56 protein-coding genes, 2 tRNA genes and 3 rRNA genes (2 of these 61 running past the window's edge) are annotated in these 55,499 nt (G+C 44.9%); 17 read left to right on the top strand and 44 right to left on the bottom strand.

Features of this window, described 5'->3' with window-relative positions:
• From MICH65_RS02385 to MICH65_RS02355, 7 genes are all read right to left on the bottom strand, one after another.
• Positions 1-81: the beginning of a TspO/MBR family protein gene (locus MICH65_RS02385; RefSeq protein WP_161931827.1), read on the bottom strand. The gene continues 387 nt to the left of window position 1, outside the view; 81 of the gene's 468 nt are visible here — the first part of the coding sequence; its start codon is at positions 79-81; its stop codon lies beyond the left edge, outside the window.
• Between the two features lie 18 nt (positions 82-99).
• A complete protein-coding gene (locus MICH65_RS02380) occupies positions 100-777 on the bottom strand; it encodes a hypothetical protein (protein ID WP_161931826.1) in 678 nt (225 codons plus the stop codon).
• Between the two features lie 29 nt (positions 778-806).
• Positions 807-1,511 (bottom strand): pseudouridine synthase, encoded by a 705-nt coding sequence (locus MICH65_RS02375; protein ID WP_161931825.1) that lies wholly within the window; start codon positions 1,509-1,511, stop codon positions 807-809.
• A gap of 6 nt (positions 1,512-1,517) precedes the next feature.
• On the bottom strand, positions 1,518-1,775 hold the full coding sequence (locus tag MICH65_RS02370) for a DUF4342 domain-containing protein (RefSeq protein ID WP_161931824.1): 258 nt from the start codon (positions 1,773-1,775) through the stop codon (positions 1,518-1,520).
• Positions 1,775-3,001 (bottom strand): glycosyltransferase, encoded by a 1,227-nt coding sequence (locus tag MICH65_RS02365; protein WP_161931823.1) that lies wholly within the window; start codon positions 2,999-3,001, stop codon positions 1,775-1,777. The genes MICH65_RS02370 and MICH65_RS02365 overlap by 1 nt, the downstream gene beginning before the upstream one ends.
• Before the next feature lie 75 nt (positions 3,002-3,076).
• Complete coding sequence (locus tag MICH65_RS02360) at positions 3,077-3,478, bottom strand: cytochrome b5 domain-containing protein (protein ID WP_161931822.1); 402 nt, start codon at positions 3,476-3,478, stop codon at positions 3,077-3,079.
• Positions 3,471-4,073, bottom strand: a complete 603-nt coding sequence (locus MICH65_RS02355) for a superoxide dismutase (protein WP_161931821.1) — start codon at positions 4,071-4,073, stop codon at positions 3,471-3,473. The genes MICH65_RS02360 and MICH65_RS02355 overlap by 8 nt, the downstream gene beginning before the upstream one ends.
• Positions 4,074-4,127: 54 nt before the next feature.
• Here MICH65_RS02355 and MICH65_RS02350 point away from each other — a divergent pair, with 54 nt between their 5' ends.
• From MICH65_RS02350 to MICH65_RS02340, 3 genes are read left to right on the top strand one after another with little or no spacing between them, the layout of a single operon-like run.
• Positions 4,128-4,391, top strand: coding sequence for a hypothetical protein (locus MICH65_RS02350; RefSeq protein ID WP_161931820.1), 264 nt, complete (start codon positions 4,128-4,130; stop codon positions 4,389-4,391).
• 30 nt (positions 4,392-4,421) lie between these two features.
• Complete coding sequence (locus tag MICH65_RS02345; RefSeq protein ID WP_161931819.1) at positions 4,422-5,132, top strand: ABC transporter ATP-binding protein; 711 nt, start codon at positions 4,422-4,424, stop codon at positions 5,130-5,132.
• On the top strand, positions 5,129-6,736 hold the full coding sequence (locus tag MICH65_RS02340; protein ID WP_161931818.1) for a putative ABC transporter permease subunit: 1,608 nt from the start codon (positions 5,129-5,131) through the stop codon (positions 6,734-6,736). Before MICH65_RS02345 ends, MICH65_RS02340 begins: the two co-directional genes overlap by 4 nt.
• A 158-nt stretch (positions 6,737-6,894) precedes the next feature.
• On the opposite strand, the gene MICH65_RS02330 is transcribed toward MICH65_RS02340, so the two are convergent.
• Positions 6,895-7,245: a hypothetical protein gene (locus tag MICH65_RS02330; protein ID WP_161931816.1), complete on the bottom strand. Its 351-nt coding sequence runs from the start codon at positions 7,243-7,245 to the stop codon at positions 6,895-6,897.
• A 47-nt stretch (positions 7,246-7,292) separates the two neighbouring features.
• Between MICH65_RS02330 and trmD the strand changes: the two genes are divergently transcribed.
• Positions 7,293-7,934 (top strand): tRNA (guanosine(37)-N1)-methyltransferase TrmD, encoded by a 642-nt coding sequence (trmD, locus tag MICH65_RS02325; protein WP_161931815.1) that lies wholly within the window; start codon positions 7,293-7,295, stop codon positions 7,932-7,934.
• Positions 7,935-8,142: 208 nt separating this feature from the next.
• Here trmD and MICH65_RS02320 read toward each other — a convergent pair whose 3' ends face one another.
• The 7 genes from MICH65_RS02320 to MICH65_RS02290 all read right to left on the bottom strand — a co-directional run bounded on the left by MICH65_RS02320 (position 8,143) and on the right by MICH65_RS02290 (position 12,489).
• Positions 8,143-8,913 (bottom strand): SagB/ThcOx family dehydrogenase, encoded by a 771-nt coding sequence (locus MICH65_RS02320; protein WP_161931814.1) that lies wholly within the window; start codon positions 8,911-8,913, stop codon positions 8,143-8,145.
• A 24-nt stretch (positions 8,914-8,937) separates the two neighbouring features.
• Complete coding sequence (locus tag MICH65_RS02315) at positions 8,938-9,675, bottom strand: SurA N-terminal domain-containing protein (protein WP_161931813.1); 738 nt, start codon at positions 9,673-9,675, stop codon at positions 8,938-8,940.
• Positions 9,676-9,763: 88 nt separating this feature from the next.
• Complete coding sequence (locus MICH65_RS02310; protein WP_161931812.1) at positions 9,764-9,994, bottom strand: hypothetical protein; 231 nt, start codon at positions 9,992-9,994, stop codon at positions 9,764-9,766.
• Positions 9,995-10,054: 60 nt separating this feature from the next.
• Positions 10,055-10,498: a hypothetical protein gene (locus MICH65_RS02305; protein ID WP_161931811.1), complete on the bottom strand. Its 444-nt coding sequence runs from the start codon at positions 10,496-10,498 to the stop codon at positions 10,055-10,057.
• Positions 10,485-11,288 carry a hypothetical protein gene (locus MICH65_RS02300; protein WP_161931810.1) on the bottom strand — a complete coding sequence of 268 codons (804 nt, stop codon included), beginning with the start codon at positions 11,286-11,288 and terminating at the stop codon, positions 10,485-10,487. The genes MICH65_RS02305 and MICH65_RS02300 overlap by 14 nt, the downstream gene beginning before the upstream one ends.
• Complete coding sequence (locus MICH65_RS02295; RefSeq protein ID WP_161931809.1) at positions 11,288-11,554, bottom strand: hypothetical protein; 267 nt, start codon at positions 11,552-11,554, stop codon at positions 11,288-11,290. The genes MICH65_RS02300 and MICH65_RS02295 overlap by 1 nt, the downstream gene beginning before the upstream one ends.
• Positions 11,554-12,489 carry a CAP domain-containing protein gene (locus MICH65_RS02290; RefSeq protein WP_161931808.1) on the bottom strand — a complete coding sequence of 312 codons (936 nt, stop codon included), beginning with the start codon at positions 12,487-12,489 and terminating at the stop codon, positions 11,554-11,556. The genes MICH65_RS02295 and MICH65_RS02290 overlap by 1 nt, the downstream gene beginning before the upstream one ends.
• A gap of 99 nt (positions 12,490-12,588) precedes the next feature.
• Between MICH65_RS02290 and MICH65_RS02285 the strand changes: the two genes are divergently transcribed.
• On the top strand, positions 12,589-13,506 hold the full coding sequence (locus MICH65_RS02285) for a hypothetical protein (protein ID WP_161931807.1): 918 nt from the start codon (positions 12,589-12,591) through the stop codon (positions 13,504-13,506).
• 28 nt (positions 13,507-13,534) lie between these two features.
• Here the strand turns inward: MICH65_RS02285 and MICH65_RS02280 are convergent, their stop codons facing one another.
• Positions 13,535-20,221 carry a DUF11 domain-containing protein gene (locus MICH65_RS02280; protein WP_161931806.1) on the bottom strand — a complete coding sequence of 2,229 codons (6,687 nt, stop codon included), beginning with the start codon at positions 20,219-20,221 and terminating at the stop codon, positions 13,535-13,537.
• Between the two features lie 64 nt (positions 20,222-20,285).
• A complete protein-coding gene (locus tag MICH65_RS02275) occupies positions 20,286-20,924 on the bottom strand; it encodes a sortase (protein ID WP_161931805.1) in 639 nt (212 codons plus the stop codon).
• 289 nt (positions 20,925-21,213) lie between these two features.
• Here MICH65_RS02275 and MICH65_RS02270 point away from each other — a divergent pair, with 289 nt between their 5' ends.
• Entirely contained in the window at positions 21,214-21,741 is a 528-nt protein-coding gene (locus MICH65_RS02270) for a hypothetical protein (RefSeq protein ID WP_161931804.1), read from the top strand.
• Positions 21,742-21,809: 68 nt separating this feature from the next.
• Positions 21,810-24,161, top strand: a complete 2,352-nt coding sequence (locus tag MICH65_RS02265; protein WP_161931803.1) for a CARDB domain-containing protein — start codon at positions 21,810-21,812, stop codon at positions 24,159-24,161.
• 54 nt (positions 24,162-24,215) lie between these two features.
• On the opposite strand, the gene rrf is transcribed toward MICH65_RS02265, so the two are convergent.
• The 4 genes from rrf to MICH65_RS02250 form a co-directional block, all read right to left on the bottom strand.
• Positions 24,216-24,333 (bottom strand): 5S ribosomal RNA (gene rrf / locus MICH65_RS02260).
• Between the two features lie 531 nt (positions 24,334-24,864).
• Entirely contained in the window at positions 24,865-25,335 is a 471-nt protein-coding gene (locus MICH65_RS04445; protein ID WP_425305011.1) for an LAGLIDADG family homing endonuclease, read from the bottom strand.
• A gap of 119 nt (positions 25,336-25,454) precedes the next feature.
• Positions 25,455-28,118, bottom strand: a 23S ribosomal RNA gene (locus MICH65_RS02255).
• Positions 28,119-28,290: 172 nt separating this feature from the next.
• Positions 28,291-28,366 (bottom strand) — tRNA-Ala (locus MICH65_RS02250).
• Between the two features lie 221 nt (positions 28,367-28,587).
• Here MICH65_RS02250 and MICH65_RS02245 point away from each other — a divergent pair.
• Positions 28,588-29,232, top strand: coding sequence for an MBL fold metallo-hydrolase (locus MICH65_RS02245; protein WP_161931802.1), 645 nt, complete (start codon positions 28,588-28,590; stop codon positions 29,230-29,232).
• A gap of 304 nt (positions 29,233-29,536) precedes the next feature.
• Here the strand turns inward: MICH65_RS02245 and MICH65_RS02240 are convergent, their stop codons facing one another.
• The 14 genes from MICH65_RS02240 to MICH65_RS02175 form a co-directional block, all read right to left on the bottom strand.
• Positions 29,537-29,800, bottom strand: a complete 264-nt coding sequence (locus MICH65_RS02240; RefSeq protein ID WP_161931801.1) for an RNA recognition motif domain-containing protein — start codon at positions 29,798-29,800, stop codon at positions 29,537-29,539.
• A 175-nt stretch (positions 29,801-29,975) separates the two neighbouring features.
• Positions 29,976-30,052, bottom strand: a tRNA-Ile gene (locus tag MICH65_RS02235).
• 189 nt (positions 30,053-30,241) lie between these two features.
• Positions 30,242-31,717 (bottom strand): 16S ribosomal RNA (locus MICH65_RS02230).
• Positions 31,718-31,947: 230 nt separating this feature from the next.
• Positions 31,948-32,931 (bottom strand): UDP-glucose 4-epimerase GalE, encoded by a 984-nt coding sequence (gene galE / locus MICH65_RS02225; protein WP_161931800.1) that lies wholly within the window; start codon positions 32,929-32,931, stop codon positions 31,948-31,950.
• Between the two features lie 10 nt (positions 32,932-32,941).
• On the bottom strand, positions 32,942-33,283 hold the full coding sequence (locus MICH65_RS02220; RefSeq protein ID WP_161931799.1) for a hypothetical protein: 342 nt from the start codon (positions 33,281-33,283) through the stop codon (positions 32,942-32,944).
• Positions 33,280-33,732 (bottom strand): tRNA (adenosine(37)-N6)-threonylcarbamoyltransferase complex ATPase subunit type 1 TsaE, encoded by a 453-nt coding sequence (gene tsaE / locus MICH65_RS02215; RefSeq protein ID WP_161931798.1) that lies wholly within the window; start codon positions 33,730-33,732, stop codon positions 33,280-33,282. Before tsaE ends, MICH65_RS02220 begins: the two co-directional genes overlap by 4 nt.
• Positions 33,729-34,106, bottom strand: a complete 378-nt coding sequence (locus MICH65_RS04440) for a VanZ family protein (RefSeq protein ID WP_161931797.1) — start codon at positions 34,104-34,106, stop codon at positions 33,729-33,731. Before MICH65_RS04440 ends, tsaE begins: the two co-directional genes overlap by 4 nt.
• Positions 34,107-34,127: 21 nt before the next feature.
• Positions 34,128-34,988, bottom strand: a complete 861-nt coding sequence (locus tag MICH65_RS02205) for a lamin tail domain-containing protein (protein ID WP_161931796.1) — start codon at positions 34,986-34,988, stop codon at positions 34,128-34,130.
• A 30-nt stretch (positions 34,989-35,018) separates the two neighbouring features.
• Positions 35,019-36,236, bottom strand: a complete 1,218-nt coding sequence (locus MICH65_RS02200; protein WP_161931795.1) for a C39 family peptidase — start codon at positions 36,234-36,236, stop codon at positions 35,019-35,021.
• A complete protein-coding gene (locus MICH65_RS02195; RefSeq protein WP_161931794.1) occupies positions 36,233-37,144 on the bottom strand; it encodes a cell division protein FtsX in 912 nt (303 codons plus the stop codon). The genes MICH65_RS02200 and MICH65_RS02195 overlap by 4 nt, the downstream gene beginning before the upstream one ends.
• Positions 37,141-37,914: a cell division ATP-binding protein FtsE gene (ftsE, locus tag MICH65_RS02190; RefSeq protein WP_161931793.1), complete on the bottom strand. Its 774-nt coding sequence runs from the start codon at positions 37,912-37,914 to the stop codon at positions 37,141-37,143. Before ftsE ends, MICH65_RS02195 begins: the two co-directional genes overlap by 4 nt.
• 47 nt (positions 37,915-37,961) lie before the next feature.
• Positions 37,962-38,486: a hypothetical protein gene (locus tag MICH65_RS02185; protein ID WP_161931792.1), complete on the bottom strand. Its 525-nt coding sequence runs from the start codon at positions 38,484-38,486 to the stop codon at positions 37,962-37,964.
• A 57-nt stretch (positions 38,487-38,543) separates the two neighbouring features.
• On the bottom strand, positions 38,544-39,629 hold the full coding sequence (gene prfB / locus MICH65_RS02180) for a peptide chain release factor 2 (RefSeq protein WP_161931791.1): 1,086 nt from the start codon (positions 39,627-39,629) through the stop codon (positions 38,544-38,546).
• Positions 39,630-39,655: 26 nt separating this feature from the next.
• The gene (locus MICH65_RS02175; RefSeq protein ID WP_161931790.1) at positions 39,656-40,063 is read right to left on the bottom strand and encodes a hypothetical protein; all 408 of its coding nucleotides are present in this window, start codon (positions 40,061-40,063) and stop codon (positions 39,656-39,658) included.
• Positions 40,064-40,150: 87 nt separating this feature from the next.
• Here MICH65_RS02175 and MICH65_RS02170 point away from each other — a divergent pair, with 87 nt between their 5' ends.
• From MICH65_RS02170 to MICH65_RS02160, 3 genes are read left to right on the top strand one after another with little or no spacing between them, the layout of a single operon-like run.
• Positions 40,151-41,173: an efflux RND transporter periplasmic adaptor subunit gene (locus MICH65_RS02170; RefSeq protein WP_161931789.1), complete on the top strand. Its 1,023-nt coding sequence runs from the start codon at positions 40,151-40,153 to the stop codon at positions 41,171-41,173.
• Entirely contained in the window at positions 41,166-41,843 is a 678-nt protein-coding gene (locus tag MICH65_RS02165; protein ID WP_161931788.1) for an ABC transporter ATP-binding protein, read from the top strand. Before MICH65_RS02170 ends, MICH65_RS02165 begins: the two co-directional genes overlap by 8 nt.
• Positions 41,840-43,054: an ABC transporter permease gene (locus MICH65_RS02160; RefSeq protein ID WP_161931787.1), complete on the top strand. Its 1,215-nt coding sequence runs from the start codon at positions 41,840-41,842 to the stop codon at positions 43,052-43,054. Before MICH65_RS02165 ends, MICH65_RS02160 begins: the two co-directional genes overlap by 4 nt.
• Here the strand turns inward: MICH65_RS02160 and MICH65_RS02155 are convergent.
• Together MICH65_RS02155 and MICH65_RS02150 are read right to left on the bottom strand one after the other, a co-directional pair.
• A complete protein-coding gene (locus MICH65_RS02155; protein WP_161931786.1) occupies positions 43,041-43,901 on the bottom strand; it encodes a deoxyribonuclease IV in 861 nt (286 codons plus the stop codon). The two genes, MICH65_RS02160 and MICH65_RS02155, sit on opposite strands and share 14 nt — an antisense overlap.
• Before the next feature lie 4 nt (positions 43,902-43,905).
• Positions 43,906-44,454 carry a peptidylprolyl isomerase gene (locus MICH65_RS02150; RefSeq protein WP_161932185.1) on the bottom strand — a complete coding sequence of 183 codons (549 nt, stop codon included), beginning with the start codon at positions 44,452-44,454 and terminating at the stop codon, positions 43,906-43,908.
• A 210-nt stretch (positions 44,455-44,664) separates the two neighbouring features.
• Here MICH65_RS02150 and MICH65_RS02145 point away from each other — a divergent pair, with 210 nt between their 5' ends.
• The 3 genes from MICH65_RS02145 to MICH65_RS02135 are packed head-to-tail and all read left to right on the top strand — an operon-like array spanning position 44,665 to position 46,564.
• Positions 44,665-45,498, top strand: coding sequence for a hypothetical protein (locus tag MICH65_RS02145; protein ID WP_161931785.1), 834 nt, complete (start codon positions 44,665-44,667; stop codon positions 45,496-45,498).
• 7 nt (positions 45,499-45,505) lie between these two features.
• Positions 45,506-46,204, top strand: a complete 699-nt coding sequence (locus MICH65_RS02140) for a hypothetical protein (RefSeq protein WP_161931784.1) — start codon at positions 45,506-45,508, stop codon at positions 46,202-46,204.
• Between the two features lie 27 nt (positions 46,205-46,231).
• On the top strand, positions 46,232-46,564 hold the full coding sequence (locus tag MICH65_RS02135) for a hypothetical protein (RefSeq protein ID WP_161931783.1): 333 nt from the start codon (positions 46,232-46,234) through the stop codon (positions 46,562-46,564).
• Here MICH65_RS02135 and MICH65_RS02130 read toward each other — a convergent pair.
• Genes MICH65_RS02130 through MICH65_RS02115 form a run of 4 tightly spaced genes read right to left on the bottom strand, consistent with a single transcriptional unit; the run spans position 46,517 to position 48,822 of the window.
• The gene (locus tag MICH65_RS02130; protein WP_161931782.1) at positions 46,517-46,843 is read right to left on the bottom strand and encodes a DUF4258 domain-containing protein; all 327 of its coding nucleotides are present in this window, start codon (positions 46,841-46,843) and stop codon (positions 46,517-46,519) included. The two genes, MICH65_RS02135 and MICH65_RS02130, sit on opposite strands and share 48 nt — an antisense overlap.
• Positions 46,844-46,853: 10 nt before the next feature.
• Entirely contained in the window at positions 46,854-47,258 is a 405-nt protein-coding gene (locus MICH65_RS02125) for a hypothetical protein (protein WP_161931781.1), read from the bottom strand.
• 60 nt (positions 47,259-47,318) lie between these two features.
• The gene (locus tag MICH65_RS02120) at positions 47,319-48,551 is read right to left on the bottom strand and encodes a DNA polymerase Y family protein (protein WP_161931780.1); all 1,233 of its coding nucleotides are present in this window, start codon (positions 48,549-48,551) and stop codon (positions 47,319-47,321) included.
• A 10-nt stretch (positions 48,552-48,561) separates the two neighbouring features.
• On the bottom strand, positions 48,562-48,822 hold the full coding sequence (locus tag MICH65_RS02115; protein ID WP_161931779.1) for a hypothetical protein: 261 nt from the start codon (positions 48,820-48,822) through the stop codon (positions 48,562-48,564).
• A 494-nt stretch (positions 48,823-49,316) separates the two neighbouring features.
• On the opposite strand from MICH65_RS02115, the gene MICH65_RS02110 reads away from it, so the two are divergent.
• The 3 genes from MICH65_RS02110 to MICH65_RS02100 all read left to right on the top strand — a co-directional run bounded on the left by MICH65_RS02110 (position 49,317) and on the right by MICH65_RS02100 (position 51,678).
• On the top strand, positions 49,317-50,336 hold the full coding sequence (locus tag MICH65_RS02110) for a S1C family serine protease (RefSeq protein ID WP_161931778.1): 1,020 nt from the start codon (positions 49,317-49,319) through the stop codon (positions 50,334-50,336).
• A gap of 215 nt (positions 50,337-50,551) precedes the next feature.
• Positions 50,552-51,277: a hypothetical protein gene (locus MICH65_RS02105; RefSeq protein ID WP_161931777.1), complete on the top strand. Its 726-nt coding sequence runs from the start codon at positions 50,552-50,554 to the stop codon at positions 51,275-51,277.
• Positions 51,278-51,285: 8 nt separating this feature from the next.
• A complete protein-coding gene (locus MICH65_RS02100) occupies positions 51,286-51,678 on the top strand; it encodes a hypothetical protein (RefSeq protein ID WP_161931776.1) in 393 nt (130 codons plus the stop codon).
• A gap of 52 nt (positions 51,679-51,730) precedes the next feature.
• Here MICH65_RS02100 and secA read toward each other — a convergent pair whose 3' ends face one another.
• The 3 genes from secA to MICH65_RS02085 all read right to left on the bottom strand — a co-directional run.
• Positions 51,731-54,406: a preprotein translocase subunit SecA gene (gene secA, locus MICH65_RS02095; protein WP_161931775.1), complete on the bottom strand. Its 2,676-nt coding sequence runs from the start codon at positions 54,404-54,406 to the stop codon at positions 51,731-51,733.
• A gap of 285 nt (positions 54,407-54,691) precedes the next feature.
• Entirely contained in the window at positions 54,692-55,342 is a 651-nt protein-coding gene (locus MICH65_RS02090) for a spermidine synthase (RefSeq protein WP_161931774.1), read from the bottom strand.
• A protein-coding gene (locus tag MICH65_RS02085) for a D-alanyl-D-alanine carboxypeptidase family protein (RefSeq protein ID WP_161931773.1) crosses the window boundary here: on the bottom strand, positions 55,339-55,499 show its 3' end. 913 nt of this gene lie beyond the right edge of the window; 161 of the gene's 1,074 nt are visible here — the last part of the coding sequence; the start codon falls outside the window, past its right edge — the gene reads right to left on this strand; the stop codon is at positions 55,339-55,341. The genes MICH65_RS02090 and MICH65_RS02085 overlap by 4 nt, the downstream gene beginning before the upstream one ends.

Below are 55,499 nucleotides of genomic sequence, written 5' to 3'. Positions count from 1 at the left end.
GGGAGTTGTGAAGTAGCTACCAACAAAACCGACTAACAAGGGTGTACCAAGGGAAATAATTAAGCGAAGAGGTTTGTTCACGAGGTGAGGATATAAATGTTAAATGCTGCTGTAAGTAGGAGCAGATTGAGAGAAGAAGCGGAAAACCCAACCAAGGAAACCGTTGTCACCAGAGGAAAGCTGGATCTGCTGGAAAAGAAGGGTATTTTGTTGCTCAAGAGCGGTGATGGCTGAGCTCAAGTCCTCTTTTTCAGCTGGGTAAAGAGCGTTTTCCTGAAGAATGAGGAGCTCTTCGACCAACTGCTCATTTTGTTCAATGGTGGCTTGAAGCCGATTGATAGCCTTGTAGTTGGGACCGAATAGCTTGACCATAAACCGGGGGCGATTTTCGAGTTGTTCTAGGCTTTCGCGAACCCGCTCTTGAATCTGCTCTTGTTCCTGGGCAATGACTCTGACTTGATCACCAATACCGCCACGACGGTCAGGAAAAGATAGAAGGTTGTCGACTTGCTGGGCGACAATACTTAAATGCTCGCTGGCGGTGGCTCCTCGGTTGGCAATACTAACATCTGATTTGCGCCCACCGGTGGTGGCATCGTTAGGCTCCTGCTGTTGTTGTTGGTTGGCCACCTCAAGTTGCTGATCTTCGCCTTGGTTTTGAACCTGAATGGTGTTGGTATTACCTTGCTGTTGAGCGTTATCACTTGCAGCAAAAATAACGGAGGGAGAGGTAAACACAAGAAAGGAGAGTAACAAAGAAACAAAGAGTGTATTCATTAACAGAGCAGCTAATTGGTGTTCTTGATCTAGTGTAGCAAACTAGACAAGTCTTTGGTGTCAAGCTTTTTTGAATCTCCCGGCTTGAGGTCACCAAGCTCAAGTTCACCAATGGCAACTCGTTTTAATTTCTCAACTTCTAGCTTCTGAGTAGAGAACATGCGACGAATCTGCCGATTTCTGCCCTCGAAGATGGTGATGGAGAGCAAGCTTTTGTTGCCTTGAGGCCTGATGACCTCGATCTGGGCAGGAGCAGTGCGGCCATCTTTAAGCATGACGCCACGGCGAAGGCGGTTTAATTTGGTGGGGGTAACGTTGCCGGTAACTAGGGCATGATATGTTTTGGGGATTTGGTGCTTGGGATGAGTAAGTTTAAAGCCAAGATCGCCATCATTGGTGAGTAGAATCAAACCTTCTGAGTCCTGATCGAGACGACCGATGGGATAAAGGCGAGTAGAGCTTTTGACTAAAGAGGTGACGGTGGGTCGGCCTTGGGGATCGCTGGTGGTAGAGACGTAACCTAGAGGCTTGTAGACAAGATAGGTCTCGAGTTCCGGTTTGTTTGAGACAACGACTTTGCCTAAGAATTTAACCGTGTCTTTGTCGGGATCAACGGTGGTACCTAGTTTGGCAGGCTGGTCATTGACCAGAACTTTGCCTTGGGAGATAAGGGTATCGGCTTGGCGACGGGAGGCAAGCCCTTGCTGGGAGAGATATTTATTTAAGCGAATCATGAAAAGCTATTTTTCCCGCTCGACGGTAATGGTGCACTCGGTTATGAGGGCGGCAACGGCACCAATGGCAGCCAGAGGGGGAGCAAGGACTGCGCCGATAACACCGATGCTTAGAGGGATGATGAGGATGGTTTTGCCCTGCTGATCCTTAATGGTGATACGGCGAATATTACCTTGATGGATCAGGTCTTTGACTTTTTTAAGCAGCTGATCGCCAGAAACTTTAAACTCCTCGGTGGTGGTGGTTTTTGCTTTAGTAGCCATTATTTCCTCCAGATGACTAAATTGTACATGAGCCAGTTGTAAGGAAGGATTAAAAAGCCGATGGAGAGGACTAAAGCAAGCTGGCGAACCAGGGTGGTGTCACCAAAGGCGAGAGTGGCCAGGCCGATGGCTATAAACTGGATGATGACGGCACCAAAGGAGGTCAGATTAAACTGGAGAAACTTGTAGAGAAACTTGAAGGGATTGGTGATGCGGTCTGAGGAGAAAGTCCAGAAGTTGTTTAATATAAAGTTGCTGATGATGGCAAGCTCAGCACCCAAGCCACCTGACCAGGAGTTGGGATTGGCAAGCAAACTTAATCCTGGGGTAGAAGTATAAGCAGTAAAGGAGGCAGAGAGAGAGTCAGCCAGACCGCTTCTTCTAAAAAACTCTAACCCTAAAGAGTTGACGACAAAGCCGGTGAAACCGACAACGGCAAATTTCAAGAATTTTTTGGTAGCAGGATCGTTGATACGGGTAAGAAGAGCAGTTCTTAAGCTATCTACTAAAGTGCTACCTTTGATCTTGCTCTCCCCTTTTTCACGCAGTCCAAACTGAAGAGGTAACTCTTTAAACTTAGGGTTAAGGCTGATTAGCTGGTAGAGAAGTTGGAGTTTGTAGGAAAACTCAAGGCTGTAGAAGTGATCAAAATCAACCTGATCAAGAAAACCTTTGACTCGGGTCAACCTAAGCCCAGTGGTGGGATCGGTAACTTTTAAGAAATTTTTACCCGGGAAGAAGAGAATGAAGCGGGCGACTAAACCACCAAGCTCTGAAAACATGACGCGTTTGAAACCCCAACCTTTGGGGTTGCTGCCGCCTTTGATTTTGCGACTACCAATGACAACGTCGAAACCCTGAGTGGCTTGCTCAAGCATCTGGGGGATCATCTTGGGTGGGTGCTGGAAGTCGCCATCAAACTCAAAAACAAAGTCGGCCTTGAGTTTGGTCATGGCGTGCTTGAAACCAACGATGTAGGCATAACCGATGCCGGCTTTTTTGGGATTGGTCAGCAGGTGAAGATTTTGGTATTTCTTTTGATGACTCTTAACAATCTTGTAGGTGCCATCAGGAGAGGTGTCATCAACGACAAGCAGGTGCATCTGGTAGTCCTTGATGGTAGGGAAGGTCTTGGTGAAAAGATGGGTGATCATGTCGCCGATGGTGTCGGCTTCATTGTAGGTGGGGATGATGACGACGACGGTGGGTTTGTTTTTGCTGGCCATGGGTTGAGTATACCCCCAGAGGCTTGGTTTTTGGAAGAACCGGTCCGGTTGATGTGAAATTGGGTTTATGACCTGTTATTCAAGCGTGCCGATAAGGTAGGTTTCAAGAGTGATCCGGGCACCATCTGAGTGAGGAGTGCCTGAACCCATAGGGCGAGTATTAAACAATACAGTGGCATCCTGACCACAACCCTCGAGGATGGCTTCCCCGCCGGGGTGATTGGAGACAAAAGAAGTGACGTCATAGACTTGTCCTTGAATAACTAACCAACAACTGTCGGCGGAGTCATGAGTGACAACTTCTTCCATGGTGTAGGCTTGAGTGGAGTTTTCTGGCTCTTTAAAGGGAGTGGCTTCCTGATCTAGCGAGGGAGAGATGGTGCTGGTAGGGGTGGGGGTAAGCTCTGAGATGGGATTTAATGAACAAGCGGATAAAAGTAGTGAGGCAATAACTGGAGATATTGCTTTTTTAAGCATTATTTAAATTCTGCTCAACTTGAGACCAGTCAACAATATTCCAAAAAGCATCGATGTACTCAACCCGACGATTCTGGTATTTAAGATAGTAGGCATGTTCCCAGAGGTCTAGACCTAAGATCGGGGTCAGTCCTTGAATGAGGGGAGAGTCTTGATTGGGAGTGGTAATAACTTTTAGACGATCGTTGTCCTTAACAAGCCAGGCCCAGCCGGAACCAAAGTGAGATGCGGCGGCTTGGGTGAATTGTTGCTTGAAGGTGTCAAGGTCGGTAAAGGTCGAGTTGATAGCTGAGGAAAGCAAGTTGGGTAATTGCTCCTGCTTGTTGGGAGTAAGAATTGACCAAAAAAGAGAATGGTTGAGATGCCCTCCACCATGATTCCTAACGGCTAAGGCAAGTGAGTCGGGCAATGAGTCTAGTTTGGTGAACAATTGCTCTAAGGGTTGGTCAGCGTACTTAGTACCCTCAAGAGCGGCATTTAGTTTGTCGATGTACCCTTGATGATGCTTAGTGTAGTGAAGCTCCATGGTCCTGGCGTCAATGTAAGGCTCAAGATCAGAGTAGGAATATTTTAGGGTGGGAAGAACTTGGATCATATATATCTAAGTTAGCAGATTGTAGAGGGGTGTCAAGTAAGTTAGGATAAAGATATGGAAAGGGAAAAGATTAAAGCAATGATAACAAAAATGGTGATGTGGTCGGTTAAGAACCACTGGTTGATGTTGGTACTGATACTAGGACTGCAGTACATCTCTGGCGAGGCAATAGGGGGAGATAAGAAATGGCTGGAGATAACCGGATATCAGAACTGGCGGATGATACACGAGCTTAACAGCAAGTTAATCCTGATCGTGACTGGCTTACTGGCTCTGGAAAAGGGGTATTTGTTTTTGCTTAGGAGCAGAAAGATATGATGGTTGGAGGTTGTTGATATAGTGGTAGGTATGAAAGAAAAAGAAATAATTTTAGAGATTAAGGGAGTATCAAAAAACTACGGCAGGACCGCGGCTGTAAGGGCAGTAGAGATGAAGATTGGAGCCGGGGATATTTATGCTTTGATTGGACCTAATGGATCAGGTAAGACGACTTTGATGAAGATGATTGTGGGACTGCTTAGGATAGATAAGGGAGAGATATCGATACTGGGTAATCAAATCAAGGGTGAGGCGATAGGGGCAAAAAGGTTAATCGGTTATGTACCAGATAAGCCGGAGGGTTATGGATATTTGAGCGGCAAGGAGCTGCTTTACTTGACCGGAAGACTTAAGGGAATGCGGGAAGCTGAAGTAAGAGTGAGAGTAGAACAACTGATGAAATTGTTTGATATTGAGAAAATTCTAGAAGGAAGAATGGATGGATACTCAAGAGGTAACTTGCAGAAAACTGCCTTTCTAGCAGCTCTGCTTGGCGAGCCTAAACTATTAATAATCGATGAGCCGATTGTGGGACTTGATCCGGTGAGTATAAGGGTGTTTGGAGAGAGATTGGTCAAGTTTGCTAAGGATGGTGGGGCGGTGCTGTTTGCCACTCACACACTCGACTTTGCCAGCAAGTATGCCAACAGGGTGGGAGTGATGAGTGAGGGAAAGATAGTGGCAGAGGAAAAACTGAGTAACAAAATCAAAATTGAAAAGGTTTACGAAAAAGCTCTATGAGTGAGGCTTTAAATCAGATTAAACTAATTGCTTTTAACGAAGCAAAACAGGTTAAGGGTTGGTTTAGAGAACAACTGCTAACTAAGCTAGTGGTACTGGTTGGGTTTGCTGGATTGGCAGTGTTGGTAGCCGGATTTATCTGGCTGTGGTCATGGGGGTACATGAGCAACCTGGCCCAGTATGAAAACTATGGAGAGCTAACCGCCCTTTATTTAATTAAAGCAGGGCTGCTGGTAATCGCTTGGTTGGGTCTTGGTAGTGCGGTGACAAGCAATTTGACCAGGATGGCAAATAAAAATGCCGAGATGGAGTACTTGCTTGTTTTACCTATCAAAAAAGGAGTGCTGGCTTTCTGGGGAATGGTAAAAACAGTGTTGATGAACTGGGTGTTGGTGCTAGTCGGCTTGCTTCCACTGATGTTGGCTTACTTTATGGCTTTTGATTGGGGAGTAAATGCGACCCTAGTTGGTAGAGTGTTACTAGTTGGACTGGTGATGGCAATGATGGTGACAGCTGTCGGAAGCGGGTTGGTTTATGCCACAGGCAGATGGTGGGTAAGGATACGGGGTGGTGTGAGTGTGATTGGCGTATTGGGTTTTTTTGGAGTAAGTACCTGGTTAATATTGAAAGTAATTTTTCCTGGGCAATTAAAAACACTTTACTCAAGTGAAATAGAGCAGTTTATGAATATTTATACTGCCCTACCATTACTGTCTGAGTGGTGGCCAAGTTCATGGATGGCTTCTATGCTCTTTGATTTTGCCCAAAACTGGTGGGTGTTGGCAGTGTCGATGTTAATGATGATAATAGCTTGGTTAATAGAGAAGGAGACGATGAGAAGGTTGTGGCAGTTAAGCCAAGAAAGAGAAGATAGAGAGAAAAGATATGGCTTTAATTTGTTAAAGAGTGGTGGTCTGGTAAAGAAAGATATTATCGGAGTGTTGCGAACTCCGACTGAGTGGGGTTATGGAGTGTTGTTGATGGGAATGGCGGTAGCATTCTTTGTGTTACTGGGCCAGGCAACTAAGGGTAGCTATTGGTCAAGAAAGTTTGAGGTAGAGATTATGGTGGCTGCTCTTGGATGGTTGCTTTTTTTCGTAACGGCTTTTGGCTTAAGGGTGGTATTCCCACTGATGGCCAGAGAAGGAAAGGTGAGTTGGTGGCTGATGAGTATAGGGATGGGAAGAGGGAATATTATTGGAGACAAACTGAAGGCGGCTTTGATACTTGGTTTGCCGCTGGTTTTAATATCAAGTTTGGTGTGGCTGATTATGCCGTTTGAGATGACAAGACTGTTGTGGATGTTTGCTTTTACGGGAGTTTTGGTAATTAGCTTAGTGCTGTTGTTAAACCTGTGGGGAATGATTTCACCATTGTTTAAATTGGCGGATCAACCAGATAAGGTGAGTACGAGCATGTCGGGACTGATGGCTCTTGGTGTCTCTCTTATCATTATCGCCTGGTCTGTCTTTACAGCCAACAAGGCACTAGAAAACGGTAACCTTGATTATCTGACAATAATGGCAGGTGTGGGTATGGGGACACTGATGGTGGGCGTATCGTATTGGTTGGCTAGAGTCAGAATTAGTAAGTATGAGTTTTAAATGGGAAAACAGCTAAACGTGAGGGGAGGTTTTAAACCACTAGGTTTTAGAAGCCCCTGGTGGAATGTGGTTAATCATTTCCAGAGAAGAATCTGGGTGAACAAAAAGGAGATGGAGAAAGAGAGATTGAACAAAACAGAAAGAGGTAATAAGAAGAGTTAGTTGATGTGCCAGAATTTCCATTGATGAGGGGGCTCTTCACCAAAAAAGCACAGGTGGAGAAAGTCGTTTAGGTCACTTACGAAAACACCAATACCAAAACAGATGGAGGTGAGTCCCAAAAATGAGGTAGACCCAAAACCGCCAAGGAATATAAGGAGGGCACCCCAGATCCAGTGGTGAGGATTGGGAATAATCCAGAGCTTATCTAGATTGCCAAGATACTTGTCGCCATATCGACCTAGGGCGAAACCAATAAAAGTGACAACGAGTTCAAACAAGTAAAGCGATAGAAAGGGTAGATAAAGGACGGATATAGGTATGAGGGAGTGGGGAGTTTTGGGTAGCATTAGTGGGTATAGTATATAGGACAGAACAAGAAAGGTATAATTGAACCATGAAAATAGATATTCTGACCATATTTCCTGAAATGTTTGTGGGTCCTTTTGGCGAGAGCATCGTGAAGCGAGCGATTGATCAAAAGCAGGTTGATATTAAGATACATGACTTGCGTGAGTGGACTGAGGACAAACACAGAAGCGTAGATGCGCCTCCGTATGGCGGTGGGGCAGGAATGGTGATGAGAGTGGATGTAATCGACAAGGCAGTAAGTAGTCTGCGAAGTAAAGAAACAAAAGTAATTTTGCTTGAAACTAAAGGAAAAATATATAGCCAGAATGAGGCAGTGAAGATGAGTAAAGAAAAACACCTAATCCTGATTGCGGGACACTATGAAGGAATAGATCATCGGGTTCATGAGGAAATCGCTGATGAAGTGTATTCGATTGGTGAGTATGTATTAACGGGAGGAGAGCTGCCAGTGATGGTGGTGGTGGATAGTATAGTGAGGCTGATTCCTGGAGTATTGGGTAACCCTGAGTCCTTAAGTGAGGAGTCATATAGTGAGCCAGGGAAGAGAGAGTATCCTCAGTACACCAGGCCAAGTGAGTACAAAGGGTGGAAGGTACCCGAGGTATTGCTTGAGGGGAATCACGCTGAGATTGAGAAGTGGAGAAAAGAAAAGAGCGGCAAAAGGTAGTTTTTTTGCCGCCCTTGTGCGGATGGAAAGTGAGGATTAGCTGCCTTCGAAGAAGTGGCAGCCTTTGTCGGCCCGGCCGCAATGGTATCCTTGCTCACACCGAGCACATTCACACTCACAGTAGCCAAGCTGATGCATGATCCAATGAAGGACCCGACGCATATTACACCTCCAATCAATGGGCTATAGGATATATTATATCAAATTCTTACTCTGCGGAAAAGCCGAAAGGCATGAGATAGATTAAGGTCTCGCTGGCCGGAAGTTTTAGAAGAGAAGTAGATTTGGCCAGATCAAAGCCACCGGTAGCAACTGTACCTAAGCCTAGACTTTCTGCCTGGAGGTATAGGTTCTGACTAACGTGGCCGACTTCGAGATAGACATTGTGGGAGACGTCGTTACCGTCAAAAGCATCCTTCATTTTTTGGAAGTTGCCGGTGATGGCGATAACTGCAGGGGCTGATTTGAATTGTGATTGGACACCAGCTAGAGCCATTTGCTCACTGAAATCGCCTGACTGAAGCAGCCGAAGCTGATGAACTGGGTCTAGGTCACCTGGAATATATTCATAGATACCAGATTCAAGACCGGTAACATCAAGAGCAACTAGATAAAGAGTGAGAGGATAGGCTGACTTGGCAGAAGGAGCGGTGCGACCACCCCAGTCGGTGGTGACCCCCTGGGCAGACCAAAGTAGCTGGGAGACTTGATTTAGGGTAAGGGGTTTGTCTTGGAAGGATCGACGAGAACGGCGAGTGTTGAGGGTTTGCTCTAAGCTAACACGGCTTGTCTTGACGGGACTGGGAAGGGCAACTGGCTCATCGATATACTCCTTGGTTGCTGAGGTGTCGGAAGTAACTGGCTGCTGTGTAGATGATTTAGAGGGGGAAAATAGCCAGATGACAACAATTGAAAAGACAACTAAACCGAGGAGGGTTAAAGGAGGAAGGGCGGGTTTGTTTGATTTGCGGGCGGGCATTGATTAAATAGTAGCAAATGCTATCTAGTTAATGTAGGTTTCAATCTGAGACTCTGATTTGAGCTGGTCAAACCAAGCGTAGAACTCTTGTTGTAGCTGTTGTTGAGTCAGACCTTGCTTGATCTCTTCACGAACCTGATCAAGCTCGACTCCTTCGTACATGGCTTGGTTGGCTTCGAAGTACTCGGCGATTTGCTCATCGGTGATGTTAACGTCGAAAAGTTTGTCGGAGAGACGATCTTGAGTTAGTTTAAGACGGAGTTGATCAGATAAGTCGGCTTCAGATAGGCCGTACTGAGTCAAGGCAGAGGCCAGATTCTCTTCACCACCTAGACTGTCAACCAGGGATTGGCGCTCGTTGGCTAAGTCCTCATCGGTGATGGTAATACCCTGTTTGGCGGCTTCTTGTGTGAGGAGTTCATTGTTAACCAACTCTTCTAAAACGGCGTCACCGTAGCGATTGGTAAGAACCTTGTTTAGCTCCCAACGAGTAATGGGGGTCTTGTTGACAGTTCCGGCGATGAGAAGACCACGATAGCGCTGAGCAACTAAGAAAAGGGCGATACCTGAGAGAACAATAATGGCGAAACCTAGAAGAAAATTGGTAGAAAGTTTAGGAACGGAAAATACTGGAGTAGTCGTAGGAGTAGCGGCAGTCTGGGGAGCTACTGAGGTTGTTTTGGCTTGAGAGCGAGAACGAGAGCGGGTAGAGGTAGTCTTTTTTGATGATGCAGTCCGGGTGTTAGTTTTTTTAGTAGCCATGCGGGTATTGTAGCGGATATTTTTTGGAAGGTAAACAAGAAAAAGCCCGACTCACGGTGTGTGTGGGTCGGACCAAGGGCGAAGAGGATTAGAGGACGTAACTACAGAGAATGGCTACGAGATAGCCAACCACGAACAGAGAGACGGCGAGGGCTGAAAGAAAGATGCTCCAGAGACCGCCAATAAGAACGGCGATCAGGATGATAGCACCGCCAATCAGACCAAAGCCGAAGGTAAATCCGGCAAAGACCAGTCTCTGTGTCGGGTTTTTTACCTCATGGACAAACTCTCTCCAGGCTACCTTAAGTCGAAGCAGCATCTGCCTCTCTCCTGGTTAGGGAACGATACCAGGATTATATAACATTATGGGTTTGGCGCATTAATCTTCTATGGGAAGAGACTGAAGGTGGATGTCAGGATCAACAGGAGGAACAGCCGGATCGGGGAGAAGGATGGGGAAGTTTTGGAGCTGATCCCTGATATTTTCTAACTCTGAGTTAGTTTTGATGGTTGGAGTAGGAGTAACGTTGGGCAAGGGTGGAGGCGAGGCGGGAGGAGGACGAAAGATGGAGGCTAAAGTTGAACCAAAACGGATACCTAAAAGAACAATGACAAGGACTATAAAACCGGTGAAGATTAGTTTGATACGAAAGCCAAATTTTACCCAGAAGTTTTTGAGCTGAGCAATCCAGTCCATGAGTTGAGGATTCTTTTTGGCTTGGGATATAAAATCCTGATACTGCTTCTTGATTTGATCAAGGATGGTAGGAGGCGGGATCCTAGACTGGACTTGGGGTGGAAGGTCTTGATTAGTTTCTGACATAGCGTGACTCTAATTCAATCATAAGGTTAAGTAAGGTAATCTGCTTGCTGTGGACTTCGCTTAGGCGCTCATTGACCTTGCGGAAGTACTGAACTGGGTTGAAACTCTCGGCCTCGAGCGTACCACCAAAGGTGCTAATGGAATCCAGCTCATCATTGATCTCTTTACCTAACTGGTCAATACGTGAAAGGCCCTGCTCTACTTCAGGAATATCGGTTTTGTCCTGAAGGGCTTTTAGGACGGGGTCGTAGATAGCCCGGGAGTAGTGTTGGTAATAGGCAAGTTGGGCGACTTTTAACTCGGTCTGAGCGGTACTGTAAAGAGCGTCTCGGTTGATCTTGGCTTGGGGATCTGAGTACTCAACCATGACCTGGTCAAAAGCCGGTGTAGATCCGGCAGCCTGGATATTGGTTTTGTGGGTAAGATACCAACTGTTTAGCTCCTCTAAGCGGGCAGCTAGATTGGCAGCTTTTTCGTAAGTAGAGGTGAACTGAAGTAACTGGAGACGTAGCCAACGAGTGTAAGAGGTCATAACATCGACACGGGCTGAAGCTGCTAGTTTGGCAGCTTGTAAGGCCTCTTGTTCGGTTTTTAGGTTAAGAGAGGATAACCACTGCGACTTGGCTAGAGTGAAGCTGTTGTAGGCATCACGATATTGATCGAATTGGTGGCGATAGTCGGACTCGGCTATGGCAATAGCATTGGTGGGGTCGGTTTCCTGAGCCAGCAGAGGGAGAGAAAAAGAGAGGAGAAAGAGGAAGCTGGCGAGAAAAAGAGTAGTTAGTTTCATTAGTTTTTTAATATGAGTGAGATGAGCAGAATAGCACCAAATAGGGAGATGAAGAAGTACTCGAGGATGATCTCGCGGTGAAGCTCATCCTGCTTGTAGTGATGGATGATACCCCAGAGGAAATAGGAAAGGGAAGTAATGGCAACGGCAGCGGCCTGAAGCTGAGGCTGGTAGCTGAAAACAAGGGTAGCAGTCGCTCCTAGAGTTAACAGGATCAAAAGGATGAAAAAGTGGAGATGGTGGATGGAATGGCGTTTTCGTGACATTAGAGAATGAGACCTTGTTTAATAATCAAGCTTAAGGCAATGACTAGACCTAAGTAAGCCAGGTGAGCCCAGTTGCGACCAGAGATGCGGATTAAGTTCTTGTCCCAGGCAACATACCAGTCGATGAGGAGAACAACAAAGATGAGGATAACGAAGGAGAGGGAGATGACCTTGGAAAGAGTAAAGGTGTTGATTAAGGGATAATTTAGATCGCTGATTTGAGTAGGAACAAATTGCTCTGGAGTGGGAGTGGGAGTGGCATCAGGCAATTGTGGCTTTTGTGTCGGGGTAAGAGTGGGGGCAGTTGGTTCTTGAGCTATGGCCTCACGGACAAGAGTGGTTTGCGATCCTTGGGTGAGGGCAGGGGCGGTTGATTGAGGAGTGCCAAACATCTGGACAACCAGGGTTGTCTCTACACCACCTAATTGACCATCGACCACAGCAATGCCGATGTCTTGATAGCGAGCGTTCATGATATTGTCACGATGAGTGGGTGAGGCCATCCAGGCATCAACAACGGCTTGCGGATTGGTAAAGTCACGAGCGAGATTCTCACCGGCGTGAAGGTAGTTGTAACCAGCGGCTAAGATGAAGGACCAGGGCTTGGTGCCGTCAGGAGCGTTGTGAGCCCAGTAGTCTTTGGCAAACATGTCGGCAGCTTTGCGCCTGGCGGCGTCACTTAGTTGATCGTTGTAAACGACGGGGGGTAGACCAGCCTCAGCCCGTTTCTGGTTGGTGAGCTCAATGATCTGAGCCGGGGGAATCTGGGAGGCGTAACCTAAGATGGTGGGATACAGAACGGTGATGTAGGAAAGTAAGGCCTGAGAGGTGAGAACAAAGGAGACAATGATAGCGAGGGTAGCGGGCTGAACTAGCCTAGGACGGTAGTTGTTACTTTTTTGGGGGATGAAGAGTTGGGCAAGTCGGTCAAACATTGATTCTATTCTAGCTTATGTATTCGGTAAGAGTTTGGCAAGTAAGCTGTAAATCTTTGAGGTGTTGTAAGTGATATAGTGAAGTTGATGTTGGCGTTTATGTTATTCGCGTTTCAGTTGGTGGTGTTGTTTTTCCGGATGATGAAGATTTTCTGGGGCAGAACCTTCTCGATATGGTCGGGGCGGTTTGTGAAACATGGTTCAGGATATGTGGATATTAATCCGGCCCTTGCCTACATTAGCTTGATTCTGTTGGTAGTCTTCGTGATTTATTGTACGTATCAGGTATACCGAAACTATTATGTTTCTGGTAAGAGGTGGTTGAGTTATGTGTATGCAATGGCACCTTTAACCTCCACAACAATGGCTAGGTTTTGGTTTCGTCTTATGTCTTATGCTAATTATTCGGGGTTTCCAGAGATTTATAATGATAGGACGCCGACATTCGTTATCCTCAATTCTTTGGCAGGAGTTGCATTGTTTGATGATTTTTTTGGTTTATTATATGAGAGATCGCCATTGTACGGTTGGGCGCTTATAGTGTCGATATTAACCATCGTGTTGGTACTGAGGTTCTTGTCTAAAAAGATAATTGCGTTTTTCGCTGCAATTGTTTGGTCGGTGGTGGTGTTCACTTCAATGTCTTTTACTTGGTTTATGTTGCTGTTAGTGGTGGCTGATAGTAGCCCCGTATATAGACCGGGTATTAGTTATGGTCTACTGTTGGTCTTGACGACATTGTCGGGAGGAATGTTTATTGTATATGGCTTATCGGCGATTATTGGGATAATGAGGGGTTGGTTTTGGAGGGCGCTTCTGCCGGGAATGTTACCGATGCTATTGATGTGGATTGGGGGAGTTTTGATGTTTATGAATAGTAAGTTATCAGGTGGCTTGGTGATATCGACTCTGGAGATACTTGGGTTGGCAATGTTATTTTTTTACTGGTGGTGGAGGAATTTTAAAAAGATTAGGTTGGGGGATAGAGGTGAGGAATCAAGCCAGGAGTCTGGTTAAATAATGTAATCAGCTGGGAGCGTAGAGGTTATTTTTTCCTGATGTAGAAGATGTAGATGAGGATTATGCCAACGGCAATGATGATTAAGATGCGCCAGAGAATGGAAGGGGATGAGTCTGGGCCACCTTCTGGAGTGGCTTGGTCAAGAGCTTGATCAATAGCATCGGAGTCTGGTGAAACTTCTGACCCCTCTTCATCCTGATCTTCATCTTGAGAGTCCTGCTCACCAAGAATCTGACCGGAGCCGGATTGAGCGGCAACTAATTTGGTACCTGAAAAACTTTCTGAACCAGTGACTGGAGTACCTTCAGGCGCAGATTGAGATGAGGAAGTGGTTGTGGCGGTGGTTTCCGGGTCAGAAACTAGACCTGAGGTATTGCCGGCTGGATCAACGTTTCTGATGGCGTAGTAGTAAGGCTTGGGCTCTGGATGGCTGTTTTGCCACTCAATATCAGTATTGGGGGTGACATCAAGAACAGCGATTAAGCTCGCATCCTGGGCTATGAAAACTGGTTCGTGATAGCGGTAGATGTAGACCTTGTAACTTTGGGTGGAGCTGGGGTTATGCCACTTGAGAATATATGCATATTCGTCTTTCCAGGATTTCTGGAAAGATTCTGGAGCAGGGGGTAATTCCCGATCGACAATGGTGCTGGTTTCATCAGAAGCACAGTTACCGGCGTGGTCACAAGCAGTGGATCGGAAATAGTATTTGTCGTCTTGAGTGATGTGGGAGCTATTAACCATAAATTTACCAGAGGAGGAGGTAAGGGTGGTTAGGTTTTGCCAGGACTGGCCTTCGCGGCGGAATTCTAAAGTGACTTCCCTAAGGCCAGATGTACCTGCATCAAGGGCGGTGTAGGAGATTTCAAAGCTGTTGGTGTTTTTGTATGTAGGCAGATTAACAATATGCACTGAGGGAGCAGTGGTATCAGGCTTGGGTTCTTCAGCTAAAACTGGAGAGGATACAACCAGGGGGATGAGGGTTAAGGCGAGGGTAGCAATGAGTTTTTTAATTTTGTCTTTGGGCAGTCTTAAGACCAAACCTAAGGCAATGAAGAGTAAACCAAGAAGAGCCCAGAGACTGGGAGTACCGGTAGCTGCTCCTAGCACCTGTCCGGTTGAGGTTGAAGCACCTAGAACATCGCCTTGCTGATCGCCACTGACACCAGCACTGTAGTCAAGGTCTGAGGCAATGGCGAGCAGGGCCGTGGCATAGTTGGAGAAAACCGGACTCTGGCCAGGATCGTCACCATTGGCGACTGCTACATTAGTGTGATCTCCGCTAATATCAACAGCACTGACATCTACATCATAGGTTAAGGTGTAGATTTCTGGATATTCGTCCTCAGAATTGTATTGATAGATGACTGGGGCGATGTCCCAAGTATAGGGGTTGGTACCTGATGTTGGCGGATTTATGGTAGTACTATCTGGGCGGGTAAGAGTAACGGAACCTGTATCGAGAACGAAGCCCTCGGGAAGAGTGTCGGTAATGCTGACATCATCGACCTGACCAATACCCTCGTTTCGAACAGTAAGTGTATATGTAGCCGTATCACCTGATCTGGTGACCGACTTGGTTAGAACTAAATCTGAAGGAGAGTAGTTGCCGAAGTTGTACCAACCACCCTCACCCATACCAAAACCTGAAGTAATGGTAAATATGTATCCATTAGGATCAGACGGTTCTGTTTGGATCCAATCGGGTTGGGGAGTCTCGTAAAGCCGGTAGGTGCCTGGGCCTAGATTAATAAATTCATAGTAACCATCAGGCCATTCCCCTGCTCCTGTGAGAACACAGTTGGACCCTTCGGGTATGGATTCATTAGCTGAAAGTAGACTTATTTCGTGTTCCTCGCCTTGCTGATGAGGGACAAGACAGATCTCCCAGTCGTTAAGATAGCCTTCGTAGGGATTGCTTAATTCGTCGTAAAGCTGCTGGGATCCATTGGCATTGATGTCGTGATATTTATACCCTTTAACCATGCCCATGCGGAAGTTAACAAAAGTGTATTGATTATCTTGGCCAGGTGTAAGAGATTCAAAAGTGTGCTCAGTGTCACTTAAGGCGATGTATCCTGAGTTTTCTACGTTTTCAGATATTTTGTATGACTGATATGGATCAAGATCTGTCCAGGTATAGCAGCCGTCATTTTCTGTCTCTTGAGTGTCTACAGGCTGGCCATTTTGATACAAGCTAATTGGCCAACCAGCAACAATATTTTGATCATCGGTAGTAGTAGTGTTTCCATCAGAGTCTTCTACTTTGCAGGCAGTAATGGAGCTGTTGCGAGCATTAGTAAAGTCAACTTGAACTGATTGCTGATTAACTAGATCGACAAACCAACTTAATGATTGTTTAGGACTCCAGCCTTCTCTTGCTTCTTCTTTAACGAGGTAATAGCCTGAGGTGAGGTTTTGGAAGTCATAGCCATTGACAGTAGTGGTGGTAGTTATTATTGGCTCAGAGCTACAGTCTCCATGTGCAGCACAGGAAAAGAGCTGAATGGCCCAATCACTTAGAATTTTGGTACCCGTACCCGTATCCTCATATTTGAAACCAGAGATACTTTTGTTGGCGAGATTAATGAGAGTGAATTCCTCCGTGGATGAGTCAACTGTAACTTGAGTGTCGTGTCCCTCTATGTTCTCCCAACCAGCTTGAAGTGATTCGTAAAGAGTGTAGTCACCATAGGGGACATCTTCGAAGGTAACACAACCGTTCTCGGAAGTGGTGCCAGTAAAACCTTGATAGACCGAAACGGAGAGAGGATTGGTAATAGAGTTAATATTGTCTGAGATGACATTGTCATAGATTTTAAAACTGAGAGATCCGCCGGGGTGTGAGCTGAGGCTGTATAGGTATTCGTGAACATCGCTGAAAAGACCCCAGTCAACATTGTTGCCATTAACCTGGATCTCTAAAGCTCCTGGAGTGTTAAGCTCGTCGCCACTAACCCAGGTATCATAGGGATTGGTGTGAGCACTGTAGGATTGTCCAGGAATACGAAGAGAGTAGCCAGCGTCGGCAATACCAGCATCACCCCAGTTGGCAAAGCGATAGGTACCATGAGCAAGTAAAGCATAGTCACCTGCGGGTAAATCAGCTGTAGAGACAGAGGTATTGTTGACGGGAACGGTGTAGGTACCGATTTTTTTACCTAAAAGCCCTACGTTCCAGCCAGAGAGAGGTGTCTGGTTGTCATTCACCTTACAAACGGTTACATCTGAGATTTTGGGTAAATCTTGCTGATTACCAAAATCTGCCGTGAGTTCATCATGAGAATTGAGGGTGAGGTGGTGATATTTTGGATTGGTTGGGTAAGTTTGAATCCATCCTTCTTGGTTTAACTCGATAACCTGATATTCTCCCGGTTCAAGGTTGGTGGCAGTGTAGTAACCATCTTGATCAGTGGTATAGATTTGATCGGTGACGTCGTAGATGCGGATTGTTAGCGTCCCTAAGTTATCGTTGTACCAAGAAATAGGACCACCAGCTTCCGAGATCTTAAAGTTCTTACTTACCCCTGATCCTTTTAAAACTGTTTTGTAGAGATGGTTTTGGTTGTAGCTACCCCAATCAACGTCTTGATCGTCTATAACGAGATCAACAATCCTGGGGTCGCGACTGGAATCATCATCGTAGTTGAAATAGGTAGACCAGTCATCGGTACTGGCATAATCGGCGTCATTGTATTCAGCACCATTCTTGTTATTCCAGGTGCCCTCAGCTTCGATAAGATAGGTACGGCCAGCAGTCAGAGGCAGACTGTCTTCCCCGTTGGAGTCATTGGTATTAAGCGTAATGATTTGATACGGATCTTGATTGGTTGGATGGACAATAATCTGCCAGCCCTCTAGACCTGGCTCATCGCCACGCTGTCCGTCTCCGTTAATATCATTCCATTTATGACCAGAAATGGTACCAGCAACCATGCTATTGGCAAAGTCATATGTTTCAAGTTGGCCGACTGGATAGAAACCTGATGAAGGAGAGTTTCTGGTCCAAAGAGGACGATTTTCTTCGAAAATATACAGTGTTTCTGCGGAACACATCTCGCCAAATGTATACAAACCACCGTCTCTGGTAACACGGGTGTCTATAACTTCGAATACCTGAACTGTAAGTGAGCCTGAGTTATTGTAAGGATAGAAGTCATTGAGTTTGAAGGTAATGGCGGTGTTGTTACCTGCTACAAGTGCTGTGTATGTGTGGGAGTTGTGATACTCGCCCCAGAATGGTGGGTCGGCAACGCCACCAAGCTCGAGATCTAGGAGGTGATCTCCATGTGATTCGTAACCAGTGACTAAGTCGGTCCAGGTATCACCCGAGAACTTACTGGTGACTGAGTACTCTGCATCAGCAGTAATCGTGTCACCGGCTGAATATGTACCCGAAGCGAGAATAATGTACTGTTTTCCACTATCAAGAACTGGTCCTGAAATAGTGGGGGCATTTAAAGCTGGAACTGCGATTTCTTCAGAGATAGCTTTAGTGAGATAGATGTTCCATCCATCAATACCTTGTTCTGAACGACCGTCTATCTTTTGTCCGGAAATTTCCTGACATGACCCTATACACTCCAGACTGACATCATCTAGGAACATGCCAAATGAGTCAGCCTTCCCAAGTTCTGTGAAAGAGATGGTGGTTAGATCACTGTTGGCAGTAAAGGTGTGAGTTTCTGTGACCCAATTGATACCGCTTGAACCTGAAAGGATGCCACTATTAAATACTTCTCCTCCATTAACTTTGACCTGGAGATGGTTATTGTTGTGTTTGGGGCGAGGTGAATGTTTCCAGGATAGGGTGTACTGATAGCCCGGAATGGTGGGAACTTGTTGAGAAAGAGTAGTTGAGGCTGGTTCATTGTTGAGATTTCCGTCTGGTCCGACCCAGTCGCTATCTAGCTCGACATACGGGTTATCGACCGGTGCCCAGTTGTTGACTCCGGCATGAATCTCAATTTTGGGTGATGGACGATCTTGGCCGGAATATGAAGATGATCCGCCGTACCACTCGGCTGTCCAGCCAGGTACTTCTTCATTTTCAAAGATGTCCCATTTTTTGGAGTGAGCAACTGTCGGGATATCAAATCCGCCATTGGCGAGGTTCTCCGGTCGACACTCTGCAATCCACTGACAGGAAGAAGAACAAGGGGATGATCCATTAAGAGAGCTATAGTCGCACTGCTCACCGTCCTCTACTAACCCATTGCCACAAACTGGTTCGGGTTGGCTTTGTCCAGGTTCAAAGTCCCAGATGGTAGTGTGATTGGCAGTTCCGAATTTAAAGAGATCTATGTTCTCTGTATATCCATCTGAATATGGTTCGCCAACCCGAATTCCCATCCAAGGATCTGAAACGCGAATACGAATATTGGGGAAGGCGGCTACTAGCTCATTAATTGAGCGATATTCTGAGGTGCTGCCGTCTGGCCACTTAGTGGCACTGCCACCATGACCACTTAAGCCAGACCAACTCCAAAGGGCGTTACCATTGTTAATGGCATCCCATTTTTGCCATGTGTCTTGTTGGACTGTTCCGTTGGCGGTGGGGTGGAACAGGAGTCGTTTCTGCCATGTATCTGAGCCATCAAAGTCAACGTTAAAGCCAAGATAACCGACTCGGTTGGCTGATCCGCCGTTACCAGCAGAGGGATTGTAGGTGCTGTACGCGAGGGTTGTGATACTTGCCAAAGGTATGCCGCTAAACTGATACGTAGCCAGGTTCCTTCTTTGGGTTCCGGAAACACTAATCTCGACGCTACCATCTCCTCTAGGCGGTGTGCCTGGTCCGATGACAAATGACCCGAGTGAGTTGTCGATAGTATTGGATTCGTCGTTATAGAAGAACCATGATTTCGGCTTGGCCATAACATCACTAAGGTCTGTAGCTAAATCTGAGTGATAGACAACGATTATTTCTTCAGTAGGTTGGGAGTCGTCACAAGGACCATCAGTGTCATAGACCTTATCATTGTGTGGGGTGCCAAGATGTCCGCTATATGACTGTGCGTTATGAAAAGTCAGGGTAACCTCGTTGCCAGGGTTGTGGTGACAGATGGTTTTGGGATATTCACTTACAGAGTCAGTAAAAGTAGTCGACTTAACTAGACTTGAACCTAAAAAGACCTCTATTAAATAGTTGGGGCGATAGATACCATCTAGCTGATAGGCGTAGTAGATAGAACCATTTTCAGTGCTGGTAATGGAAGTCTCGTACCGGACAGTAGGCTCATCCTGCGATGAAATAACTAGAGTATAGGTGGTATTGGGTTGATAGTCGGAACCGGAGATGATGACTGTTTCTGTTGGTGCATAGTCATCTTTATCAGTGGAAAGTGAGGGAGTAAGCTGAGCACTGCCTTGGGCATCAGGAGAGTCTAGATCCACAGATGGTGTGGGAGAAGGAACTGGGTCACTAGGGGTGGTAGCTAAGTCAGGATCAACAGGATTGGTATCTGGTAATGGTGTGGGGATAACTTCTGGGGTAACTTCTGGGGTAACTTCTAACGTTGGTGTTGGGGTGGTTTCTGGAGTAGGAGTTGCAGTTAGGGTTGGCTCTGGAGTGGGAGTAGTTTCCGTAGTTGGAGTAGGTTCAGGTGATGGAGTGATTTCTTGAGCGAGAATGTAGGGCGTAAGGGAGTTTGTCAGAAGAATAAGAGAGAGGGCAAGGCTAGTGAATCGTTTTATCCAGATCTTTTTCATGCAGTTATGGGTCTGTAGTAAGCTCATTCTAGCTTTTTTGGGCCGGCTGTCAACTATGACAAGCTTAGTTAGGGTTAGCAAAAAGTAGAAGTCGTTTGAGGGTAGTACCCGGAGGATAGCAGGTTTGGAGGATGAGAGTGTTGTCTTTGATTGAGGAAACTAAATCGGGGATGTCTTCGGGCGAGACGACTTGCTGATGAGTGACCTGGTAGTGATATTGCTGGTTGTTATAGAAGAGGTAGATGGAGTCACCCTGGTCTAGCTTGGAGAGAAGAAAGAAAACAGCGTTGTAGCGAGTAAGATTAAAAAAGTTATCGGTTGAGTGGGCGAAGATGAAGACGGGTCCTGACTGATTAGGCAAACTACTATGTAGAGCGTGGGCAACTCCTTTTTTAAGAATGGGAAGATAGATGTCAGGGTTGCCACTATCGATGTTGGGAAAGACTCTGGTATTAAGACCGATCTTGGGGATGACTAGAGAAAACTCAAAGTTGTCTGGAGTAATGACGACTTTTTGTTCTAGAATCTCTGGTTGCTTGTTAAACTCCTCTGCTTCTTGTGATGAAGAAGGCAAGATGATCTGCTCTGGAGATGGAGGGGGGGTGATGTGGAAACAGAGCTCCTGAGTCAGAAGAGGAAGAAAGACAACGATGAGGATGAGGACACCAAGACCAAGAAGAAGGAAACTTAATTTTTTGTTCATTTTGATGGGGTAATTATAGCGGGTAGGTTCGAATTTTTTTGCGGATAACTGGATATTGACAGGGGGTGCAGGAAGCATAGAATCAAGCTAGATGCGTGGCTTATATTATCCAATCTTGTGCTTGATGTATCAGTTGATACTACCTAGATTTAGCCACACTGACTTAGCCTGTTTTGTTTGGAGAAGTGATAATCAAACTCTTACTTTTTGGGTCTAGTTTTCGCTATACCAATGACTCTATTCTTTATATATATCAATTAGTTCTTTTGGAAAGGGGGTGAATACAAGAATGAAGAAAATAATCGCAATCGGAGCAGCAGTAGTGTTGTCTTTGTCTCTATCTGGTTCAGCGATGGCCTTTTGGTTTCTCATGCCTCCCATGCCACCAAAGCCAGAGCCTGTCGAGGTTGAGATCGAGAACGAGGATATGCTAGTGGTTACCAAAACCATGGCCAAGACCGTGACTGGTGAAAATAGCCAGTGGGGTATTGCCAAGGTTGGTGATGTAATCCAGAAACTGTGGACTGGTCAAGGCATGTCAGCCGCTCAGGCTGGAGTAACCGTCGGCATGACCATGCTTCCAGGATGTGATTGTCTAGGAGAGATGCCTGAAATTGAGATCGAGAATGATGATCTTAAGGTAATCACCAAGACAATGGCCAAGACCGTGACTGGTGAGAATAGCCAGTGGGGTATTGCCAAGTACTCTTGGAGCAGCGATCTAACCCAAGAAATGGGAACTGGAGCCGGAGCTTCACAAGCCATGTCTGAGGTAATGGTCGGCTTTACTGGTTGGTCTTCAGTTACTACAGATTAGTTGTAGTGATGTGAATAACCGGCGGTGGGTGATCTCACCGCCGGGGACCAATATATATAGATGAGGAGATGATAAGTAGAAAAAAATTAAGAAGAAAAACCAAAAAAATAGCTATAGCACTGCTTAACGTAGTACTACTGCTTAACCCGATAATCTCAACCACTATGGTGATGGCGGAGGATGGTGGTGGAGAAACCATAGGGGAAATAGTAAACATCGAGACCCAAGCACCACCAACTGAAGAGGAGGTGAAGACGGAACCTAAGGAAGAAGCAGCCCAGGCAACACCAGAAGAAACGCCAAGTGCAGAGTTAGAGATGGAAACAGGATCGGCAGTGGCGGTGGCGGAGTCGGTGGGAGTCGTAAATACAACCTTGGTTGAGAGTGAGATAGAGGTCGCAACTGAGGTGGTCAAAGAAACAGAGGGGGACATAGTACCTTTTGTGATGGAGAAAGAAGCAACAAACTCGGCAGAACCGGAGAGTAATGAGGGAGGGAATGAGGAAGGTGTGAATATTGAAATTGACAACCAGGCCGAGGTGGTGACAATCGCATCGGCTTCGGCAATTACAGGAGAGAACCTACAAGTTCAAGAGGGTGCAACCGGTGAGGCGAAGATGAGTACCGGGACAGCGGTAGCTCTGGCAAACGGAGTAACGGTGGCTAACACAACCTTGATTAACTCTGAGCTAGAAGTGGGAACAATCAGCGTGGTAACACCATGGGAGGGAGATCTGATCCTGGAGCAGATGAATGGAAAAGAGGGGAGTTTCTTTAAACTAATCGGAGGAATAGATATATCAAATACCGGGCAAGTTTATGGCGAAACTACGGCTGAGGCGATAACTGGAGAGAATGTTCAGCAAGCAAGCGGAAGCGCGACTATGGAAACGGGTGATGCTGTGGCTTTGGCTTCAAACAAGACGATGGCAGATACAACCTTAATTGGGGTGGATGTGTTTGAGTTATTAGTCGAGAATCTATTCTTGTGGAGTGGAGGTATAAGGAACTGGGAACATGCAGGGAGTTGGACTGATCCATTAACAATGCTGGCTGGAACAGGTAAAGGAGGATGTGAAGCTGATGGGTGCATTAATGAGGTGGAGATAGAGAATGAAGCAAAGGTAACAACAGTAGCTCAGGCAACGGCAGTGAGTGGTGGAAACACACAAGTAACAAGTGGGAATGCTTCTATGGTGACCGGACCAGCGTATGCCGGGGCAAGTACAACAAACATCGTTAATACGACTCTGATTGATTCCCGATACCGACTGTTGCAGTTGCTGTTGTTTTCGCCTTGGAAAGGAGACCTGGTGTTTGCATATCCTGATTTGGTAGCCGGACTCCAAGTGCCTGGTGAGGTGAAGGCAGGAGAGATATTAAGATTTAAGGCGGGGGTGGTAAATGAGGGGGATAAGAAGATGGTGGACAGTAAGTTGCGAGTATTGGTAAGTGATGGAACGAAGATAGTGTTAGACCAGGAAAGAGGAGTGGGGGACCTTGATGTTAATGAGTTGCGAGAAGAAGAGTTTGAGTTGAAAGTTGATAGCGGCTGGCAGAAACTGATGGTGAGAGTGGAGGCAACAGGTAGCGAGGCAGATGAGAATGAGAGCAACAACTGGGCAGAGGCAGAGGTGTCAATACTTGAGCAAGTGGATGGGGCAGGAGGTAGTGATGAGGAGAGCGAGGCGGAGGCTAGTTTAGCCTTAACGGGGGGAAATAATATTGGTGAGTATGTTTATGGCGGTGATGGGGTGAGATATCAGTTTAAGGTCTGTAATGAAGGACCGTCAGGAACAAATGAACTGATGATGATACAAAGATTCTTTAATCAAGACGGGGTCTGGTTGGGTGAGATGGAACTACCTCTGGGAGAACTGGAAAGCGGTAAGTGTCGAAATGTTAACTTTGTTTTTACAGTACCGCCCGTTGCAGGTGAGTATTACACCGAGACAGTGGTTAAGGGTATGGCTGGAGGAAGAACTGAGATCTTTTCAAATACAATTAATGATCCATTGCCGGTACGAGGCAGGTTGGCTTCGTTGATAGTGTCAGAGGCAGCGGCTCAGGAGGGATCAATTTTGGGCGGAAGTGAGGATATGGTGCTGGGAGACCAGGATAGTGCAAGTGTATGTGCTAACTGTAACCCGTGGCCGTGGTATGGTCTGTCGGTAGTTTTAAGCCTTTCTTATTACTGGTTGAATAGTAAGAAAGAGGATGTGAGAAAGCGGAGATATGGTCTGGGAATGACGGCTCCACTGATTGCTTACGGAGGACTATGGATGAGTAGTCCTGGATGCAGAGATGGATTGCTATTACTTGGCCGATCGGGATTCTGGTGCAAGTGGTTCTTGGTGATTGCCTTGGTGATTTATGGGGTGATTATGGTTGGAGGGGAGAGTATAAGGAGGAGGAAATAGGGATTAAGTAAGGTCGATACAAAAAACCCACCGATGAAGGTGGGTGTTTTGGTTGCCCGGCGATGACCTATTTTCGCAAAACCTTGCGGACAATACTATCGTCGGCGCTGAAACGTTTCACGACTCTGTTCGGAATGGGAAGAGGTGGGGCCATTTCGCACTGATCACCGAGCAGTGAGCAGTCCAAGGTTTTGGGCTGCCTGGAGCTAGGTGATTTTTAGTCCCTTGGCAAGTGAATAGAATGTTTTAGATGGTCGCAGAGCAAAAAACTTAATTTACTCTTTGACTATTAGTACTGGTTGGCTAAATGCATTACTGCACTTACACCTCCAGCCTATCAACCTGGTAGTCTCCCAGGAGTCTCCCGGCTCTAAAAGAGCCACAGATTCCTCATCTTGGGAAGGGCTTCCTGCTTAGATGCTTTCAGCAGTTATCCCAAACCAATGTAGCTACCCAGCGATGCACTTGACAGTGACAACTGGCACACTAGGGATTGGCGCAACTCGGTCCTCTCGTACTAGAGTCGAATTCCCTCAAGAATCTAACGCTAACAGAGGATAGAGACCGACCTGTCTCACGCATGTAATCTCTCCTATTACTAGAAGCATGGACTATACCATCACCCTTATAATTCTGATAAGGGGATCGACGTGTTAGTAATCAATTTGTGATTACTCCATTCCATTGTCATTGGAATGAGTCTCTACGGGGTCAACAATCCTTTTTGTTGCAGATGGTGACGAACCCTCTGTGTATTTATGGTGCGTTTTTTTGAAAAATTTAGTTTCTCAAATTTATCAATCAATTTTGCTAACTCAAGAAAATCTTGAGCAGAATTAACTGATTTGGAATAATCTAAAATGTTTAGCATTAATTGTGCTTGTTTCTTTTTTAGACGAAGATAGGGGAGAGTGATTTCTATAATCTTTCTTATAGATTCTCTGTCACCTATTGTGTATTCAATAATGCCGTCTTTACGATATCGTAAATAACCTAGTTTTACCTGTTTTTGGAGCTTGTTCAGGAACTCTTTTTCAGTGTCTTTTTGAAAAAAGACGACTGACGGTGCGACTTGATAGTCGTATCTATAGGTAGAATTTGGTTTGAGACGGACATAAATACTTCCATCTGCGTCCAAGAAGCCAGCTAAATATGCTTGAAGCGTTTTTTTCATAAATACAGGACTGCGACTTCCCTCGATATTATCCTAACACATGACAGGTTAGTGTTCATGTTAGGAGTTCATCGATATGAGTCGATTTTTTCATCTCAACATTACTGTTGAGCGCCGTCGTAATTGATGTCTTTTAAGGGTTCAGATGGTTCAAAAGCCAATTATTTAGCTTCTGAACGGTCTGAACCCAGCTCGCGTAGGGTTTTAATGGGCGAACAGACCAACCCTTGGGAGCTTCTTCACCCCCAGGATACCCTGAGCCGACATCGAGGTAGCGAACTGCACCGTCGCTAGGGACGCTTAGGTGCAACTACTCTGTTATCCCCGAGGTAGCTTTTATCCGTTAAGCCCGGCGCCTTCCACAAAGCGCACGAGGATCACTTGGACCGACTTTCGTCTCTGATCGACTTGTATGTCTCACAGTTAAGCATCCTTATACCCATGTGCTTACAGTCTGGTTTCCATCCAGACTAAGGATACCTTTGTACGCTTGCGTTACTCTTTAGCAAGCAACCTCCCCAGTTAAACTACCCACCAGACAGTGTCTCTGTTGCCGTTTGCAGACAACTTAGGTGAGGATTGCGTTCTCTAAAGAGAGGTATTTCATTGGCGGGCAACATAAATGAAGCCCTCCCTCCTATGCTAAACAATTAGAAAACACAACCCAGTGTCAAGTTGTAGTAAAGCTCTACGGGGTCTTTTTGTCCTTCTGTTAGTAGGCCGCATCTTCACAGCCATTTCAAATTCGCCGAGTCCTCTTTCAAGACAGTTGGGAAGTGGTTTAACCTTTCGTGCACGTCGGAACTTACCCGACAAGGAATTACGCTACCATAGAACAGTTATAGTTACTGCTGCCGTTCACCGGGGCTTCGATTGGAAGCTAGCTGTCCGAAGACAGATCACTCCCGCAATTAACCTTCCGGCACTGGGCAGGTTTCAGCCCATATACGGACTCTTTCGAGTTTGCATAGACCTGTGTTTTTGTTAAACAGTCCCTCCCCAATCATTTGCTGCGGCCTGTATTGCTACAGGCAGGGCATCTCCCAAAGTTACGCCCAGCTAATTTGCCGAGTTCCTTAAAAGAGGTTCTCTCGCTCACCTTGGTCTTCTCGACCCACCCACCAGTGTCGGTTATCGGTACGGATTGCACAGACTCTGGTTGCGACGCTTTTCTCGGTAACTGACTTCATCCGACTCGGCCTTGGTTGCCCGCAGCCTTGTATTAACAGCTCGTGTAAACGCCTTGACGGATTTGCCTATCAAGACTGACTTACTGCTTGAACGTGTGTAACTTCATCACACCGCTCGGAATAGCCAATTACGTCACGCCCCAACTCATAACGATCCTGTACAAGAACCGGAATATCAACCGGTAATCCATCGGCTACGCCAAATGGCCTCGCCTTAGGGCCGCCTAACCCAACGTCGACGAACGTGGCGTTGGAAACCTTGGGTGTTCGGTGTTGGAGATTCGCACTCCAATTTCGCTACTTATGCCAGCATTCTCACTTCTTGCTGCTCCAACAGACCTTACAGTCTGCCTTCAACGCCACAAGAACGCTCTCCTACCGTTCCAGTAAACTGGAACCCTTGTGTTCGGTAATATGCTTGAGCCTCGTTACATCTTCGGCGCCACGACCCTCGGCTAGTGAGCTGTTACGCTTTCTTTAAAGGATGGCTGCTTCTAAGCCGACCTCCTAGGTGTCTGAGGATAATGACTTCCTTTCCCACTTAGCATATATTTAGAGACCTTACACGAAGATCTGGGATGTTTCCCTTTCGCCCCCGGAGCTTAGCCCCCGGGCACTGATTCCCGTGAAACATTACGTCGGTATTCGGAGTTTGATTGGACATTAGAACTTGCGTCCCAAGGCCCATTCAGTGCTCTACCCCCGACAAACTTTTACACGAGACCACGCCTAGACGTGTTTCGGAGAGAACCAGCTATCTCCAGGTTCGTTTGGCATTTTACCCCTAACCACAAGTCATCCGAGCATTTTGCGACATACAACGGTTCGGGCCTCCACGAGATTTTACCCTCGCTTCACCCTGCTCATGGTTAGCTCACCTGGTTTCGGGTCTACCCCACACAACTAAGTCGCCCTGTTAGGACTCGGTTTCCCTTCGGCTTCGCATCGGAAAATGCTTAACCTTGCTGTATGGAATAACTCGCCGGCTCATTCTTCAATAGGCACGCCATCACCGTGCAAGCACGGCTCTGACTGTTTGTTAGTAGATAGTTTCAGGATCTTTTCACAGGGTGTCTCACCCGTCTTTTCACCTTTCCCTCACGGTACTAGTTCACTATCGGTCAATAAGAGTATTTAGCCTTGGACCGTGGTCGGCCCAGATTCCTACTGGAGTTTGCCGTCTCCAGAAGTACTCAGGAGTCTCTCTACTCAGGCTTGGTTTTTGAATACAGGGCTTTCACCTTCTATGGCCTTCCATTCCATGATTGTTTTTCTAACCTTACCTGTAGCGTATGAGAGCCCTACAACCCCCAATAAATTGGGTTTGGGCTGTTCCCTTTTCGCTCGTCGCTTACTCAGGGAATCTCTGCGATTTCTTTTCTTCCGGGTACTTAGATATTTCAGTTCCCCGACTTACCAACTTGACACATTACACGTCAAGCTCCTCTGGTTTGAATCAGAGGGGGTTACCCCATTCGGACACCGCCGGATCGAAGCTTTTTGCCAGCTCCCCGGCGACTTTCGCGGGCTTAAAACGTCCTTCTTCGGCTCTTATTGCCTAGGCATCCGCTATCTACTTTTCGCGAATAAATTAAATTTGAAATTTTGCTATTTTTGAATCCGTTTTGAGGCGGATTCATGCGACCAAATTGCATCACTTAAGATGCAAGTTTGTTCTATTCACTTGTCAAAGAACCAATTATGTTGAGCAATGTGCCAACAAGCAGTGACTTTTAAAAATGAAAAATCACTGGTTGGTGGTCATTGGTGGACCGCGCCGGGCTCGAACCGGCCACCTCTTCATTGCAAATGAAGTGCTCTACCAGATGAGCTAGCGGCCCTCGTTTTATATGTTAACGAGGTAGGCTGTAGGTAAAGTGCGGTTTAAAAATAAAAAAGCTCCGTTTCCGGAGGCTATTAGTCCAAAGGTGCTTACTGATTAGGAAATAGGGGTCTTGGTTTGGTAAGACTTTGGCATATCAATGGCTCTTCCGGCAAGGCGTATTATATCAGGAGATTTGATCTTTGGAAAGGGTTTGGGCAATATAAGAGGATGGGTGTTATGAAGATAAAAAAGTTGCCGGTTGGTGAGCTTAAAGCTAATTGCTATTTGGTATGGGATGAGGGAAGTAGAGAGGGTATTGTTATTGATCCGGGGGATGAGGGTGAGTTCATTTCTGAGGAGATTATGCGTGAGCAGATTAAGATAAAGGCGATCTTTTTGACACACGGTCATTTTGATCACGTGCAAGCGGTGTTGGAAGTTAAACTTAATTATCAGGCTTTAATATTAATGAACAAAAATGATGAAAGGATATATGTTGAGTCTGGCAGAAGTCGCGAGTATTGGACTGGGCAAAGAGGTTTGCCGATGCCTAAGGTGGATCAATGGGTGAAAAATGGGGATTTGATTAAATTTGGAGAAGAGGTTTTTAAAGTGATTGAAGTGCCGGGTCATACCCCAGGAAGTGTGTGTTTGTATAGTGAGAAACGTGGTGTGTTATTTAGTGGAGATGTGTTGTTTAAAAATGGGATCGGGAGAGTGGATTTTAGTTATTCTGATCCCGAGGCCATGAGAACGAGTCTAATTGGATTAAGCAAGTTGCCTAAAGAAACTAGGGTGATGCCTGGACATGGTGAAGAGACGAGTATTGGGGATGAAATATCCAATGGTGTGAGTGTCTTTAGAGAAAAAGAAAGCCGGTAGGGCTGAGGGTGCGCTACCGGCTTCCCGGTTCAGGATTTCTGAGGTTGATTTTGCCTGGCTCTCATATCTGCCAGGCGCTTGGCTCGTAGTAATCCTCTGCTGCTATACTGGTAAGTGTGATATTGCGTGGGGTTTGGTTTCCTTTTTAGAAACCTAGTAAAAATACACCGGTGAGGAGAAGCCTTACCCTCTAACATACAGCCTCCTAATTGTGATGAGCGATGGGCACATTGTAACAAATGAGTTTTGCAGTGAATACAAAAAGCCCGGGATTAACCCGGGCTTTTGTTACTAAAGAGTTTTTTTAGTTATTGCTTTCCTTGGGAGGACGGGCAACATTTACATTCAAAGCACGACCGTCAACCTCTTGGCCATTGAATTTTTCAATAGCGGCATCAGCATCTTCGTCTTTTTCGAACTCTACAAAACCGAAGCCTTTGCTGCGTCCGGAGAATTTGTCCATGATGATGGTGGCAGAAGTAACAGGTCCCACCTCTTCGAACAACTGTTTGAGCTGTTCGTCAGTAAATTGATAACTAATATTCCCTACATATAGTTTTTTAGCCATGGGAAAAGGTAAATTGATGAATCAATACTAAAGTACGTTGACTCACTCAACTTGATATATAACGTGAATTACTTGGTGGATCAGACTAACTTTGCTTCACTCTCCCGCTGTATGAGGTACATACAGGTAATTACGTGAGTACATTATGACACATTATGGGAAAGAATGTCTGAATTGGTGGGCGATCTTGGAATCGAACCAAGGACCTCGGTCTTATCAGGACCGCGCTCTAACCGACTGAGCTAATCGCCCGGAGTGATGGTTTATTTTAACAGATAGGCACACAAAAACCCACATTAAGTGGGTTTTAGATTGTTTGAATTATCTGAGAAGTGACAGGAAATTGCGCCGTGAATTAGTTTTAAAGACCCAACCACAATGGTCTGGCGTATGCTTCCCTTGCGGGCGGACTCGTGAAAATCCCTTTTTGATACTCCTTAGAAAGGAGGTGATCCAGCCGCTCCTTCCAGAACGGCTACCTTGTTACGACTTAGCCCCCATCGCCAACCTTGCCTTAGGCGGCCTCCGAGGAGGTTCCGACTTCGGGCACTGCTGACTTTGTTGACTTGACGGGCAGTGTGTACAAGAAACGAGAACGTATTCACCGCAGTATAGCTGACCTGCGATTACTACCGACTCCCCTTCATGTGGGCGAATTGCAGCCCACAATCCGAACTGAGGCGAATTTTAAAGGATTAGCTCCGGATTACTCCCTCGCGACCCGTTGTATTCGCCATTACCCCATGTGTGTAGCCCTAGATGTAAGCGCCATGCTGATTTGACGTCGTCCCCTCCTTCCTCCTTGGTTGCACCAAGGCAGTCTCGCATGAACATTTAACATACGACAGGGGTTGCGCTCGTTACCTTACTTAAAAGGACGCCTCACGACACGAGCTGACGACAACCATGCAGCAGCTGTCACCGATCCAGCCGAACTGACCATCTTGTTTCCAAGACGTACGATCGGGATGTCAAACCTAGGTAAGGTTCTTCGTTTCGTTTCGAATTAAACCACATGGGACGCCGGTTGTGCGTTTCCCCGTCAATTCCTTTGAGTTTTAGCCTTGCGGCCGTACTCCCCAGGCGGAACACTTAACGCGTTAGCTTGCGCCGGTCAGAAATTCATCCAACCAGCTAGTGTTCATAGTTTACGGCTAGGACTACCTGGGTCTCTAATCCAGTTTGCTACCCTAGCTTTCGTCCCTGAGCGTCAGCATAGTTCTAGATACTTACCTTCGTCTTTGGCGTTCTTCTCGATATCAACGGATTTCACCCCTCCACCGAGAATTCCAGTATCCCCGAACTAGCTCTAGTTTGGTAGTTTGGCGAGCTTTCCTCTAGTTGAGCCAGAGTCTTTAACCCACCACTTACCATACCGCCTACGGACGCTTTACGCCCAGTAAATCCGGATAACGCTTGCACCCTACGTATTGCCGAGGCTTCTGGCACGTAGTTAGCAGGTGCTTTCTAGAGAGGTACTGTCAAAATTCATCCCTCTCCACAGCGGTTTACAACCCGAAGGCCTTCATCCCGCACGCGGCGTCGCTGCGTCAGAGTTTCCTCCATTGCGCAATATTCCCGGTTGCTGCCACCCGTAGGTGTAGGACCCGTGTCTCAGTGTCCTTGTGGGGGGCCACGCTCTCACGCCCCCTACCCGTCATAGCCTTGGTGAGCCATTACCTCACCAACAAGCTGATAGGACGCAGGCTCCTCCATCGGCGACCAGTTACGGTCTTTCTCCTTACGGACTTATGTGGTATTAGCGGTCCTTTCGAACCGTTATTCCTCACCAAAGGGTAGATTCCTACGTGTTACTCACCCGTCTGCCACTAAAAGTATTGCTACTTTTCGTTCGACTTGCATGCCTAAGGCACGCCGCCAGCGTTCATCCTGAGCCAGGATCAAACTCTCATTAAAAGAGTTTAATCCGAACCTTTAATAAAGGTTCAAATTTAAGTTCTTGACTTAAGAATCGCACTTCCTGTCACATCTCAGATAACTTTGCTTATGCATTAAGATGTGATAGATGTGATGTAGTGAACCTGATTACAGGCTCACGCTGTAAATGAACTACAAAAACAACACAAAAAGCAGTGAAATCGCTGCGTAGGCTGTGGTCAGTATTTTACACTGACACAACTAAGTAATCAAGCTGTGTTGTATTTGTTGTGCCACCTGAAGGCCGTGGTGATGATTGTTTCCAAATCAGAATGTTTGGGGGACCAATTTAGTACTTGCTTTATCTTGTTAGAATTGGCGACTAATTCATCCGGATCTCCTGAGCGTCTAGGCTCTATTTGATATGAATTCTTTGTTTTTGTGATTTGAATAATTTTCTCGGCAATCTCCTTGTTCGAATACCCTTTGCCAGTACCAACGTTATACGCAGTATTGATCTTGTGATTCTGCTTGCTTAGAAGTGCCTTAAGGGCGAGAATATGGGCAGAAGCTAGGTCATTCACATGAATATAGTCTCTAACACAGGTGCCATCAGGAGTGTTGTAGTCATCGCCAAAGATTGCAAAATCTCTCTCTTGAAGGATATGTGTTAAAAAAATTGGAATAATATGCGATTCAGGTTGATGAGCTTCTCCGAGAGACCCGTCAATTGTGGCACCTGATGCATTGAAATAACGCAATGTGACATAGTTAATATTGTGAATCTTATGGAACCATTTGATCATCTTTTCAACGGCTAGCTTAGTTTCTCCATAACAATTCGTGGGTTTTTTTGGCGATTTCTCAGCTATAGGAATCCTTTTTGGATTTCCGTAAACGGCTGCAGTTGAAGAAAAAACTAGGTTGTTTGCATTCGTCTGAACCATTGCGTCAAGCAGGTTAAGAGATCCAATGATGTTGTTGCGATAGTATTTCGCTGGATCGATCATAGATTCTCCCGCTTCGATGTATGCCGCGAAGTGGATAACACCATCTGGCTTTTCAGATTTTAGTGCGTTTTTAATTTCATCAATGTTGAGGAGATTACCCCTGATTAGTTTGGTGTTTTTTATAGCCCATTTATGACCATTTTCAAGCGAATCGAAGACAACAGTTTCAAAGTTGGCTTTTTTAAGCTCTGAATTGGTAATACTACCAATGTACCCGGCACCTCCAACAACAAGGACTTTCATTTTGTCATAATTATTTAATAACGACTCGAGCTGTTTTTGGTTTTGTAATATTGGGAGGGTTTTCGTAATTGACATTGATTGGTGTTTTTTTTCCATTGATGGGTATATTGAGTGACTGAGCGAGAGTATTGGCAATTGTTACTCCAACTCTGGTTCCAGTGAATGATCCAGGGCCAGGGTTTACCTTAATGGATGTAATGTCGTTAAGATTAACATTATTGTCTTTGAGGACTCTGTCAATAAATAGAAGAGTGTTTTGTTCTCGAGGAGAGGAATAATTCTGGACAAATCGCATGTCATTGATTTCAATGATTGTTTTTAAACTATTTGTAGTATCAATGTATAAAATCATATTGTCTGATTGTGGGATACAACTATTTTTCTCATATTTTTATCTGATTGAGTAAACTTTATTATTATTGTTTTTTTAGGTAGGAGATTAAGAATTAGTTCAGGCCATTCAATTAAGGTCCAGGATAGTGGGTCGTGAAGCAAGTCAGGTATACCAAGGTTGTGAATGTCACTTATCGTGGCAGCCCGATAGAGATCGACGTGATTGATCCAGTAGCTTGTGTTTTCTGATATTTGACTGGTGATTTTGTACGACTTAATGAAGGTGTAGGTTGGAGAAGTCATTCGTTTAAATCCAAAATATGAACCAAATCCTTGAACGAATGTAGTTTTACCTGATCCAAGGTCGCCCATGAGAACAATGGGGTGACCTGGAAGAGTAGAGGCTGCCATGTCCTTCCCTATTTGTTGAGTCTGTTTTGATGAGTGAGTGACAAAAGTTTTAGTCATTTGCGTGTCGGCACATAAAGCCAGGCTAGTATTATGCCTAATAGGTCAAAAAAAAGAACGTCGCGAATTGTACCAGTTCGTCCAGGTGTGAAGAGTTGATGTGTCTCGTCAATAAATGCGTATAAAAGAGTGAACAAAAAAGTGGTCATGTGGTGTTGATAGTTCCGAGCACGCGACAAGAGTATAAATAAGAGAGCATATTCAAATGCATGAGCACCCTTTTTTATTAAAAAGTCGAGAAGAAAGCTTTGGTTGGATTTTAGAACTGGTTGGGCTGAAAGAAAGAAGATAACTCCCATCCAGATGAAAACAGGCAGCCACAGATAGATTGTTCTAAGTAAAACTATTTGAGGTTTATTGCCTTTGTGAGCCATTGAGGCTATTTTATCACCACGCTAGCTCTTGAGGTTTCGAGAGTAGAGAACATATGAAAAAAATGATATGAGTATCAACAATCCAGAACTAGTAATTATAATTGGCATTTTTAAGACTGACTGAGATGGTTCACTAGCGTTTGATGCCAATTCAGGGTGAGTCGATTCTCCCAAGACGAGATCGGGGTAGATCGTGTTTTTAGAGCTTTCTGAGGCGGGAAAAGAAGAAGCAGTTGAGAGTGTAGAGCTTGGATTGACTTGGTTGTCTGGCTTTGTTGTTAGCGGAGTAGAGAATATTCGGGTTGGAGTCGCAACAATAACCGGGTTCGTTTTATACATAGTTGGGGTCGGAGAAGTGGCAATGGTTTGGGTAGGAGATGTAGTGATAATCTGAGTTGGAGATAAGGTTGGGCTTGATGAGATTGTAGCAGTTGGTTCAGCGGTAACTTCTGGTTGATTGAAACCTCCCTTAGTTGGATCTGTAATAATGAAGTCACCGAAACCATCAGGAATGCGAGAGTATGTTTTGTCTGCTTCTGTCGATGTGTATGAGTATGAATCTACAGGTGAAGTATTGTCTGTATTATCATAAAGATTGATGATGTCACTAGAGTCGTTAAGCCATCCTTTTGGATGCTCATAAACAGCCATACCTTGAGAAGGTATCTCACCTGAGATAGTTAGATCATCGGTAGATTTAGTGTTACCATCTTGGATTTCCCAGCCGGATAGGTCGATAGATATTTCGGAATCGTTGTACAACTCGACCCACTCTGGATCACAATTAGGGCAAAATTCGTTAATGACAACTAGGGCATTGGCTCGAGAAACAGAAGAAGTAATTAGCGTGAGAATAGCTACGACCAAAAGGGTTTGTCGCATTAAATCGAGTTTAGCAGAGAAGTTTAGTGACTAGTTAACAACAACGCGATCGACGGCAGAAATTGCCTCAAGGGGGTACTTATCGGTAAATTTGACATCCTTCCCATTCTCGATAAAAGGGTCGTTCATAATGTATTCCCCATCCACCTTTGATTTAATGACGATGAAGTGATCAGGACCACCGTAAATGCCGACCACAACGGGTCTATTGGATTCAAGTTCTGAATCAATAAGACTACGAGAAGATCCAAGTCTAGTCCTATTCATGGTAACCCCATTAACAGTCCATTGGCCTTGCCTCATGTAAGCGGTATTAAGCCAAAAAGGATCTGAACTCGCAGCAATCTGTCCTGGTGTCAGTGATTTACCGTAATGAGATGCGATTATTGCCATTGAGGTAACAAGGCATCCATATTCTTTCATTGTGCTGTCTGATGATAAGCCAATTAACTGATTACCCCATTGGCTGTCACGTTGATTGTAGTAACACCCCCAACTGTCACAGCTAGTTTGATTAGATAGAATTGAGGCGCCTCCTTGATCAGTGACAAACCGTCTAAAAGCGGCGAGTTGTCTTTGAGCATCTGAAAGCATTTGCTGGTAACGTTTTTCGTTGTTTTGTGTTTCGGTTAGAAGTTGTTGTTTTTGGGATTCTTGAGCGCCAAGAACTTGTTTTTGACTCTCAAGGGTGGTTTTTAGACTTTCTATTTCGGCTTGCTTTTCTTCTTTGGTAGTTTTTTGTTGATCAAAATTGATTCTGGCTGATTCAAGTTCGTGCATGATAATCTGGTCACGTTTATGAGTGGTCTCCAGATATTTAAGCCTTGACTGAAAGTTTTGTTCTGAGTCAGACAGTAGAGAGAGTGCGATGTTGGTGTGTCGGTTTTTATATGCCTCTCGAACTCGAGAAAGATATACCTTAGTTAGGGCATCGAGCTCGTTGTTTAGATCGTCAATGACGACACTTAACGTCCCGATTTCTTCAGTGAGTTGTGAGATTTGGGCATTGGTATTGCGAATTTGCGCTTGGGTTAAATTTATCTTTGAGTTTAAAAGGCTGATGGCGGCGGTGAGAGATTGCTTCTCGGTGCGAAGTTCACTTACCTTAGTCTCGCAAGCAGCTATATATTCCTTGAGTTGCGCTTCATCATCTGGAAGATTTCCGTCACAATCGATCGCGGTGGTAACAGAATGGTGCGATAAAGCAAGATAAACAACTATAAATAAAGAGAGGAATACTTTTTTCATCGGCGAGATAAAAAGCGGCCGACCGCTAGTGAGCCAGAGAAAAGACCCAGGAGCAGGGCGGTGAGCAGTGCTCCAATCAATACTTCAAACATAAAAAGTGGTGATGGGGGAAGAGTGATAATTCCGGCTAGTCTTGGTGCGAGAAATGGGGTGGCATAAAGAAAAGCGATGTAGGAGAAGAGCCAGCCAAAGAGGGCGCCAGTAAATGAATAAAGAATGGATTCGAGAATATAAGGGGTGGCAACATAGCTATTGTTAGCGCCAAGCAATTTGAGTGTACTGATTTCAAAGCGCCTGTGTCCGATTTTCATACTGATGATGATGGTAATGGTTAGAATCGAGGAAAATAAAAGAGCGATGATAAGAGTAAGGCCTCCTAGCCTTAGACCTTTTGTCCAGGCTGTAAGTTCAGAAACGACATCCTGAGGAAAATCAATGTCTTTTTCTCCCTTTGAGTTAGTGTCTACGAGATCAGAGTTTTTTAAGATCTCGACAATCTCAGGAAAGTACTCTGGGTTGGTGACAGATATTTCTAATGATGCGGGGAGGATATCGGCTGTAACTGCAGATAGATCGGTAATAGTTCCTAGAAGCAGTGGATCATCACCAACACTTTCTTTGTAAATGGCCAGAGCTTCCGATTTGGAAACGAAACGAACTTCCTCGGTTTTATTGGTAGATTCCAGCTGATTTTTGAGGGGGTTTAAAATCTCTGGGGTAACCTCGTCTTTAAGATAGGCAATGACCTGAGGACGCGTTTCGAAGTGTTTCAAGATGACTTGTGAACCAAATGCTACTAGGGCAAAGATTGTACCAACAAAAAATGTTACAGTGAGAACCGCGATTGCACTGATGGCTTGATATGGGGTGCGACGGATCTGTCGGAGAGTGGTTTTTATTACTTTCATTTGTCTTGTTTTAATTTTGATTTCTCTTGGGAATCTTTTTTGTTTTCTGTTGATTTATCTGTGTGCTTTTGTTTGTCGCCTTTCTTTGGTGATACTGAAGGCTGATTGTTGCTTGATCCGTTTTTAATCTTACCGTTTTCTAGGGTAATGCATCTGGCATTGATTTTTTTAATCACTCCCGGATCATGAGTTGCCAGAATTACAGTGGTACCAAAACTATTAATCTGTTTGAGTAGCTCGGCAATTTTGTAAGTAGCTTCTTGATCGAGATTGCCAGTGGGTTCGTCTGCGAGTAGGATATCCGGCTCGTGAGCAATGGCTCTGGCAATCGAGACGCGTTGGAGTTCTCCACCTGATAGTTGGCCTGGAAAAAGGTGTGCTTTAGTTGGCAAACCGACAAGATCTAAAAGATGTTTAACACGATCATTAATAGCTTTGTCAGCAATCCTTAAGATATCAAGAGTTAGGGATATGTTTTCCCAGACAGTGCGGTCAGGAATAATCTTAAAGTCTTGAAAAGCATAACCGATGTGACGACGTAGTTGAGGAATCGCTTTTTTGGATAGTTTGGTGATATCTTGACCATTAATGGTGATGGTGCCTTTGGTTGGGTCAAGATCCTTGTATATAAGTCGAAGGAGAGTGGTCTTACCAGATCCTGATGGTCCGGTGATAACTACAAATTCGCCTGGTTTAATGTCAAGATTGACATCCTCAAGTACGGTCTCGCCGGTAAGAAATGTTTTGGTGACTTGATCAAGAGTGATCATTGGGCAGTATGGTGTAACTTAAAGTTGGTACGTATGACAATCGATAATTATTCTGTTGAGGCATTTAATTCGAGAACTTTGACCCGGCCTACATCCATTAGCCAACCAGCTTTTTGAGCATCAAAAGTCTCACCCCAAACAGTGACCTTATGACCGACGAGTTCGTCAAGATCGACTACGGAAGAGGTTAGATAAACAGTTTGAGATTCACCTCCGGGACGGATTAGTTTGTGACTACCCTCACCGTTGATGCCACCTTTCTCAAGAATGCCATCGGCAGTATCTGAGAAAGCATCAGACTCGACACCAAAAGTATCACCAGGTTTAACATTTGAAATGTCAGCTTGGCTAGCGGGGGATAAAGTACTGGTGGAGGTTGTTTTTGGAAAAAATTGGCTAAGGGCGTATCCAGAGGCTACCCCAGCAAGAATGACCAAAACTACAATTAATGGTCCTTTTTGTTTGATAGAGGTGGGTAGTGAGGGTGTGGCTGGAGATGTGGGTGAAGTAGTTGGAGAAGTGGGATTTGAGGAGTTTGATTGGGTTAGGTTGAGTTTTTTGAGTTCGGCCATAGCTAGCTTGTGATAGTAATGTTTTAAGTGTATCACAAGCTGGTGGTGATTAGGCTTTTAAAGTTGAGTTAGTTCGGCTTCAATAAAGCCGTCTATGTCACCATCGAGAACGGTGTCTGGGTCGGTTGAGGTATGGTTGGTACGTACGTCTTTTACTTGCTTGTAGGGGTGAAGGACGTAGGAACGGATAGAGTGACCAAATCCTGCGACATGATAATCTCCTTTAATTTTTTTAAGCTCTGCGTTCCTTTTTGCTTCTTCAATTTCCCAGAGCTTGGCCTTGAGCATCTGGAGGGCAAGTTTGCGATTTTGTTCTTGATAACGCTGAGTTTGGCAGCCAACAACGATGCCTGTAGGCTTGTGTTTAAGACGGACGGCGGTGTTGACTTTGTTGACATTTTGGCCTCCAGGACCTCCAGATCGATAAAACTCAACCTCTAGATCATCATCTTTGATGTCAATATCGATATCTTCGTCAACCAGGGGTAAAACCTCTACGCTAGCAAATGAGGTTTGACGTAAGTTATCAGCGTTGAATGGACTTTGGCGAACAAGACGATGTGTTCCTGATTCGTGTCTAAGGTATCCGTAAGCGTAAGGCTGATTGATTTCCAAGGTGGCCGATTTGATGCCGGCTTCTTCGCCAGGTGATTGATCAATTAACTTGTGTGGCCAGTTCTTTTTTTCAAGAAAGCGGGTGTACATGCGAAGAAGCATTGATGCCCAGTCTTGAGCTTCAGTGCCGCCTTGCCCCGCATGAACTGAGAGTATTGCAGGAACCCTATCAAGTTTACCGGATAGGTAAGTAGATAATTCAAGTTTTTTTATCTTTGATTCAAGTTGCTTGGATAATCGATTTAGGTCTTGGGAGATGCTTTCTGGGTCGTCTTCTTGCTGAGCGAGAGTGGCTAGGTCGATGAGTTCGCTTAATTCTTGGTTTAGTTTAGATAGGTCTTGAATTACGGCTTCCGTGTAGGAGAGATCTTGGAGTACTTTTTTGGCTTCATGCTCATTATCCCAGAGGTTTGGGTCGGCTGATTGTTGTCGTAGATGATCGAGGTTTTTTTTGAGACTGACTAGATTGAGTTTTGATTCAAGAGCTGAAATGCGATCTTTGAGGCCTGAGAGAGAACTGGGAATCATGGATGGTATTTTATCAGGGAAAATGTTTAGCGTTCTAGTTCGCTAATAATTTGATCACATGTTTGGCGTACCAGATCGGCAGCTTGTTCTTTGGGTAGGGACTGAAGGTCAGACATAACTTTTTGGGTGGTAGTAGAGATAAAGTCCCTAGCTTGTTGAGTGACTACGGAAGTAGAGGTGCCCATAACAGTCGAGGGGGATGCGGTTTTTTGAGAGTTCTCGTTGATGATTGGTTGTTGATCGATGAGTTTTTGTTTAAAAGTGAGAGCTAAATTACTATCACCGATGTTTAAACTTGAAGCCTTGTTACCAAGAGAGGAAAGAAGAGATTTAAGTTGGTTTGAAAAAGAAGGAGACTGGTAGATCAGATATCCAGTGATAACAATGGCTGTGATTAGTGAAATACGGACTATGACTGGCCCTAAATGTTTCATGAGATTAGTAATAATATAGGCGGTATCTTGAGCTGAAGCAAGTGTAATTAGCTTTAAATAGTGATAGAATTGCTTTTGAAATTTGTTATGGCAAAGAAAGAAAGCAAAGTTGATCAGAAAAAAGGTAACCGCCGTCGATGGTTGTGGTTGGTGGTGGTAGTAGCGATTGTTAGTTTGATTGGATGGAAGATTTGGCAGGGAGGTGAGAATGACACTGAAAAAGCTATGGTTTTGCGAGGTGAGGTGGTCGAGGAGTTGGTTTTAACAGGGCAAATTAAAGCTGAGGAGCATGCTAGTTTAGTATTTCAAACCGCTGGTGAAGTAGCTTGGATGGGTGCCAAGGAAGGTGATTGGGTTAAGAAAGGTCAGGTATTGGCAAAACTAGATACTGTTAGTCTAAATGCGGCATATCAACAGGCCTTGTCAAATTTAAGAGCAACCGAGGCAACGCTGGAAAGGGTGTATGACGAGGTAAAAAATAACGATGAGGATGAGGATTTTTTGACAAAAGAAAAAAGAACTGCCGCTGAGGTGGCAAAAGATAGAGCTTATGAGGGAGTGGTTATGGCACAGAGAAATTTACGAAATGCTGGCATAGTTGCACCGTTTGATGGTGTGGTGGTATCGGTAACTCATCCGTATTCTGGTGTTAACACAACTATGGCAGAGCGTCAGATTGAGTTGATCAATCCAGAGAGTGTTTACTTCTCAGTGAATGCTGATCAAACTGAGGTGGTTGATTTGAAAATTGGCCAAGAAGCAAAGATTCGGTTGGATGCATTTTCAGACGAAGAACTGATCGGAGAGATTGAGTATATTGCCCTAGCTCCAAAAGTCGGTGAGGTGGGGGCAGTATATGAGGTTAAGATTAGATTTGGAGAGGTTGATTTGAACAAATTTCGAGTAGGTATGACTGGAGATGTTTTCTTAACTCGTAAACAGGTTAGTAATGTTTTGTATGTACCACCAAGGTTTGTGAACTCAGAAAAAGGTGAGAGATTCTTGTTACTTGATGGCGGGAAGAAGGTGAAGGTAGAGGTGGGAGTTGAAGGGGAGGAGAGAGTTGAGGTCAAAGGAGAGGTGAAAGAAGGTGATGTAATCTATGATTAAGCTTGATCGAGTTTCTAAGACTTATTTTTTAGGAGACGAAGAGGTGAGGGCTGTTGATGATGTAAGTCTGGAGATAAAGAAAAAGGAGTACGTGAGTATTTTGGGCCCATCTGGTTGTGGCAAATCAACAATGATGCATCTGATTGGATTGTTGGAAGTGCCGTCGAGTGGAAAATTATTATTAGAGGGTAAGGATGTATCTAGACTATCTGATGATGATTTGTCGGAAATTAGGAACAGAAAAGTAGGCTTTGTGTTTCAATCGTTTAATTTAATAAATAAGTTTACGATTTGGGAGAATGTGTTAATGCCGACAAGATACGCCAGATCGAGCATTGATTTTAATGTTGAGAAAAATGCAGAAGACTTACTAAAGAGATTTGGAATCTGGGAAAGGCGTAATTTTTATCCAAACAAGGTATCAGGAGGACAACAGCAGAGGGCAGCTGTGGCGAGAGCGCTGATAATGAAGCCGTCAGTTATTTTGGCGGATGAACCGACAGGAAATCTGGATACTGCTTCAGGAGATGAAATTATGGATTTGTTAGCAAGTCTTAACAAAGAGCTGGGGGTGACGATAGTGGTAGTAACTCATGAACTAGAGATAGCTGAGAAAACTAGACGTCGGATATATATGAGGGATGGAAAAGTTGTAAAGGAAACAAAATGAAACTAAAGAACGGTACCTATCATTTGATTATCTCGGCGCTAGCTGATTTCAAGAGAAACAAAGTAAGAACTTTTTTGACTTCTCTGGGAATCATGATTGGAGTGTTGTCGGTAGTAATGCTGATCGCCTTGGGTTTAGGCTTGAAAAACTACATCAAAGAGTCTTTTGAAAACTTGGGGGCAAACATGGTTATGATCATGCCGGGAAGTGGTTTTGGAGGTGGTGGAGGAGGAGGTTTTAGTTCTCCGGCAGGGATGGTTGGAGGAATAAAATTTGATGAGCGAGATTTAAACTCATTGGAAAGAATCAGTGGCGCTGAGTATGTAGTTCCTGTTTATTTTAAATCTGCCTTAATCGAAACAGGAAGTGAAGAAGAATATGGATACGTTATGGGTGTAAATGAAGGTTTTTTTAAGACCATGGCAGCGGAGGTTCATGAGGGTAGACTATTTGATCAGTCGGACATACAAGGTAGAACAAAAGTAGCAGTTCTTGGTTATGAGATGGCTAAAGATCTGTTTGAGAAGCCCGATATGGCTGTTGGTAAGACGATTAGAGTTGATGATATTAGGTTTAGAGTTAGTGGAGTAATGGAGAAGATTGGTGATCCAGAGACAGATGGGTCGGTGGTTTTGCCATACACAACTACTTTTGGAACGATGAATCCTGACAAGACATTCTGGTCGATTTATTTAGGAGTATTGTCAAAGGATGATGTAGCCAGCGTTAAGGAACAAGCTGAGCAGATTTTATTAAGACGATACAAGGAGAGTGATTTTTCAGTGGTGGAACAAGAAGAGATATTGTCAACGGTGAATCAAATTTTTGGAGTGGTTAATGCGATTTTGGTAGCAATTGGATCAATATCTTTGATAGTTGGAGGAATTGGAATTATGAATATTATGTATGCCTCTGTAACTGAGAGAACCAAGGAGGTGGGTATTAGGCGAGCAATAGGGGCGACGAGACAAGACATCTTAATGCAGTTCTTGACCGAGTCGGTCATGCTGTCTTTGTTTGGAGGACTACTAGGTCTGTTGTTGGCAGTGATTTTGGTGATGATAATAAGAATTTTTTTCCCGGTTGCGATTAACTTTTTGGCAGTGGCAATATCATTTGGAGTCTCTACAGCAATCGGAGTTTTCTTTGGAGTATTTCCAGCAAGAAGGGCGGCTAGCTTACCACCGATTGAAGCGATTAGGTATGAATAAGAGACTGGGCGATTTGGATATTTTGTTGATCAGGTCCTTTTGAGTTGAATCCAGGTACTTCTAAAATGAGAGGGAGATGTTTTAACTGAGAATGGTTGACGAGATGTTTTAGGCCGGCAAGAGAAATATGTCCTTGTCCCAGATTGTGGTGCTGATCTCTGGCTGAGCCAAGGGGGGTTTTGGAATCATTAAGGTGGAGACAGCTAAGGCGGGGAAGTATGTTTCGCTGCTTTAGTTCTTTGATGAGCTGATCTGTCTGTTTAGTGTTGTTTAGATCATAACCGGCTTCAAAGAGATGGGCGGTATCTAGACAAACCTGAAGTCTGTCTGAAGAGATCTGGGAGAGAAGTACCTCAATTTCAGTAAGTAACCCGACCTTACCTTTTTGTCCAGAGGAATTTTCGATTAGGAGAGGGGTAGATTTCGTTTGACTGAGTAGCAGATTGATCTTCTGGATTAATTGAGACTTAACGGAGTTAAATCCCCTACCCTGATGAGAACCTAGGTGAACAATGACACCGGCTGCATTAATCTGGTCCCCGTTTTGGAGATCAACAAGAAGAGACTGTAAGGATTTGTCCAGTGTTTCTGGATTATCAGAGGCTAGATTAACTAGGTAGAGAGCGTGAATAAAGACGGGCCTGAGGTTGTTTTGATCAACTAGCTGGTTAAAGCGATCTACCTCGCTTTGGTCGTAAAGAGATCGTTTCCAGGTGCGAGGAGAGCCGGCAAAAATTTGAAAACAATTGGCACCAATGGAAAGAGCGTTGTTTACGGCTTTGCTTGGTCCACCAGCAGCTGAGACGTGAGCGCCTATTTTGCGGCCAGATGAAGAAGTGTTTGACACAAATTTAGGGGGTGATTTGAATAACCTTGATGGTGATATCTTCTAGAGGTCGGTCGTTGCTGTCAGTTGGAGTAGTGGCGATTTGATCGACAATTTCTTGGCCACCGACTACCTCGCCAAAAATGGTGTGTTTACCATTAAGCCAGGGAGTGGGGGCAACGGTAATGAAGAATTGAGATCCGTTGGTATTAGGACCTGAGTTGGCCATGGCAAGAAGATAGGGTCTGTCAAAGACAAGATCGGGGGCGATTTCATCTTGAAACTTGTAACCTGGTCCGCCAGTTCCAGTACCCAAGGGGTCGCCTCCCTGGATCATGAAGTTGGCGATAACTCGGTGAAAAATGGTGTTGTTGTACAGAGGTTCTCCGGTTTTTTGCCCACCAGTTCTAGGATCAGTCCAGGTTTTTGTACCAGTAGCTAGTCCGGCAAAATTACTGACAGTGAGAGGGGCTTTGTCAGGAAACAGTTTTATCGTAATATCGCCAAGAGAGGTGACAATGACGGCTGATGAGGCGAGATTGGGGGCTGGGGTTGCGGTTGGTTGTTGATCCATGGGTGGTGGTGGTAATTGTTGATTATCTGGTTGAGAGCCAGTTTGATTGTTTGATTCAAGATTAAGATTAATTTGGGGAGATGAGGGTTGATTAGGATCGTTTTCTTTTTCTAAGGCAGCATAATTACAGGCAGTGAGAAGAAAAGAAACAATGATGAGAGTGGTTAGTCTTAGCATCAGAGTTGGATTTTACCATGTTAGAATTTGGCCATGGAGAGAGAGGTTTACCCAAAACATTTGTATGAGCAAATTAGAAGAGAAATCGGGGTTGATTATGTAAGGCACGAGTTAAGGAAGTATCTTCCTTCGATAAAAGGGGAGGTTTGGAGAAGGATTGATCAGGATATTGAAGGGTGGTTTGATGAGGCACCGTTCTTGTATCCGGTAAGGGATTTTTGGAATGGTGTACACGGGATCATGATGGGGTTTAAGTTGTATAGTCACTTGCTGAATTTCATCACTGGAGAGAATGTTAGGTGGACAAAAGAAGAGATAGAGCTGGAGCTCTTGAATTTTGGCACTGTTAATTCATTGGTGAAGGAGATGGTTCCTGAAGGTAATGAGGTGAGACTGGCTATGAGTGGATATTTAAAAAATGAAAGGTTAAGAAAAAGTCACCTAGAAGAGATGCAAAAGTGGTATGAGATAACGGAAGAGAGATCGACTAATCCAATCATTGCGACTCAAAAAAGCATAGAAGGAAAGGACAAATTAGTGGTATATGATGGAAACGGGCGGACAACCTTGGCTGTACTTAAAGGGAGAGGAAAGATTCTTGCTTACGTGGGTAGATTTGTGGATGAGAGGCGACAACCAGAGAATTATTGGTTACCTACTAGTTTATTGATGGAGATTGTGCATTTTGTCAAAAAGGCTAAGGAGATGGGGGATGACAATTTGTACGATAGTTATGTAAGGGTTTTGAGGGATATGCTTGATCGATCAGATAGCGGCAGGTATGAGATGTTGAATAGGGTGGTTTCGAAGGGAAGTAAATTCTATGATGAGTTTATGGTTGATTTGGATTTGAGTAGGAAGGTATAATGTGGTTATGAATACAAGCGAACAAGGACGGAGAATTCATGGACAAGCAGAGGAAGCCAGGGAGAAAGGGGAGTTTGTGGATGCTTTGAGGTTTACTGATGAGGCTATGGCGGCATATATTGAGGATGGAGATGTGCTTGGTTTTGCCGAGGTGTTGCAGTCAAGGGTGTTAACGGCTAGACATTTGGCGGATAAAACAGGTTCAGAGTTGTGGCTTAGATATGCGGTTCATGCAGCTACGGCTGGGGTAGAGGCAGCTGAGAGGAGTGGGGATAAAAGTGCGACGGTATTACCCTGCCATACAGTTGGAAAGGTGTATGAGTCTTTGGGCGAGTATGAAGAGGCATTAAAGTGGCATGAGAGAGCGGTAGAGAGTAAAGACGACTTACCAGAGAGTCATAACCGAGATGGGTTCAAGGCAGAGATGATGGCTCACTTGAGTTTTTGTCAGATGATGACTGGTGATGAGGGTGGTTATGAAAGATTGCTTGAAGCAATTAACCTATTGGAGGTGAGTGATGAGTCAAGGTACAACAAGGATGTTTGGTTGTCAGGGATGCATATGAGTGCTGCGGAGGCTTTAGTCAAACTTGGAAGAAAAGAAGAAGCCGAGTCACACATGAGCAAGGCGGAAGAGATTATTAAGGCTAATCCTGAGCTGGTTTTAAGGAAAGAGCAATGGGAACGATTACGAGAAAGACTTTAGTTTTATATTTTTGGTAGGATTGAATCTATGGCTGGTAGTGTTTTTTTGGGAGTAGTGTTGGCAATTATGTTTTTAGCTGCTTTTTCTGAGTGGTTTGTTCACTTGGCAACAGGTGTGTATGAACTGATTCCTTCTGGATATCAATTTTATTCACAGATTTTTAGCTGGCTGGTTATTTCAGTTGTATTTATGGCGGTGGTTTTTTTCATACTAGCGGTAGTTTACGAGTGCCCTAGAGGAGAAAAGAGAGAGGGAGTATTTGCCTTGATGGACTGCTCTGTTTATTGGCAGATACGGGAGAAGTGGGGAGGTTTAGCGTTTGATGAGGTGAGCAAGGGTGTCAACACCCTTAACGAGTAGGTTTCTAAAAAAACGAGTGACAGGGTGTTCTTGATTGAAACTTTTTGAGCTGTGAGAGTTTTTGGTCCAGGCAGAGAGAATGATCCATTGATGTTGCTGTTTAACGGCAATGACGACGATACGTTTGTGAGGATAGCTTTTTATTAGTTTCCACTTGGTTGAGGAGAGGCGAATAGACTGGTCAGGATGACGAATGGCGTCATAGGCTTCATTGCGAGAGATACCACGCTGAAGAAGTCTTTGTTCAAGATGATTGGTCCAGACTAAGTCGCTGGCCATAGAGATTGGGTTAGCCTAGATTAGGATCTTCGGTAGGAACCTGAGAAGAGGTAGATCCAGTTGGGGCTGGAGTCGCAGAAGGGGTAGGGGGAGTGGCGGCAACACTGCCGGCGGCGGCGTTGAGGTTCTCCTGCGCACGCTTGAGTTCTAGGTCCTCGGCGGTGGGCTGCTCGGTTGTGGGAGCTGGAGGAGTTGGGGGTGTTGCGGGAGGGGTAGGAGGAGTGGTGGGGGGAGCAACTGGATCAGGAGTGGGAATTTCTACAGGAGCAGAAGGAGTGGGGTTGGGGGTAGGGGTGGGAGCCTGAGGAGGAAGATTGGTTGGATCGGTAGGTGTTGAGGTGGGTGGAGTAGGAGGGGTAGCGGGAGGAGTGGGAGAAGGATTGTTAACGGAAGGGTTTTGATTATTGTCGTCCATGAAAAAGCTTAATTATTAAAGGCTGTCTTGCCACATAGTAAAGGAGGAGGAAGGGTGGTGTCAAGGATGGTTCCTTAATAGATCTTGACCAAAGGCAATGCGATCAAGGGCTGCTTGGCTGGCCGTGAGCATGCGAGCAGGAGTAATGGTAAAGTCGCCCCAGCCGTGATTGATTAGATCAGTGGCATGAGTAAGTCTATGATCTTTTAGAGAGTCTTGAAAAAGAGAGAGTTGGTGATAGTCTTGGGAGACGAGAGACTGAAGAGAGATAAAGATGGTTTTAATGGGTTTGTTGGGTGAAGAGGAGGAAAGGTGAATAAGTTGTTTGAAGATGCGGCTGGTGTTAAAAAGAGGTTGGGGAAGGCGGTGCTGCTGATGCCAAGATGAGTGGTCGGTGTAGAGGAAGCCTAAAGACAAAGACTGGGTTTGAAAGCCGGCGCGACGGAGACGAAGAGCGGCTTTATGAGTGAGTTTTTGGATAATGGGTAGAGTTTTGTCTTTAGTAAGTGGTCGGGGGAGGACATAGGAGTGACCAAAGCTTTTACGGTCAAACTGGCGGTCGTCGACTTCATACCCACGAAGACGGGTAAACCAGTATTGAGCAAGGACGGAGCGGAAAGCAGAAAAGAGGCGGTGGTAGGAGGCGTTATAGAAGTCAAGAACTGAGTAGATGCCAACCAAATTAAGACGGGCTTGGTTCTTAAGATTAATACCATTAAGATCAGTGAGTTTTAATTGGTTGTAGATGGAGTAAAAGTTGTGAATGGTGATTTGATCAAGGCCGTCAGGCTTGTGTAGGCCAGCAGCAGTTTTGGCAAGAAATCGGCTGGGGCCTAGACCGATGGAGACGGTAATGTACTCGCCTATTTGTTTTATTCTTTGCTTGATTTCTAGAGAGATTTTAGGAAGGTCTATAGATGGTTGATCCGAGAAGTCGAGAGCAAACTCGTCAATGGATTTGGGAGTAACCAAGGTGGCGTAGGAATCAAGAAGATTCTTAAGTTGATGGTGGATGAAGCGGTACTTGTCAGGATCAGGTTCGAGAATGGTGATGTTAGGACAGATGGCCTTGGCTTGCCCGACACGAGTGCCCACCTTAATACCAAGACGCTTGGCTTCGATGGAGGGAGCGATGATACAACAACTAGGTTGGTTGTAGGCAGCAACGGCGATGGGGCGATGGCGGAGCAGAGGATTGGCTTGTTGTTCAATGGTGGCAAAGCAGGAGTTGATATCAAGATGGAGGATGGAGGCAGGTTTTGGGTTAAAGGGAAGATTGGGAGGTTGGATCATCTAACTCTATTTAAGTGGGTAGACCGTCACTTAGTTCCTCGAGAGTCCAGTGAAGAGTAGAGGTGTCTAGTTTAAGACGGAAGAAATATGAACGGGAGACAACCGAGAAGATATGGTAGAGAGTAGAACCAAGACGATATGAATGATGGAGACCTAACTTAGTAATGGGATATGAGTGGTTGTGCCAGATGATGGTTTTGGGGAAAACGGAATGGTTTTGATGATTAAAGAAGAGAGTGACAGAAACGGGTTCGTTGAGACGTTGGACCATGGGTTTAAGATAACCCGAATAAAAGGCGAAAGTCAAGAGGTTTCAAGTTTCCTGGAATTTTGCAGGTAAACACGTCAGGCGAGTGGCGGGCTAATTAGACGGCTGATAGGGAAAGGTGATATATAATCTGAATCATTGGTAAGGAGTTTTTTGAACGATGAACTACCAAACACCGTATGTATCGATTGTTTTAGGAGTTACGACTATCGATCAAAACAGATAATAGAATGAAGGTTTTTGAAAAACAATTTGAAAAATTATCGAGGTACATAAAAACTACCTCGAAAAATTTAGTCACTAGGTTTGTAGCCTACTTTAAACGGCTATTGTTTCCCATTTACCTGTTTCCCATAAAACTCGTTACTTACACCGTGTACTACCTCGTAAAATTTATCTTTAAATTTCTTATCGCTCTAATCAAAATCATTTTTGAAACGATTATCTTTCCATTCAAAAGTTTGAAGAATTTATTGAAGTCGATTTTTATTATTGGCGTGGTTGTATACATGGCCGCTTCTCTATTCGTCATCGCTGACTATATACGCAACCAATATGGGTGGTATGGAAAATTTCTTTGTTCGTTTGGTGTTCGGGAAAATATTCAAAAGTCAGTTGTTAGGGTTGTTGGTGGATATTCAGAGGGGACGGGGTTTTTTATTGCCCCAGACCAGGTTATAACCAATTTCCATGTCATAGCCGACGAGCCAAGTCCGAAGATTATTTTTTCAGATGGTAAGTTTGTTACCCCAAATCGGATCGTTGGAGACAAAGAGACTGATATGGCGGTATTGTTTACAGATGACAAGTATCCCGATATGGTCTTGCCGCTACCTGATAAGGTGATATTGCAAGCTGATGAACCATTGATTACGGCTGGATATCCTCTAGGAACAGATTTGGCGGGTAGTGCTACTTTGGTAAGAGGCAGGTTCATTGATTTTAGAAAATCGAAACAGATGACCGTACCGTATATTCAGACTGATATTAGTTTGGTTGATGGTATGAGCGGGGGACCGTTAGTTGATCAGTGCGGTCAGGTAGTTGGTATTAACACAATTGGTTTAGCGGGGTTATCTTTGTTTATTAGCGGTGACTGGGCAAAAATAGGAGTGCCAAACTTTACTGACCAGAACATTACTAAAATTCAAGTTGATCCGTCAGAGTCACCTCAAGGGGCGGTTGAGGCGTTTTATACTTATTTAAAAGCTAGGCGAATGGAAGATGGATTTGCTCTACTTAGTACTGAGTACCTTCAAAAAACTAATTTTGAGGAGTGGACAAATAGATTTACTGATATTTTGGATGTGGATGTTATTTTTGTTGAGCCACAAGAAAACAGTGAGGATACTGTGAATATAAAGTTTTCAACTAAAAATTGGAGTGGTGGTGAAGTTGACTATCATTATTATGAGGGGACGTGGCAGACAATTAAAGAGGATGGGGTGTATAAAATGCTAAAAAGTAAGATTCTGGAAGTAGATAGCCCTGGATGGGATTGGTTTTATTCTAATTAGGACAAAGTGCGATATGTGGTATATACCCAGGATATAATTGCTGATATAAGTCAAAGTATGTCCCGATCAAAAACAATTCAAATTTTTCTTCCACCTCTTGAAATCCAAAAACAAATTGTTGCAAAAAGTTGAGGTAGAGCGGGAGTTAGTAAATGCAAGTAAGAAGCTTGTCAAGATTTATGAAGACAAGACAAAATCTGTCCTAGAAAAACTATATGGGAAAGAATAAGAAATCATCGATTTCGTCAATTCAAGATCAATTAGAGTGGTTATTTTCAAAAACCACGGTTAAATGGATTGAGTGTCATCAGCATGAAGGTGTTGTTTGTGGTGAGAAACTTAATGTTGACCGATTCCTGCACGACCAGGGAAATCCTGTGTCGTTTACTGATAGACTTGAAACCCACTGGCAATCAAAATTCAATCAATTCGGGACTGACTGGTCCGAAGAGAGACAAAAATACAGGCTTCTGTACGACACAATGAGGTCATTTTTTGCCAGCTTTGTTGGTCTACGAATAAATAAAGTTGCATCGATAGAGAGCTCAGGAAAGAATAATAAGGAAGTAATCTTGTATGGTGATTTGGCAACATCACACTTAATGCAGATGTATATGTCTGGGAAGAAAGTTGTGGATTTATTCAAATCACTCGATATCGAATTTGACAATGTGCTGGGAGGCAAATTTTCGGAAACTCGAAACAAATTATTTGAGCACAATCATAACCCTAATTGCATTAATGACATAGTTTTGGAACCAGATTTCTGGTCGGTCATTGCAACAAAGTCGCTTTTACCTATTTATATACACACAAAAACTGAGCGTGAGTATGAAGCTTTTATCGATTATTACCAGGATTATTATGATATGGAAAAAATGTTTGTAAGTATTGTAGAGGGGTTTTCGGTATCAGAAGATAGAAACAAAAACAAAATATAAAACTATCAATGAGAAATATTAGAGTACTTGTTCTTGAGGATGATCTGGAGACAAATAAGAATATCTTGCAGTTGCTAAGGGAGATCGAGAACGAGAAGGAGGTTTGTTTTTCTGTTTCGATATTGTCTGATTACGTTGAGGTTGAGGAGTATGTAAACAAGAATCCACAGATTAGATTTGATGTTCTACTGCTTGATCGGGATTGTTTTTTGGGAGGATCATTTCATGTTGTCAATCTGGATTATTTTGATAAAGATAAAATCGTTTCAATCTCATCAGTGCCTAAATACAACAAAGATGCTAAAAAGTTAGGTGTAAGGAGGTCTGTTTGGAAGGACTACAAAAATTTGAAGAGTTTTAAAGAAAAATTAAGGGGACAACTGATAGAGATTGTTGAGTGACCGTTTTTTTGGCGAGTAAAGACTGGGTTAGGTGGCTGCTGGATTGAAACTTTTAACTTATCTGGGGATAGTGACATTTCTTGAATTTCTTGCCACTGCCACACCAACAGGGATCATTGCGACCCAGTTTTTGAGGTGATGATGAAGTCGAGGTTGATTTGGGTTTGGATGGTGCGGTACTGGTGGCATCAGGAGCATCGGCTTTGTGAGCAATAGCTTGACGAGTAAAATCGGGAGGGGGCTGCTGGCGAACCTGAACTCTGAAAAGACGTTGGGCAATTTGGAGGTCAATGCGAGAGAGAAGGGTTTCAAACATAACAAAGGCTTCGTGTTTGTATTCAACTAAAGGATCTTTTTGGGCATAGCCTCTTAGGCCGATACCATCTCGCAGGTCAGTTAAGTCGTCAAGGTGTTGCATCCAGAGTTGATCGATGGTGGTAAGAGAGACGAGTTTTTCAATCTGGGTCATCATGCCATCACCGAGCTTGGTGATGCGATCTTTGTAGGCGTCTGAGATGATTTTTTTGAGTCTGGTGTTGATCTCGTCTGGATTAGTGGTTGAGCTGATATAGCTTTTGAGTTGTTGTTGGGAGGTTGAGTCAAGAGGGATCAAGCTTTGGAAACTTTGAAGCAAAGTATTAGTCTCATCCTCGGTAATACCTTCTGGGGCAAGGATACCAGTGAGTTGGTCGATTTGAGCATCAAGAATTGCTTGAAGGCGGGCACGGAGGGACTCAGGCTGCTTTTCGGAGTCCTCAAGGATTTTAAGACGACGGGAGTAGATGATTTCCCGTTGGCGATTCATGACATCGTCGTACTCGACTACGTTCTTGCGTTGATCGAAGTAGAAGGACTCAACCTTGCTTTGAGCAGTCTCGATAGCCTTGCTGACCATACCGGCTTCTAAAGGTTGGTCTTCAGGGACCTTTAAGATCTCCATGAGGCGGGAGACTTGTTCACCTCCGAAGATGCGCATGATGTCATCTTCAAGGGAGACATAGAAGCGGGACGAGCCTGGGTCACCCTGGCGTCCGGAACGACCACGGAGTTGGTTATCAATACGGCGAGACTCGTGACGGACAGCTCCAATGACATGAAGGCCCCCTGATTTGAGAACCTGGTCGTGTTGTTTTTGCCATTGGTCTGGTTTTAGGTCGTCAGGACTGCCGCCCAAGACAATGTCGACTCCACGGCCGGCAATGTTGGTGGCGATAGTGACAGCGCCGACGGCACCGGCTTGGGCGATAATGGCGGCTTCATTTTCGTGGTTCTTGGCATTTAGAACTTGATGAGGAATTTTCTTTCTTTTGAAAAGACTAGAGATGACTTCGTTTTGCTCAATGGATTTGGTGCCGATGAGGATGGGTTGGCCTTGGTGGTGGCGTTGTTCGACATCAGCTAAGATGGCGGCGTATTTGGCCCGAGTGGTTTTGAAGACTAGGTCGGGGTAGTCTTGACGGGCAACAGGTCGATTGGTGGGGATGACGACAACATCCAGGTTATATATCTTCTTAAATTCATCTGCTTCGGTGGCAGCGGTACCGGTCATACCAGCTAGTTTTTGATACATGCGGAAGTAGTTTTGGAGAGAGATGGTGGCCAAAGTTTTGCTTTCTTGCTGGATGGTGACGCCCTCCTTGGCTTCGATGGCTTGATGGAGACCGTCCGAGTAACGGCGTCCGTACATAAGGCGACCGGTGTGTTCGTCGACGATGATGATCTCTCCGTCTTTGACAATGTAGTCGCGGTCTTTTTCGAAGAGAGTACGAGCTTTGAGTGCCTGTTCGACGTGGTGGACGGTGTCGAATTCTTTTTCGTAGATGTTGTCGATATTAAGATCGCGCTCGAGTTTCTTTAAGCCCAGTTCGGTAAGGTTGGCGGTACGAAGCTTTTCATCGATTTCATAGTCTGTATCGGCAGAAAGAGTATTGATGAGACGGGCAAAGCGGTAGTACTTGTCGGTGGGTTCGGTATCGGGAGCGGAAATGATAAGGGGGGTGCGAGCTTCGTCAATGAGAATGGAGTCAACCTCGTCAACGATGGTAAAGTGGTGACCCCGTTGGGTCATGCTCGAAAGAGACTGGGCCATGTTGTCTCGCAGGTAATCAAAACCGAATTCGTTGTTAGTGCCATAGGTGATATCAGCTTGATAGGCTTCTGGTCTAGGGCAGGGTTTGAGATGTTGGAGACGCTCGTCTTTGTGAACTGGGTCTTTGTATTCCTGATCATAAATGGCGGCTGGCAAGTCACCAGAGCCGGAGTAGATAACACCGACAGTAAGACCTAGATAGTGATACAAAGGACCCATCCAACCAGCGTCACGACGAGCGAGATAGTCGTTGACTGTCACCAGGTGAGCGCCTTTGCCAGTAAGAGCATTAAGGACTAGAGCGGGGGCGGCAGACAAGGTTTTACCTTCACCGGTTTTTTGTTCGGCTACTTTGCCTTCATGGAAGGCGATGGCGGCCATGAGCTGAACATCGAAGGGGCGCATCTTAAGAGTGCGGACCGAGGCTTCGCGAACGAGAGCAAAAACTTCAGGAAGAAGATCGTCGAGGGATTCGCCTTTGGAGAGACGGGACTTGAAGTTATTAATCCTGGCGGGAAAGTCAGCAGATTTGAGTTGTTGGGCTTGTTCCTCAAGCGAGTTAATTCTGGCGACAATCTTGGTGAGACGGTCGATTTCCTTTTGGTTGGTATCGAGCAGGTTTTTAAAGACGTTGAACATAAGTTGACGGGTTTGATTATACCGCGGAATTGGAGTTTAAGGGTGAACTAAAAGGATAAATAGCTTATAATTTGGAAACTGAAGATAGTCCATGAAAGGAGATAGTCATGGAACTATTATTGGCATTGCTCTGTCCAATAGGCCTGGTGATTATCGGTTTGATTTGCTACTGGTTTAGTTACCAGTTAGCAAAGTCATACGGGGTGACCGATGAAGAAATAGTCCAGGCACTGAGCCGCGATAGAGACTATCTGTAGTGTTTTGTGGTTTTTGATTTCAGGGGTGTTAGTCACCAACACCCCGTTGTTTTTGAATAGATATGAGGTAGTTGGAGGTGGTACGAGTAGTTGAGGTAGCAAAATGAGGCTTGAGGCGGTGATGAAAATCAAGGGTGAGTGGTTGGTATTTGCCCCAGAAAAGACGGTTGATGATAACAAAGGGTGATATTTGGGTGAGTTTTTTGATGAATTTAAGTGATTCTAGTTGGAGCGGAAACTGGTCTCCTAGATAACAATCAACGAGAGTAAGATCAAACTGGAGTTGGCTGTCTTGTTGGTTGACAAAATCAAGAGCATCTTGATTATGGAGAGTAAGGTGAGGGATTGAGCTGATCTTGAAATGCTTACGGGCGATGTCTATCACAACCGGATCAAGTTCAACACCAGTAATACGGGCCTTGGGCCAACGACGGGAAACAAGATGAGCGGCTGAGCCAGCTCCAAAACCAAGAAGGAGGATAGAATGGGGAGAGAAATCTTGAGGGAGGAGGTCGTCTAGAGCTTTTTTCCAGATTTTTTCGATGATTTCACCTGATTGAGTAAGTCCACCCATGTCAAGCCTGGTAGAGCCAGAGAAGGCGACTAGTTCAATATCGTTATTGTATTGAGAGTGAAATCGCTTGAGGGTTTGAGGAATGAGATATTGCTTGAGGTTCATGGTTGAGTGGCTGAGGCGGAGGCTTGCTGATTGGCTAACTCTGATTTGATTTGGTCGGCTAGTTCCCGCCACTGGTCGTAACGAGTCTGAAAGTCTTTGTTGGTTAGTTTGAGGGGTTTAAAACCGTGGGTTTGATAGGCGAAGTCTAATAAGTTGG

Origin of the sequence: Candidatus Chazhemtobacterium aquaticus (genome assembly GCF_009936135.1) — a bacterium.
In the GTDB taxonomy this organism is placed as follows: Bacteria; Patescibacteriota; Microgenomatia; order UBA1400; family Chazhemtobacteraceae; genus Chazhemtobacterium; species Chazhemtobacterium aquaticus.
Note: the sequence above shows the minus strand (reverse complement) of the source record. Positions and strands in the feature narration are given on the sequence as shown.

What these genes read in the sequence shown, in the direction of transcription:
- MICH65_RS02380 (WP_161931826.1), bottom strand. Translation starts at nt 777, where the DNA reads ATGAATACACTCTTTGTTTCTTTGTTACTCTCCTTTCTTGTGTTTACC.
- MICH65_RS02375 (WP_161931825.1), bottom strand. Translation starts at nt 1,511, where the DNA reads ATGATTCGCTTAAATAAATATCTCTCCCAGCAAGGGCTTGCCTCCCGT.
- MICH65_RS02370 (WP_161931824.1), bottom strand. Translation starts at nt 1,775, where the DNA reads ATGGCTACTAAAGCAAAAACCACCACCACCGAGGAGTTTAAAGTTTCT.
- MICH65_RS02365 (WP_161931823.1), bottom strand. Translation starts at nt 3,001, where the DNA reads ATGGCCAGCAAAAACAAACCCACCGTCGTCGTCATCATCCCCACCTAC.
- MICH65_RS02360 (WP_161931822.1), bottom strand. Translation starts at nt 3,478, where the DNA reads ATGCTTAAAAAAGCAATATCTCCAGTTATTGCCTCACTACTTTTATCC.
- MICH65_RS02355 (WP_161931821.1), bottom strand. Translation starts at nt 4,073, where the DNA reads ATGATCCAAGTTCTTCCCACCCTAAAATATTCCTACTCTGATCTTGAG.
- MICH65_RS02350 (WP_161931820.1), top strand. Translation starts at nt 4,128, where the DNA reads ATGGAAAGGGAAAAGATTAAAGCAATGATAACAAAAATGGTGATGTGG.
- MICH65_RS02345 (WP_161931819.1), top strand. Translation starts at nt 4,422, where the DNA reads ATGAAAGAAAAAGAAATAATTTTAGAGATTAAGGGAGTATCAAAAAAC.
- MICH65_RS02340 (WP_161931818.1), top strand. Translation starts at nt 5,129, where the DNA reads ATGAGTGAGGCTTTAAATCAGATTAAACTAATTGCTTTTAACGAAGCA.
- MICH65_RS02330 (WP_161931816.1), bottom strand. Translation starts at nt 7,245, where the DNA reads ATGCTACCCAAAACTCCCCACTCCCTCATACCTATATCCGTCCTTTAT.
- trmD (WP_161931815.1), top strand. Translation starts at nt 7,293, where the DNA reads ATGAAAATAGATATTCTGACCATATTTCCTGAAATGTTTGTGGGTCCT.
- MICH65_RS02320 (WP_161931814.1), bottom strand. Translation starts at nt 8,913, where the DNA reads ATGCCCGCCCGCAAATCAAACAAACCCGCCCTTCCTCCTTTAACCCTC.
- MICH65_RS02315 (WP_161931813.1), bottom strand. Translation starts at nt 9,675, where the DNA reads ATGGCTACTAAAAAAACTAACACCCGGACTGCATCATCAAAAAAGACT.
- MICH65_RS02310 (WP_161931812.1), bottom strand. Translation starts at nt 9,994, where the DNA reads ATGCTGCTTCGACTTAAGGTAGCCTGGAGAGAGTTTGTCCATGAGGTA.
- MICH65_RS02305 (WP_161931811.1), bottom strand. Translation starts at nt 10,498, where the DNA reads ATGTCAGAAACTAATCAAGACCTTCCACCCCAAGTCCAGTCTAGGATC.
- MICH65_RS02300 (WP_161931810.1), bottom strand. Translation starts at nt 11,288, where the DNA reads ATGAAACTAACTACTCTTTTTCTCGCCAGCTTCCTCTTTCTCCTCTCT.
- MICH65_RS02295 (WP_161931809.1), bottom strand. Translation starts at nt 11,554, where the DNA reads ATGTCACGAAAACGCCATTCCATCCACCATCTCCACTTTTTCATCCTT.
- MICH65_RS02290 (WP_161931808.1), bottom strand. Translation starts at nt 12,489, where the DNA reads ATGTTTGACCGACTTGCCCAACTCTTCATCCCCCAAAAAAGTAACAAC.
- MICH65_RS02285 (WP_161931807.1), top strand. Translation starts at nt 12,589, where the DNA reads ATGTTATTCGCGTTTCAGTTGGTGGTGTTGTTTTTCCGGATGATGAAG.
- MICH65_RS02280 (WP_161931806.1), bottom strand. Translation starts at nt 20,221, where the DNA reads ATGAAAAAGATCTGGATAAAACGATTCACTAGCCTTGCCCTCTCTCTT.
- MICH65_RS02275 (WP_161931805.1), bottom strand. Translation starts at nt 20,924, where the DNA reads ATGAACAAAAAATTAAGTTTCCTTCTTCTTGGTCTTGGTGTCCTCATC.
- MICH65_RS02270 (WP_161931804.1), top strand. Translation starts at nt 21,214, where the DNA reads ATGAAGAAAATAATCGCAATCGGAGCAGCAGTAGTGTTGTCTTTGTCT.
- MICH65_RS02265 (WP_161931803.1), top strand. Translation starts at nt 21,810, where the DNA reads ATGATAAGTAGAAAAAAATTAAGAAGAAAAACCAAAAAAATAGCTATA.
- MICH65_RS04445 (WP_425305011.1), bottom strand. Translation starts at nt 25,335, where the DNA reads ATGAAAAAAACGCTTCAAGCATATTTAGCTGGCTTCTTGGACGCAGAT.
- MICH65_RS02245 (WP_161931802.1), top strand. Translation starts at nt 28,588, where the DNA reads ATGAAGATAAAAAAGTTGCCGGTTGGTGAGCTTAAAGCTAATTGCTAT.
- MICH65_RS02240 (WP_161931801.1), bottom strand. Translation starts at nt 29,800, where the DNA reads ATGGCTAAAAAACTATATGTAGGGAATATTAGTTATCAATTTACTGAC.
- galE (WP_161931800.1), bottom strand. Translation starts at nt 32,931, where the DNA reads ATGAAAGTCCTTGTTGTTGGAGGTGCCGGGTACATTGGTAGTATTACC.
- MICH65_RS02220 (WP_161931799.1), bottom strand. Translation starts at nt 33,283, where the DNA reads ATGATTTTATACATTGATACTACAAATAGTTTAAAAACAATCATTGAA.
- tsaE (WP_161931798.1), bottom strand. Translation starts at nt 33,732, where the DNA reads ATGACTAAAACTTTTGTCACTCACTCATCAAAACAGACTCAACAAATA.
- MICH65_RS04440 (WP_161931797.1), bottom strand. Translation starts at nt 34,106, where the DNA reads ATGGCTCACAAAGGCAATAAACCTCAAATAGTTTTACTTAGAACAATC.
- MICH65_RS02205 (WP_161931796.1), bottom strand. Translation starts at nt 34,988, where the DNA reads ATGCGACAAACCCTTTTGGTCGTAGCTATTCTCACGCTAATTACTTCT.
- MICH65_RS02200 (WP_161931795.1), bottom strand. Translation starts at nt 36,236, where the DNA reads ATGAAAAAAGTATTCCTCTCTTTATTTATAGTTGTTTATCTTGCTTTA.
- MICH65_RS02195 (WP_161931794.1), bottom strand. Translation starts at nt 37,144, where the DNA reads ATGAAAGTAATAAAAACCACTCTCCGACAGATCCGTCGCACCCCATAT.
- ftsE (WP_161931793.1), bottom strand. Translation starts at nt 37,914, where the DNA reads ATGATCACTCTTGATCAAGTCACCAAAACATTTCTTACCGGCGAGACC.
- MICH65_RS02185 (WP_161931792.1), bottom strand. Translation starts at nt 38,486, where the DNA reads ATGGCCGAACTCAAAAAACTCAACCTAACCCAATCAAACTCCTCAAAT.
- prfB (WP_161931791.1), bottom strand. Translation starts at nt 39,629, where the DNA reads ATGATTCCCAGTTCTCTCTCAGGCCTCAAAGATCGCATTTCAGCTCTT.
- MICH65_RS02175 (WP_161931790.1), bottom strand. Translation starts at nt 40,063, where the DNA reads ATGAAACATTTAGGGCCAGTCATAGTCCGTATTTCACTAATCACAGCC.
- MICH65_RS02170 (WP_161931789.1), top strand. Translation starts at nt 40,151, where the DNA reads ATGGCAAAGAAAGAAAGCAAAGTTGATCAGAAAAAAGGTAACCGCCGT.
- MICH65_RS02165 (WP_161931788.1), top strand. Translation starts at nt 41,166, where the DNA reads ATGATTAAGCTTGATCGAGTTTCTAAGACTTATTTTTTAGGAGACGAA.
- MICH65_RS02160 (WP_161931787.1), top strand. Translation starts at nt 41,840, where the DNA reads ATGAAACTAAAGAACGGTACCTATCATTTGATTATCTCGGCGCTAGCT.
- MICH65_RS02150 (WP_161932185.1), bottom strand. Translation starts at nt 44,454, where the DNA reads ATGGATCAACAACCAACCGCAACCCCAGCCCCCAATCTCGCCTCATCA.
- MICH65_RS02145 (WP_161931785.1), top strand. Translation starts at nt 44,665, where the DNA reads ATGGAGAGAGAGGTTTACCCAAAACATTTGTATGAGCAAATTAGAAGA.
- MICH65_RS02140 (WP_161931784.1), top strand. Translation starts at nt 45,506, where the DNA reads ATGAATACAAGCGAACAAGGACGGAGAATTCATGGACAAGCAGAGGAA.
- MICH65_RS02135 (WP_161931783.1), top strand. Translation starts at nt 46,232, where the DNA reads ATGGCTGGTAGTGTTTTTTTGGGAGTAGTGTTGGCAATTATGTTTTTA.
- MICH65_RS02130 (WP_161931782.1), bottom strand. Translation starts at nt 46,843, where the DNA reads ATGGCCAGCGACTTAGTCTGGACCAATCATCTTGAACAAAGACTTCTT.
- MICH65_RS02125 (WP_161931781.1), bottom strand. Translation starts at nt 47,258, where the DNA reads ATGGACGACAATAATCAAAACCCTTCCGTTAACAATCCTTCTCCCACT.
- MICH65_RS02120 (WP_161931780.1), bottom strand. Translation starts at nt 48,551, where the DNA reads ATGATCCAACCTCCCAATCTTCCCTTTAACCCAAAACCTGCCTCCATC.
- MICH65_RS02115 (WP_161931779.1), bottom strand. Translation starts at nt 48,822, where the DNA reads ATGGTCCAACGTCTCAACGAACCCGTTTCTGTCACTCTCTTCTTTAAT.
- MICH65_RS02105 (WP_161931777.1), top strand. Translation starts at nt 50,552, where the DNA reads ATGGGAAAGAATAAGAAATCATCGATTTCGTCAATTCAAGATCAATTA.
- MICH65_RS02100 (WP_161931776.1), top strand. Translation starts at nt 51,286, where the DNA reads ATGAGAAATATTAGAGTACTTGTTCTTGAGGATGATCTGGAGACAAAT.
- secA (WP_161931775.1), bottom strand. Translation starts at nt 54,406, where the DNA reads ATGTTCAACGTCTTTAAAAACCTGCTCGATACCAACCAAAAGGAAATC.
- MICH65_RS02090 (WP_161931774.1), bottom strand. Translation starts at nt 55,342, where the DNA reads ATGAACCTCAAGCAATATCTCATTCCTCAAACCCTCAAGCGATTTCAC.